The organism is Microcoleus sp. T3_D1 (assembly GCF_036700405.1).
GTDB lineage: Bacteria > Cyanobacteriota > Cyanobacteriia > Cyanobacteriales > Microcoleaceae > Microcoleus.
Map to the genome: position 1 here is coordinate 18,040 of NZ_JAUBOV010000011.1, position 57,671 is coordinate 75,710.

Annotated in this window: 37 protein-coding genes and 1 pseudogene (1 of these 38 running past the window's edge); 18 read left to right on the forward strand and 20 right to left on the reverse strand. The window is 46.5% G+C overall.

Features of this window, described 5'->3' with window-relative positions; translation table 11 throughout:
- The first annotated feature begins 390 nt into the window (after positions 1 to 390).
- The gene (gene hppD, locus QT992_RS07730; RefSeq protein ID WP_333315882.1) at positions 391 to 1,452 is read left to right on the forward strand and encodes a 4-hydroxyphenylpyruvate dioxygenase; all 1,062 of its coding nucleotides are present in this window, start codon (positions 391 to 393) and stop codon (positions 1,450 to 1,452) included.
- Positions 1,453 to 1,472: 20 nt separating this feature from the next.
- Here hppD and QT992_RS07735 read toward each other — a convergent pair whose 3' ends face one another.
- Entirely contained in the window at positions 1,473 to 2,006 is a 534-nt protein-coding gene (locus tag QT992_RS07735) for a GNAT family N-acetyltransferase (protein ID WP_333336844.1), read from the reverse strand.
- Complete coding sequence (locus tag QT992_RS07740; protein WP_333336846.1) at positions 1,987 to 4,116, reverse strand: diguanylate cyclase domain-containing protein; 2,130 nt, start codon at positions 4,114 to 4,116, stop codon at positions 1,987 to 1,989. The genes QT992_RS07735 and QT992_RS07740 overlap by 20 nt, the downstream gene beginning before the upstream one ends.
- A gap of 495 nt (positions 4,117 to 4,611) precedes the next feature.
- Here QT992_RS07740 and QT992_RS07745 point away from each other — a divergent pair, with 495 nt between their 5' ends.
- Positions 4,612 to 5,295 (forward strand): HAD family hydrolase, encoded by a 684-nt coding sequence (locus tag QT992_RS07745; RefSeq protein WP_333315885.1) that lies wholly within the window; start codon positions 4,612 to 4,614, stop codon positions 5,293 to 5,295.
- Between the two features lie 262 nt (positions 5,296 to 5,557).
- Here QT992_RS07745 and QT992_RS07750 read toward each other — a convergent pair whose 3' ends face one another.
- Both QT992_RS07750 and pgeF read right to left on the reverse strand, forming a co-directional pair.
- The gene (locus QT992_RS07750) at positions 5,558 to 6,169 is read right to left on the reverse strand and encodes a CPP1-like family protein (RefSeq protein WP_333156985.1); all 612 of its coding nucleotides are present in this window, start codon (positions 6,167 to 6,169) and stop codon (positions 5,558 to 5,560) included.
- Positions 6,170 to 6,412: 243 nt separating this feature from the next.
- Positions 6,413 to 7,291, reverse strand: a complete 879-nt coding sequence (gene pgeF / locus QT992_RS07755; protein WP_333376762.1) for a peptidoglycan editing factor PgeF — start codon at positions 7,289 to 7,291, stop codon at positions 6,413 to 6,415.
- A 160-nt stretch (positions 7,292 to 7,451) separates the two neighbouring features.
- Here pgeF and QT992_RS07760 point away from each other — a divergent pair.
- The 4 genes and pseudogenes from QT992_RS07760 (at position 7,452) to QT992_RS07775 (ending at position 14,531) form a co-directional block, all read left to right on the forward strand.
- A pseudogene (locus QT992_RS07760) lies at positions 7,452 to 8,640 on the forward strand (RNA-guided endonuclease InsQ/TnpB family protein).
- Positions 8,641 to 8,981: 341 nt separating this feature from the next.
- Complete coding sequence (locus tag QT992_RS07765; RefSeq protein ID WP_333376764.1) at positions 8,982 to 10,169, forward strand: transposase; 1,188 nt, start codon at positions 8,982 to 8,984, stop codon at positions 10,167 to 10,169.
- A 94-nt stretch (positions 10,170 to 10,263) separates the two neighbouring features.
- On the forward strand, positions 10,264 to 12,051 hold the full coding sequence (locus QT992_RS07770; protein ID WP_333376766.1) for a peptidoglycan DD-metalloendopeptidase family protein: 1,788 nt from the start codon (positions 10,264 to 10,266) through the stop codon (positions 12,049 to 12,051).
- An 83-nt stretch (positions 12,052 to 12,134) separates the two neighbouring features.
- Positions 12,135 to 14,531 (forward strand): hypothetical protein, encoded by a 2,397-nt coding sequence (locus QT992_RS07775; RefSeq protein ID WP_333336852.1) that lies wholly within the window; start codon positions 12,135 to 12,137, stop codon positions 14,529 to 14,531.
- Positions 14,532 to 14,594: 63 nt separating this feature from the next.
- Here QT992_RS07775 and QT992_RS07780 read toward each other — a convergent pair whose 3' ends face one another.
- Together QT992_RS07780 and ribE are read right to left on the reverse strand one after the other, a co-directional pair.
- Positions 14,595 to 15,785: a glycosyltransferase family 2 protein gene (locus QT992_RS07780; protein WP_333336854.1), complete on the reverse strand. Its 1,191-nt coding sequence runs from the start codon at positions 15,783 to 15,785 to the stop codon at positions 14,595 to 14,597.
- Positions 15,786 to 16,076: 291 nt separating this feature from the next.
- On the reverse strand, positions 16,077 to 16,793 hold the full coding sequence (ribE, locus tag QT992_RS07785; protein ID WP_333315892.1) for a riboflavin synthase: 717 nt from the start codon (positions 16,791 to 16,793) through the stop codon (positions 16,077 to 16,079).
- Between the two features lie 639 nt (positions 16,794 to 17,432).
- On the opposite strand from ribE, the gene QT992_RS07790 reads away from it, so the two are divergent.
- The 4 genes from QT992_RS07790 (at position 17,433) to QT992_RS07805 (ending at position 23,845) form a co-directional block, all read left to right on the forward strand.
- A complete protein-coding gene (locus tag QT992_RS07790; protein ID WP_006635481.1) occupies positions 17,433 to 17,939 on the forward strand; it encodes a bifunctional nuclease family protein in 507 nt (168 codons plus the stop codon).
- Positions 17,940 to 17,944: 5 nt separating this feature from the next.
- Entirely contained in the window at positions 17,945 to 19,075 is a 1,131-nt protein-coding gene (locus QT992_RS07795; RefSeq protein ID WP_333138948.1) for an aldo/keto reductase, read from the forward strand.
- A 757-nt stretch (positions 19,076 to 19,832) separates the two neighbouring features.
- Complete coding sequence (locus QT992_RS07800; RefSeq protein ID WP_333336856.1) at positions 19,833 to 23,108, forward strand: PAS domain-containing protein; 3,276 nt, start codon at positions 19,833 to 19,835, stop codon at positions 23,106 to 23,108.
- 230 nt (positions 23,109 to 23,338) lie between these two features.
- Positions 23,339 to 23,845, forward strand: a complete 507-nt coding sequence (locus QT992_RS07805; RefSeq protein WP_333336858.1) for a hypothetical protein — start codon at positions 23,339 to 23,341, stop codon at positions 23,843 to 23,845.
- Between the two features lie 343 nt (positions 23,846 to 24,188).
- Here the strand turns inward: QT992_RS07805 and QT992_RS07810 are convergent, their stop codons facing one another.
- Entirely contained in the window at positions 24,189 to 25,298 is a 1,110-nt protein-coding gene (locus QT992_RS07810; RefSeq protein ID WP_333336860.1) for an extracellular solute-binding protein, read from the reverse strand.
- Positions 25,295 to 25,504 (reverse strand): phycobiliprotein lyase, encoded by a 210-nt coding sequence (locus tag QT992_RS33565; RefSeq protein ID WP_445251111.1) that lies wholly within the window; start codon positions 25,502 to 25,504, stop codon positions 25,295 to 25,297. The genes QT992_RS07810 and QT992_RS33565 overlap by 4 nt, the downstream gene beginning before the upstream one ends.
- Positions 25,505 to 25,554: 50 nt before the next feature.
- On the opposite strand from QT992_RS33565, the gene QT992_RS07820 reads away from it, so the two are divergent.
- Both QT992_RS07820 and QT992_RS07825 read left to right on the forward strand, forming a co-directional pair.
- Positions 25,555 to 25,713, forward strand: coding sequence for a hypothetical protein (locus QT992_RS07820; protein WP_333336862.1), 159 nt, complete (start codon positions 25,555 to 25,557; stop codon positions 25,711 to 25,713).
- A 598-nt stretch (positions 25,714 to 26,311) separates the two neighbouring features.
- Complete coding sequence (locus QT992_RS07825) at positions 26,312 to 26,710, forward strand: hypothetical protein (protein WP_333315897.1); 399 nt, start codon at positions 26,312 to 26,314, stop codon at positions 26,708 to 26,710.
- 302 nt (positions 26,711 to 27,012) lie between these two features.
- On the opposite strand, the gene cobT is transcribed toward QT992_RS07825, so the two are convergent.
- From cobT to QT992_RS07845, 4 genes are all read right to left on the reverse strand, one after another.
- Positions 27,013 to 28,119: a nicotinate mononucleotide-dependent phosphoribosyltransferase CobT gene (gene cobT / locus QT992_RS07830; protein ID WP_333336864.1), complete on the reverse strand. Its 1,107-nt coding sequence runs from the start codon at positions 28,117 to 28,119 to the stop codon at positions 27,013 to 27,015.
- A 189-nt stretch (positions 28,120 to 28,308) separates the two neighbouring features.
- Complete coding sequence (locus QT992_RS07835) at positions 28,309 to 29,064, reverse strand: DUF2232 domain-containing protein (protein WP_333315899.1); 756 nt, start codon at positions 29,062 to 29,064, stop codon at positions 28,309 to 28,311.
- A gap of 250 nt (positions 29,065 to 29,314) precedes the next feature.
- A complete protein-coding gene (locus QT992_RS07840; RefSeq protein ID WP_333315900.1) occupies positions 29,315 to 29,812 on the reverse strand; it encodes a universal stress protein in 498 nt (165 codons plus the stop codon).
- Positions 29,813 to 29,902: 90 nt separating this feature from the next.
- Positions 29,903 to 30,616: a Crp/Fnr family transcriptional regulator gene (locus QT992_RS07845; RefSeq protein WP_333290119.1), complete on the reverse strand. Its 714-nt coding sequence runs from the start codon at positions 30,614 to 30,616 to the stop codon at positions 29,903 to 29,905.
- Between the two features lie 683 nt (positions 30,617 to 31,299).
- Here QT992_RS07845 and QT992_RS07850 point away from each other — a divergent pair.
- The 4 genes from QT992_RS07850 (at position 31,300) to pgsA (ending at position 37,965) form a co-directional block, all read left to right on the forward strand.
- A complete protein-coding gene (locus tag QT992_RS07850) occupies positions 31,300 to 31,536 on the forward strand; it encodes a hypothetical protein (RefSeq protein WP_333336866.1) in 237 nt (78 codons plus the stop codon).
- A gap of 306 nt (positions 31,537 to 31,842) precedes the next feature.
- Positions 31,843 to 36,201: a hypothetical protein gene (locus tag QT992_RS07855; RefSeq protein WP_333376768.1), complete on the forward strand. Its 4,359-nt coding sequence runs from the start codon at positions 31,843 to 31,845 to the stop codon at positions 36,199 to 36,201.
- A gap of 319 nt (positions 36,202 to 36,520) precedes the next feature.
- On the forward strand, positions 36,521 to 37,186 hold the full coding sequence (locus QT992_RS07860) for a sugar transferase (protein ID WP_333376770.1): 666 nt from the start codon (positions 36,521 to 36,523) through the stop codon (positions 37,184 to 37,186).
- Positions 37,187 to 37,446: 260 nt separating this feature from the next.
- Complete coding sequence (gene pgsA / locus QT992_RS07865) at positions 37,447 to 37,965, forward strand: CDP-diacylglycerol--glycerol-3-phosphate 3-phosphatidyltransferase (RefSeq protein WP_333376772.1); 519 nt, start codon at positions 37,447 to 37,449, stop codon at positions 37,963 to 37,965.
- Positions 37,966 to 38,106: 141 nt separating this feature from the next.
- Here the strand turns inward: pgsA and QT992_RS07870 are convergent, their stop codons facing one another.
- The 6 genes from QT992_RS07870 to QT992_RS07895 form a co-directional block, all read right to left on the reverse strand.
- Entirely contained in the window at positions 38,107 to 40,155 is a 2,049-nt protein-coding gene (locus QT992_RS07870; RefSeq protein ID WP_333376774.1) for a hypothetical protein, read from the reverse strand.
- Between the two features lie 21 nt (positions 40,156 to 40,176).
- The gene (locus QT992_RS07875; RefSeq protein WP_333376776.1) at positions 40,177 to 43,803 is read right to left on the reverse strand and encodes a helicase-related protein; all 3,627 of its coding nucleotides are present in this window, start codon (positions 43,801 to 43,803) and stop codon (positions 40,177 to 40,179) included.
- A 414-nt stretch (positions 43,804 to 44,217) separates the two neighbouring features.
- Complete coding sequence (locus QT992_RS07880) at positions 44,218 to 46,794, reverse strand: hypothetical protein (protein WP_333376778.1); 2,577 nt, start codon at positions 46,792 to 46,794, stop codon at positions 44,218 to 44,220.
- Between the two features lie 206 nt (positions 46,795 to 47,000).
- Entirely contained in the window at positions 47,001 to 48,746 is a 1,746-nt protein-coding gene (locus tag QT992_RS07885) for a diflavin flavoprotein (RefSeq protein WP_333376780.1), read from the reverse strand.
- Positions 48,739 to 49,368: a hypothetical protein gene (locus tag QT992_RS07890; protein WP_333198641.1), complete on the reverse strand. Its 630-nt coding sequence runs from the start codon at positions 49,366 to 49,368 to the stop codon at positions 48,739 to 48,741. Before QT992_RS07890 ends, QT992_RS07885 begins: the two co-directional genes overlap by 8 nt.
- Before the next feature lie 347 nt (positions 49,369 to 49,715).
- On the reverse strand, positions 49,716 to 51,443 hold the full coding sequence (locus QT992_RS07895) for a diflavin flavoprotein (RefSeq protein ID WP_333336876.1): 1,728 nt from the start codon (positions 51,441 to 51,443) through the stop codon (positions 49,716 to 49,718).
- Positions 51,444 to 51,876: 433 nt separating this feature from the next.
- Here QT992_RS07895 and QT992_RS07900 point away from each other — a divergent pair, with 433 nt between their 5' ends.
- Positions 51,877 to 52,092 (forward strand): hypothetical protein, encoded by a 216-nt coding sequence (locus tag QT992_RS07900; protein WP_333315912.1) that lies wholly within the window; start codon positions 51,877 to 51,879, stop codon positions 52,090 to 52,092.
- Positions 52,093 to 52,270: 178 nt separating this feature from the next.
- Positions 52,271 to 52,486, forward strand: coding sequence for a DUF4129 domain-containing protein (locus QT992_RS07905; RefSeq protein WP_333315913.1), 216 nt, complete (start codon positions 52,271 to 52,273; stop codon positions 52,484 to 52,486).
- Positions 52,487 to 52,945: 459 nt separating this feature from the next.
- Here the strand turns inward: QT992_RS07905 and QT992_RS07910 are convergent, their stop codons facing one another.
- Together QT992_RS07910 and QT992_RS07915 are read right to left on the reverse strand one after the other, a co-directional pair.
- The gene (locus QT992_RS07910; protein WP_333342837.1) at positions 52,946 to 55,561 is read right to left on the reverse strand and encodes a Calx-beta domain-containing protein; all 2,616 of its coding nucleotides are present in this window, start codon (positions 55,559 to 55,561) and stop codon (positions 52,946 to 52,948) included.
- 762 nt (positions 55,562 to 56,323) lie between these two features.
- Positions 56,324 to 57,671: the 3' portion of a GAF domain-containing protein gene (locus QT992_RS07915; RefSeq protein ID WP_333315916.1), read on the reverse strand. The gene runs 761 nt beyond the window's last position; the window shows 1,348 of its 2,109 coding nt (coding positions 762-2,109); the start codon falls outside the window, past its right edge — the gene reads right to left on this strand; its stop codon occupies positions 56,324 to 56,326.

Here is a 57,671-nt window from a genome sequence, read left to right on the forward strand (position 1 = left end):
TGTCATTTGAAGGCAGAAGACAGCGGCGCCTCAAGCCCCGAAAAATTATCATATCTTTAGGTTTGAGAACTTGCACAGCACCTAATTATGTAGAGTGCTCTTCTGCCGCACCTTACCCATATAAGTAGCACGTCAAACCATTTTTTGCCTTAGTCCTATTGGCGAAGGTCTAGCGGTCAAACCTAAGTTATCGCAGACAACGGGTTTCTTTTAAGTGCCGACTTATTTCTGCCTTCAGAGGGAGCTAGGATATTCAATCTTTAGGTTATTATTAAGTGGGCGCGCAATAAAAAGTATGAAACATCTCCATTACTCAGTCCCTACCTGGCAGTTTGACCTTGAAAATCAGCAGATTTTCCATTTTTCAGTTTCCATTTTCAATTATTGATTATGGAGTTCGATCGCATTCACTTTTACGTTGAAAATGCTAAAATATCCCGCGACTGGTTTGTCAGCCGCTTAGGCTTTCAATCAACGGCAGGTTATGCCAACAGCCACACTAGAACTGAGGTTGTCAGCAGCGGCAATGTACGTTTTGTTTTATCTTCGCCCCTGACACCCGCTAGTCCCGCTGCTACTTGGTTGAAGTTTCACCCTCCAGGAATTGCCGATGTGGGTTTTCGGGTAAAAAATATCGAATTGGCGGTAGCTAGAGCGGCGGCCGAAGGCGCTAAAATCCTGGAACCGATTCAAGAAGACCTAAACGAAGGAGGCTATTTTAAGCGGGCAAAAATCGCTGGTTGGGGAGATTTAAGCCACACGCTCGTTGAGCGAATTGGCGGCCATTCACTGCTATCGGCTTCTCCTAAGCTGCCGGTGTTTACCCTAATCGACCACGTAGTGTTAAATGTTGAATCGGGCGATTTGTCAAGTGCTGTTAGTTGGTATGAAAAAATATTAGGTTTTCAACCGCAGCAAAATTTTGACATTCAGACTGAGAAATCGGCTTTGCGGAGCCAAGTTATGGTGCACGCTGAAGGTGGGGTGCAATTCCCGATTAATGAACCGGCATCAGCTAATTCTCAAATTCAAGAGTTTTTGAGCGCAAATCGGGGGCCGGGAATTCAGCACATGGCTTTGCAAACTAATAATATTGTGGGGGTTGTTGCCGATTTGCGATCGCGCGGTTTGCCTTTTCTTCCGGTTCCTCCAACATACTACTCCGAATTGCAGCAGCGGCAAAACTATGTGCCCGCAGATTGGCAAGCAATTGCAGCTTGTCAAGTTTTGGCAGATTGGCAAGAAGATACTCCCGCAGCGATGCTGCTGCAAATATTTACCCAGCCAATTTTTGCAGAACCGACTTTCTTTTTCGAGATTATTGAGCGCCGAGTTAGTTTAGTTAACGGCACACAGGTGCAAGCTGGAGGTTTTGGGGCGGGGAATTTTCGAGCTTTGTTTGAGGCAATTGAACGCGAACAAATGAAGAGGGGAAGTTTGATAGATGATTGACAAAAATTCCACTTTTTAGGTCATACAGGCGTGTTAATCAGCACGGCGATATCTTTCCACCCGTAGGCAATTTCTTTTAGTGCAACTCCTGCTCGAGTTGTTTGCTGTTCGTCTACTTTTTCACCTCCTAATAATTCATAAAACCTATAGGCTGAATTGTCTCCTAGTACCCAAACCAGCATCGAGTTCAAACTTAATTCTGCCAATTTTGTGGCAACTGTTCTCACGAGTTGCCGCCCGATTCCTTGACGCTGATATTCCTCCAAAATATAGATGGCAAATAATTCTCCTTTATATATATATTTGCCGGTGCGCTCGCAACCACCGGCAGCAAAACCCACAATTTCTCCCGATTCATTCTCCGCAACGCACACAAAATTTTTACTTTTTTCTGCGTTTACCAGGAGTTCTTGCCAATTGCTTTCTCGCTTTTCATAGGATAACTGTGCGAGGTAATCTGCTGGTACAATTTTTCGGTAAGCTGTCCGCCAAGTATCTAGATTAACCCGTGCGATTGCAGGTGCGTCAGCGATTTTAGCTTCTCTCACAATCATCAGAAAATACTCCTTTCGGGCCCTGAAATTCTCTTTTCAAGTCTAGGCAAACTATCCGATCCCGCCCTTCTAGTTTAGCTCGATACAGCGCTCGATCGGCCTGTCCAATTAACCCCTCAATCGATAAACCAGCAGCAGGCACAGCATTAGCGATCCCCATACTGAGAGTTATAAACTCACTTACCTTGGAAGCAGCATGAAAAATACCCGCCGCTTTCAAATCGCTGCGAATTGCTTCAGCTACCCGCATGGCTCCCTGCACATCAGTTCGCGGCAAAATTACCGCAAATTCTTCGCCGCCGTAGCGGGCGGCTAAATCTCCTGCCCGCTGAGCGTTGTTAGCTAAAATTTCGGCCACTTTTTTTAAACATTCGTCGCCTCCTTGATGCCCGTAACGATCGTTGTAAAGTTTGAAAAAATCGATATCGCACAAAATTAAAGACAGCGACTCTTTTTCTCGCTCCATCAACTGCCATTCTAACTCCAATTTTTTGTCAAAACAGCGGCGGTTGGGAATTTGAGTCAATCCATCCACCGAAGCGAGCCGCTGCAATTCCATGTTAGCTGCTTGTAATTCTAATTTGGCTTGTTCTAAAGCTAAATTTTGCCGAGCTAATTCTTCACTTTGCCGTTTTTCTTGTTCGTACAAAAATCGGATTGAAGCTTCAGCTTCGTACAATTCTTGCTCTGCATATTTGCGCTTGACAAATTCTCCTAATTGAGAACTTACCACAGCTATTATCTGAAGTAAATCTTGATCGGGCGGCAGTTCTTCCCGGCAAAAAAAAGTCATTACTCCTACAACTTGGCCCCTAGCGTGAATGGGGAAACCGAATCCCGATCGCAGTCCCGCTTCCTGGGCCAAGTGCGATCGCACGAAATTGCGATCGCCCACAAGATCCGTAATCCACTGCGGAGAACCGCTCTTGGAAACTGCTCCGGGCAAACCCTCACCCGCCGCCAAAGTAATCTGCTCGTTGTTTTCGGCAAACTCCCTAACTTCCTCCGCTGCCTGCCAAACTACCCCCCGCCGCCAACAACGAGTTTCCGCGATCGGACAGCAAAGCGGCAGGCACCAAAGTGACTCTTTTTCCGATTTTATTTCCGCACCCAATCTAGTTTCTTCCTCCGCCTCTGCAGGCGTCCAAAGTTCGCCAAGATCCCACCCAAAACTTTGGCAAATAGCTTGCAAAATTCTCGGAGTTGCATTATCTAGAGAACTTGATTCTGATAGGATATGAGTAACAGCATACTGTGCTTCTTGACACTTTTTTATGCGTTGTTGCTTGGTAATGTCTTTGCCGATATATACAAAATCTTGTATAACCTCGCTATCTGCATCCGGGCTTCCTGTGCTTGTCTCAAAACTAGAGCATGAAAACGCAACAATCAGCTTTAAACCTATTTTCGTTTGGCAAGTTACTTTTACTTGAGGCCAATATTCGCTTTTAAGTGCAGGAGGTAGCTGGCTGACTTTGCGTAACAATTCCTCCTCAGCCGTAATCATGGATATGGATTGGCCGATTAATTCCGATTCGGTATATCCAAATAATTGCTGTGCAGCTTGATTCACTTTTTTGATTTGGCCCGATGTTCCTGTTACGAACAAAACATCCCCTAGGGAATTAATGATTTTGTCAATATAATCGCCAGCCGCAGCTAAGTTCTCACCTTTAATACTTGTTTTGTTGGCAGCCTGAACGATGGTTGGCGGAGATCCTATGCTATCTGTCACATCTTCGCATAAAATAATCAATCTGTCAGCAGTGGCTTGTCCCTTATAACCAAAAATGTACAAATTTAGATACAAATAAGATCCGTCTTCGAGAACTCGGCTAATTGATTTTAACTGAAAGTCTTGCTGTCGTTCTTCAATAATATCTTCAAGGATTCCTTCAATTCCGATCAGTTCTGGAAAACTATCGCGCACGTCTTTTCCTTCGCCTACTTCCTCATGAATGTAGGCAAAATCTTGCACTTTCAAAGATATTTCTTTAATTTTGAGTTCCCGATCGACTGTGAGGTATTCAATCCTGCGTAAGGATAACAGCTTATAAAGAAGAATATTAATACTTCTGGGGCTGCTCTCTACAGTTAATGTTGGAAGCATCTCGTTATTGTAGAGCATCTCTCTCAAAGGTTAGCCGGTAAAGTTAGTTGTTGTTTGGCTGCGATTTCTCAGGGAAATTTTTATACTGGCAGATGTCATCACTTGTTACCGCTGGCTAATTTATGCAAACAGTACACTTTGGATTCTCCAAGCAGTTTTTGCTTATTTTAAAAATGGGGCAAAATATTAATTGAACCCACTTTTTTTGAGAAAGCGCAGTCAAAATCAGCCTCTATTGAGGTTGAAATTTATGAACAAGATGTAGCGGTTTACACTATTTGTGCGGCACATTTTCATTTTAAATTCCCCGATATGGCTGACAACCGCTCAAGTTGAGGAACAGCACAGTTTAATTCAAATGTTTGCTTTAATTAGCACCATTCCTATAGACCTTACCTCCCCAGGGTATTTGTGTCAAATTTTGTAAATAAAGTGTTACCTTTAAGTGATATAGTATCGAAAGATTTGTATAAAAGCTTAAAAATACTCTGCTAAATGCTGAGACTTATTACCGACTTTGACGGCCCGATCATGGACGTGTCCGATCGCTACTACCGAGTTTACCAGTATTGTCTGGCCGAGACTCAACGTGAGGGGCAACCAGTGCGCGAACTCCCCAAGGCAGAGTTTTGGGACATGAAGCGCGCGCGGGTTCCCGAAACCGAAATCGCCATCCTCTCAGGATTAGACGCTGCCCAAGCCCGCGATTTTGCCCAGAAACGCCGTCAAACCGTCCACACCCTACCCTACATGATTTACGATCGACCAGTTCCCACCGCTCTGGAAACTCTCGAAAAGGTGCAGGGCGCTGGAGTAGACTTAGCGGTGATGACCATGCGCCGCGTTAGGGAACTAGATGAAGCCTTCAACCGCTGCAATTTAGGGCATTTTTTCCCGGAAAACCGCCGCTATTGCCTCCCCAACGATTACGTTAAAACCGGGGATGTCAAAGATAAGCCCCTGTTGATGGCAAGAGCTCTCGCCGAACTGCCGCCGGCTTCTGACACTTGGATGGTGGGCGATACGGAAGCCGATATTATATCAGCAAAAACGCACGGCGTCAAGGTAATTGGTGTTTTGTGCGGAATTCGCGATCGCACCCAACTAGAAATGCACCAACCGGATTTAATTGCTAACAATTTGAGTGAAGCAGTTGAGATTATTTTAGATAGTCAGTAGTCAGTAGTCAGTTGACAGTTGACAGTTGACAGTTGGCAGTGGTTAATTATTGTTATTGGTTAATTGTTATTGGTTGGTTCGTAGGTTTTAGGTGTTAGTAGTTAGTTGATTGTTACCAATTACCAATTACTAATTACCCATTAACAATTACCAATAACTAATGACTGTTGATGCTTGACTAATGATTGATGACTGTGGACAACTGACAACTGACAACTGACAACTGACAACAGTCAACTGTCAACTGTCAACTGACAACTGACTATCGCAGAAAACCGCTGACCAGCCACAGAATTAAAAACGTAAACAAAGCGATAAATTTCTCTGTTGTTATAAATGCCGGACTGACCAAAGAACCCAAAAAGCCTCCCAGCAACAAGCCTATAACCAAGCCAGCCACAGTCAGCAGCACAGCCCGACCAAATTTTTGTTCCTTGCGATTAACAAAATAAAGACAACAGCCGACCCCAAGAGCCAGAGTCAACTGTAGTAAACCATCATTAGCCGCCGGATAAATACTCAGTCCGCCTAACCCCACATACACCCCAGCCGGCCACAAAATGTCCGATCGACTAGGAGTATCGATTAACCGCTGCAACCAAGCTGGGCTGCCACTAGGAGGAGACGGAGTAAAGCTTGGGGGTGGGGGAGTCAGCCGTTCGGGAAAGCGGATGCGTTCGGGTACTTTAATTTTGCCTTCCTGTCGCTGCCGCAGGCGATCCATGAGGATCGCATCGTAAGCTGCTTCGATCAATTCCAAACGTTTCTTGTCACCGCTGTACTGCTCGCCTAGGCGCGTGCGGGCCTCTTGCACTTCATCAAAGGAAGCATCTTCATCGACTTCAAGAAGTTGATAGGGAGTTGGCTCACTCATTGTAATAACCCGCTGAAGACTCTCGTTATATAGCAATCTTAACAAGAGAGGAAAGCGGGGCGGGAGCTCTGCCGCTTTCCCAAAAGTTTTGCTGCTAGTTTTTAGTGTTTTAAAACAGGAACCAGCAAACCTTACGAAGGTAGAAACTAGAAGGCATTTGGCATTCGTAAATAAAAAATAATGAATCCAAAGATTTTTATTTTTATCTGGGCCGTCTAAAATTTTACCTTCTGCCAAATGCCCTCAGAAGGGACAAGTCCTGCTGGCGCTCACAATTCCCGACCACTGGACTTTTTTAAGTCGATCGCGGCGGTAGGAAAAAAAGCGAGCCGAGTCAGAATAAGTACAGAAAGGAGCGATCGCCACTTGAGAAATATCGATTCCCAACTGCTGCAATTGCAGAGCATTGCAGATGCGAACATCCAAGCGTACTTTTCCCGGTTCGGGATCGGCTAAGACAGGCGTTTCGGGGAGTTGATGCAAAAACTCGCAGATGCCGTCTCCTGTCGCACTAACGGCACTCCTAGGAGCAATGGTGGCTCCCAGTTCCGCTGCCACTTCCACAGATACCTGGTAAACCTCTCCAGCGATCGCCGGCCCCATAGCAATCTTCAGATTTTCTAGTTGACTGCCTTGTGCCACAAGTTGAGCGATCGCCTCTGGTAATATCTTAGCAGCAGTCCCGCGCCAACCCGCGTGAACTGCCGCAACCAGTCCCGTGCGATCGTCAGCAATCAGCACCGGCACGCAGTCAGCGGAGCAAACCCACAGCGCCTCCAATTCTCGCTCGGCAACCAAGCCATCAGCCTCAGCATAGCTTGGGGCAGCGGTTTCCGGGCCCGGAGCCACAACCGGGGACAACTCAGTGGTTTTGAGTACCGCATTGCCGTGTACCTGTTGGAGTCGGTAAACCTTAGCTTTCGGTTCGAGAACTTCCGTCAGCTCGATCGGCCCCTGGGGCGAGAAATCGCGAGTAAAAAAGCCGTGAGACCAGCGAGAAAGCAAGCTGCAAGTCAGATAGGGCAAGCCTTCAGAACTCTGCCAGTCCCAACTGATACCGTCAGGCTCTCCGACGCACTCAGAGTCAGGAAAATTTGTCAAGCGATCGCCAGCTACAGTCATGAAACCTATCCTTACTCAAGCGAATCATCAAAAAAATGGGCGGAGCGAAGCGGAGGGCCCAAACCCCGTCCTTTTAGGAAGGCTTTACATGAATTTTTGTTAAGCTCTACCATTTCACATTAGACGTGCTAGTATGTGAAACAGCGTACTTAAGGTCAGCATGACACTAAAAGCCTTCAGCTATCGATTCTACCCAACGCCGGAACAAGAAAGTTTGTTGCGACGTACTTTGGGTTGTGTTCGTTTGGTCTACAACCGTGCTTTAGCCACAAGAACGGAAGCTTTGTACGCACAACAGAAACGGGTAGGCTATGCTGAGACTTCTTCAATGTTAACCGAATGGAAGAAAACCGAAGAACTAGATTTTCTGAACAAAGTTAGCTGTGTGCCATTACAGCAATGCTTGAGACATTTACAAACGGCTTATACCAACTTTTTTGATGGGCGGGCAAAATATCCTAACTTCAAAAAGAAACGCAACGGTGGTAGTGCAGAATTTACCAAGTCAGCATTTAAGTTCAGAGATGGACAAGTCTACCTAGCAAAAAGCACAGAAGCGTTACCCATTCGCTGGAGCCGGACACTACCTGATGGTTGCCGACCATCAACAATTACAGTAAAGCTTGCACCATCAGGTAGGTGGTCAGTTTCTCTGCTGGTAGATGTTGAAATTGAAGCATTACCCAAAACAGATAATCAAGTCGGTATCGACCTGGGAGTTACAAGCTTGCTCACTTATAGCACTGGCGAAAAGATTGCCAATCCCAAAGGATTCAAGGCAAAATATCGCCAACTTAGAAGAGCGCAAAAATCTTTAAATCGCAAACAAAAAGGGTCCAACAACCGTCACAAAGCACGGCTTAAAGTAGCGAAAGTGCATCAAGAAATTACTGATGCAAGGAAAGATAATCTTCACAAGTTAACAACGCGGTTGGTGCGTGAAAACTTGCGCCATCGCCGTAGAAAACTTAGCTGTGAAGAATATGGTTAAAAACCCTAAACTTGCCGCTTCTATAAGTGATGCAAGTTGGGGGGAATTAGTCAGACAACTTGACTACAAGTGCGATTGGTACGGTCGCACTTTAATTAAGATTGACCGATGGTTTCCGAGTTCAAAACGGTGTGGTAATTGCGGACACATCGTTAACAAGATGCCGTTGAATATCCGAGAATGGGATTGTCCTAATTGCGGGACGCGCCATGACCGAGATATTAATGCGGCAAAAAATATTTTGGCGGCAGGGCTTGCCGTGTCAGTCTGTGGAGCGACTGTAAGACCTGAACAGAGTAAATCTGTTAAGGCTGGTGCGAAACCCCGTAAGGGACAGAAGCAGAAACCTGAATCGTGAGGTTGAGGAATCCCCGTGCGTTTACGCCTGGGTGGATGTCAACAGTGTGGCCGTCACAGACTTCTAGGCAAGTGCCATCGGGCTCAAAAAAACCGGATATCGATCGCGACTGAATGCGTAAAGCATTTGAGCTTGTTCGATGTGCAGAAAAAATTGCCTCAAGCCCGGTAAAATCAGTTAAGCCTGTATATAAAGACAAGGATTGCCATACATTCGATCCTGACCAAAAAAAGGGGATACAAGCCTCCCCCTTCTAGGGGGAATTTCGGTTCGGAATCTCTCAAGCAAGGTGTTTGAATAAACAGCACCGCATTTATTCATGTTGGCTCTACAATGGTTGTATGTTAAATCTCACCTACGAGTACAAGCTCATTCCTACCGACGCGCAACGCCAGACTTTCGACCTGTGGCTCAATATTTGCCGCAAGGTCTACAACTTTGGATTGCGAGAACGAAAAGATTGGGTTAATTCTCGTAAGTGTGAGATCAACTCGTGCAGCATTAAGCAGGAATACATGATCCCTGCTGATGCACCGCGTCCAACATTTGCCCGCCAATGCAAATCATTGGCAATCGCAAAGAAGTTAATTCCTGAGTTGAAACTGCCTCACACCCATGTATTGCAGCAGGCATTGCGCCAACTAGAGGCAGCGTTTGTGGCGATGTGGGAACGAGGACACGGTTTTCCTAGATTCAAAAAACGGATGCGCTCATTTGTGTTCCCTCAATTGAATCTAGAATCCGTTATACGGTTTGATAATGCCGATTGGGTCAACCTACCCAAGATTGGGTTAGTTAAAATGCACCTGTCGCGTCCAATCCCTCAAGGGTTTGATGTCAAGCAAATTCGCGTTGTTAAGAGGGCTTCAGGTTACGTAGCCATGCTCAGTTTGCAATGTGATGTCGCAGTGCCTCAAGCCCCACCTTCAGGGCATGGATTAGGGATTGATTTAGGGTTAAAACATTTTTTGGCAACTTCTGATGGTGAATTGATTGATAGACCTCGATTTTTTGTGGATGGACAACGCAAGCTGAAATTGCTGCAACGTCAACTCAAGCGCAAGAAAAAAGGCTCTAGAAAGTTTCGTCAAATTGATCGCCAAATAGCGAAGCACCACGAATACATCTCGAACAGTCGCTCATACTTTCATTTCAAGACCGCACATCATTTATGTAACTGGGCCCAAACAATATTTGCTGAGGACTTGAACCTCAAAGCAATGTCAGCCGGAATGATGAGCAAGCACACGCTTGATGCAGGGTTTGGTCAGTTCCTGAATATCTTGGGTCATGTTTGCTTTAAGCGAGGTGCATACTTTGCAAAAGTAGACCCGAACCGAACCAGTCAAACTTGTCCCTTATGTCAAACCCATACAGGCAAAAAAGAACTATCCGAACGGGTGCATAGATGTCAAACGTGCGGCTATGAAACGAATCGAGATGTTGCAGCCGCGCAGGTGGTGTTGCAGCGTGGATATACAGCGGTTGGGCAAAACGAGCGTGAATTTTGGGGAGGGCTAGCTACATGAGTAGTCCCAATGAACCAAGAATCCTCGTGCCTTCGGGCCGAGGAGTTGTCAATTCGAGATCCTTGTGCCCCCTGTTGAGTTGGGAAAAAAAATCGTGAAACCAGTTCCAGACAAGCAAATAACAGCCCATTTGAACACCAAACAGCAAAAAAAGAACCCTACAGGCGCCCGGACTCGATCGCGCCTTTTGTCCGATCGCTCACTGCTGGTGGGACTGGGTTGTCTTGCCAGTCTGGGACTGCTCAGCAAAGGCTTAGTTTGGGCCCAAGCCGAAATTCCGCCAGCAGAACAAGCCGTCCCCGGCGCAGCAGACCTCCAGCCATTATTTGAAGCTCCTCTCCCGCCCCCGGAACCCGAATTCAGCCAAGGGTCGCCAGAACCCTACCCTGAACCGCAGGCAGAAGTTCCGCCGTCCGAGCCTTTCGATGCCGCACCGCCGTCAGAGCCTGAGTACGCCAGCGAACCACCTCCCACCGAATATTATCTGCCGGAACCCGCGCTGATTCCCCTGCCAGAAGCGACGGCCCAAGAGCCGCCTTTTGAAGCGCCAGTTAACCCAGCCCACGCTGAAATCGACCAAACAGACTACAGCATTGGCGCTACCAGCGAGTACCAAGAGTACGAAGCGCCAACCAGAATAGAGTTTGCAGAACGATCGAACGGCTGCGAAGGAGGTGGCGATTTGTGCGCGCCTCCTCCTATTTCCGAGCCGGTGACGGCAGATGCAGCAGAGCCCAACTACAGCCCGGAAACTCCGATCGCAGACGACGGCTATATTGCAGCCCCTCCTCCTCGAAATCTGCCAGAAAGCCTTCCGGGCGAGGTTCGGGGAACTGTTGCCGGAAATAGTAGCGGGAATCCTGTCAGTAAACTCGGTCAAGCCGTTCAACAAATAGGCAGCCAGGTTTGGGGGGGTTCCAACCCGCCGGAATCTGGTTACGTAGCCCCGCGCTACTCGGCTAACGCAGGATACTCCGCAGACACTGGATACTCGGCTAACATCGGCTACTCGGCTAACATCGGCTACTCGGCAGACACTGGATACTCCGCAGACGCTGGATATTATGCCGGAGCGGCATCTTACGGCGGCGGCGCTCCAGCGCCCAGCATGGGACTCGGGCCGGTTCAAGTCGGTGCGGTTAGTGTCAGCAGCGGCAGCAATACCGGTTTTGCTTACTACAATCTCACGCCGCGTCCCCCAGGCGTGCCCGGAAATGGCAACACCAGCTTGCTGTTTCCGCTATCTATTGCTTCGGCCATTACTTCGCCGTTTGGGTGGCGGACTCATCCGGTTATGGGCTACGGCAGGTTTCACACCGGAACTGACTTGGGAGCCCCGATGGGAACGCCCGTACTGGCAGCCTATGCGGGTCAAGTGGCGATCGCCGATTGGTTGGGTGGCTACGGTTTGACGGTGGTTCTCAACCACAACAAAAATTCTCAGGAAACTCTCTACGCTCACCTTTCGGAACTCTTTGTGAAACCGGGAGAGTTCGTGAAACAGGGAGAGACGATCGGCCGCGTCGGCAGTACGGGAATGTCTACAGGGCCTCACCTTCACTTCGAGGTTCGGCAAATGACTGACCAGGGTTGGGTGGCGATCGACCCTGGTTCTCAGCTAGAATTCGCTCTGGCAAAAATGATCGGCAGTTTGGAAACCGCCAAAGTACCGCAAATGCCGAAAATGGTGGAAATACAAACCGCCAGCGGACTCAAGGATTTGGAAAACGATCTGCCCCAGTTGCCACCTCTGCCGCTGGGAATGGACATCGAAGTTCACAACCTCCAGCCGCCATTCCCGGAACTGTTAAAAGCTGACACTTCTAAGCCCAAAGCTTCTGAAGCAGTCAAACCCAAACCTCAGAAGCAAGCTAACAGGTAAAAATTGGGGATTGCGTAGATTAATTTTCTTGTGGAACGGTGGAAAAGCCCAGCCCCTACTCCCCACAAGAAAATTTATGTTTTGTGCAACGGGATCGCGTGTTCGTTGCTTTTCCTCGTTACCAGGCTCTTTCGGGTAACGAGGAAAAACTCATAAAAAATGGTAACTTGCAGCTTATGCTAATAGCGCAGCATTTGTGGGAATTAATTTTATTTCTGATTATTGTAGTCGGGCCGATTCCCTTAAGCTTGTCTCTTGCCTTCGAGAATCAGAAAGAAAACAATAACTATTCATTTCCCCATTTTCTCCTCGTACTCCTGACGGGATGGAGCGTTGCACAAGTTTGTATCGGCTTGATTTTAGGAAGTGCCGATCGACTAAATATTGCTGCGGTGATTATAGCAGAAATTCTGATTTGTGCGATCGGCTTCATCCTGATTTATACCAAAAACCACCAAACTTTTACCTTCTCGCAGTGGCAGATTCCCCGAATCAAGCAACATCGGGATCTATCCGAATATCTAATTATTGTTGCCACCGCTGTTGCAGGATTTTTGCTGTGGAAAACTCTAGCAAGCAAACCCACAACCAATTATGACTCATTGTGGTTTCACCTGCCTGCGATCGCCCGATGGTATCAAACCCATTCATTGACCTTATTAGATGCCGCCGGAAATTGGATTTTTGAACACGAGCAAGCTAAAGTATATCCCTACAATTGGCACGTTTTATCTGCTTTGTGTGTACTCCCCTTCAGAGAAGATTTTATCGCAGCTTTTCCCCTGCTAATTGCCTGGGTAATTGAGGGAATTGCCGTATATCTATTGAGCGTAAAATTTGGAGCCACCCGAATTCACGGCATGGCAGCAGCATCTTTAGTATTAACAGTACCGATGGTGCTCAACCAAGTTAACACTATTCACCCAGACTTACCGCTAGCTGCAATATTTACAGCGGGTTTGTATCTGGGTTTATCCTATCATAGCAGCCGATCGCAATCCGAACTTTCCCTATTTTTGGCAGCCGCAGGAATGCTAGCCGGAATAAAAATTACGGGAATAGTCTATACAGCCTCACTTTTAGGAGGATTAGCAATATTAGAAATTAAAAGATTCGCGGTTAATAAAAATTCCACACCAACTCAATTTAGAATTCGCCACTTTATCAAACCCGTGTTAGTTTGCGGCATAGCTTGTTGCTTGCTTTTAGGAGGTTTTTGGTATACGAGAAACTTGCTGCAAATCAATTATCCTCTCGGCGAAGTCGGCGATCTTAAAGTTCCCTTACAGCCTTTTTCCTTACCGTCTCCCGTACCTGCGCCAACACCTCCCGTACAGCAAGCAACACCTACCCAGCCTGCGCCGTCAGCTTCGCCGTCTTTCAATATTTGGCAAAGCACTTTAGCAGCTCAATTTAATCCCACCAATATTTCCCACTGGCAAACTGTCGGCTTACAAATTATCATTAGATTGCAACTGCCTTTTCTGGCGATCGCGCTTCAGGTATTGGCAGCACCTCTGGTGTTTATCCAGGGTAAAGCCAGAATAATCAATCAAAATAATATTATTTTAATAATACTTCTCGCCAGCACAGGAATTCTGTATCTAATTACACCTTACACGTCCGGTACGGCGGGAGATTCGATCGGTAAACTCAGCCCTTTACTGGGTTTTAATCTCAGATACGGCTTTCCCTTTTTAAGCGTACTCGCCATCGCCGCCGCAGCTACAGCAACTCGGATAAAAACTCCAAATCTAGTTGTTCTGATAGTGGTGTTGGTTAGTGGTTTGTTCGGAATTACTAGCAACACACTTTTTGATTATATTAAAAATGCTTCTTTCACCGGAGATAGTATTGTTTGGGGGAGTTTATTGATTGACAATTTTAAGTCTAACCCAAGAGAAGCTATTAATACTATCGGAAAAATATTAGGCCCCAGTTGGCCAGATATATTACCATCTCCGATATTTTATATTGTGTCAGTGACACTGGCTGCGATATTGTGGAAAATCAATCCTGGCTATAGATGGCTGAATCATCTATTTCCCACCCGCAAAAAATCGATTTACATAGTGATAATTGGTGTCTGTATAGGATTGATAGTAATTGGTAATTGGAGGGAAAAGCGAGATTTCGCACGCACAGAACTGTATCGCGGTATTTACGAATATATTGATAAAAATACAGTACCAGATGAAAGAATAGGCTTCTTTTTAAGTTCGCGCAGCTACCTGTTTTACGGGAGAAATTTGGACAGACAAGTCTTATATGTGCCGTTTAGAGCCGATCGACTTTCGGAATGGATTGACAATTTACGGCGAAATAAAATTAGGACTGTGGGATTCGGGCCCCTGACTGGGACAAACGCAGCTACCAGAAAAGCTCTATCTTGGCTGACAAGTGCCGAAGGCCCGCTGCAACCAGTTTTCGGAAAAAATTTTAATACTGAGCCGGTGCTGTATCGTTTGAAAAATTGGTAACTGCTCACCGCCACTGCGTTGCAGTGCGTAATTACGTTTTAATAGTCTTAATTTCTTTTTTCATTAAGACAACTCTGCCTCTGTCGGGGGAGTGGCGCTAATGTTCACTTGAGGGAGCGTGTCAATATTTGGTTGATTTCGCTTGACAAGGAGGGAAATTGAGCGGTGAAAAATGTTCCCTATCGTTACCATTAATTCGATCTTTTTGCGCCGGATCTCTACCAACACCTCCCGGCCGATCTGTTGGTTCTCAGAGGATGGCGTATCTTCTACTCTCACAGGTGCATCGAGAGCATCCTGATGTTTCCCAGACTGGGATAATAGGTTTAAAAGGCTCTTTCCCAATACTATGTAAAAGCCAGAACGCAATAAGGGTGAGATGCACTCAGTTTTTAAAGCTTGGAATAACCAAAAGAGCGCGGTGCGATCGCGGCCGTTGCGGCTGCTTTGGTTCGCTAAGTACAGCAAAAAATTACTGGTAGATAATCGGTGCAGGAAATCGGGAATTTCGGGATGCCGTTGCTTGGCAGCTTGCAGCATCAAAGATTGAGAATTCGCCATTGTCGTATAGTTGGTAGACATAGTGTTATACATTCTGCGATAGCCAATGGAAAATTCCGACACGGCTCGAAATTGATAAAGCTCTGCTATCCGCAGGTATAAGTCCCAGTCTTCACAGCCTTGAGCATTCCTTTCCTTCAATGTCTTGTCATAAACCCCCACCTTTTCCAAACAACTGCGACGGATCATAGAAGCACTCGCGTTTCCTATAAAGTTGTGGCAGATTAGGGTAGCGTACACGTCACCTTCAATTCTAAAAGACCGGAATCCTCCTGTTAGCAATCCTTTTTCATCTAAGTCTACTGTCCACGAATAGACCACCCCTACTTCTTCGCCTCCCTCCAACATACATTCAACTTGTTTTTCTATGTTTTCAGGATACCAAATATCATCGGCATCAATGGGGGCAATATATTCTCCTCTCGACTGCTGAATTCCTAAGTTTCGAGCAGCAGCGACTCCAGCATTTTGCTGTTTCAGAAGCTGGACGCGAGCATCTTTTTGGCTAATTTTTTCGACAATTTCAGGGGTTCGATCCTGGGAACCGTCATCGACTACTAAAACTTCAATTGCTGGATAAGTTTGAGCTAGAACAGATTTCAGAGTTTCTTCAATAAATGGCTCAGCGTTGTATGCAGGGATAATGACTGAGACGAGAGGTAAATTGGGAGATTTTTGATAATCTGGCTGCATTGGTTTTTAACAAGGTTTTTCAATTTTTTTTCTTTGTAGATTGGCAGCTCTACCTTACACTCGTCGCAGTCAGGACTTACACAGTCGGCGGAAGAGATAGCCAAGAAACCCCTAATAAAAATTGTACCGCCTTCTCTGTTCAACGTCAATGGTATATAGCACGTATCAATGAGTTGTGCAAAGCAAGAGAATGGTGATAGACTACAACTAAAAGTCATATTCTAAATGATAAAAAGATGCTACCCGGCCCACAGCTACTTCGCTCAGCAATGATTTTGATTGTTTCATTGATTACATAAATCCGTGTTCTGCTAAGAATTCGGGTGTAATTGTTCCTAAACTGTTGATTGTGGAGGTTTCTTCCCACGGTTCGGGATGGGATTTTGAGCCGCTGCGGAGAAATTTGGCGACATATTTGCCCAGAATATCTGCTTCTAAGTTTACTAAACTTCCTGGTTGCAAATAGCTGAGGTTTGTCTCACCAAAACTGTGGGGAATGACAGCAACTTCAAACCAATTGCCGTCAGCATCGCAATCTGCCACGGTTAAGCTGATGCCGTTGACGGCGATGCTGCCCTTGGAAACGATGTAAGGTGCTATTTGACGCTGCCATCCCGAATTGGCGGATGGTGGGGCAGTAAAGCGCATCTCCCAAGCGTTGGCGGTTTGGGTGGATGTGGCTAAAGTGCCGATCGCATCTACGTGCCCCGTCACAAAATGTCCTCCCAATTTGCTACCGGCGCGCAGGGAGGTTTCTAGGTTCACCAAAGCATCGGGGAATGAGCCCAGAGTAGTGCGGCGGAGAGTTTCTGGGGAAGCGACGGCGACAAAACCCGTCGCAGGCAGAACTTCCACTACCGTCAAACAGACTCCATCCACGGCTACGCTGTCCCCAATGGCTAAATCTTGTAAAATCTGGTAGGAGTTGTTTGATGTGCAGGAAATTTGGAAATAATCGTTGCCTAGCGACTTCAGTTTTCCGAGAGATTGAATTAGTCCTGTAAACATAAGTATTTTTCCTTAGTCGATCGCCTATTTACATCAAACCACAGTCACAAACCAGATGCAGGAGCTTTTTCCGTCCCCCTGTCCCCCGGAGTCAATCGAAAATCGAAAATCGAAAATCTAAAATCGATAGTCCCAGATCAGTTGCAGATTCAGGCGAAGATCGAGTCATACTGGATTTAGGTCATCTTTATGTCCGAGTTTTCTACCGCCTTGCAGTTTCTTAATTCTGTCAGTAACCCAGCCCTAAAACCAGGGACTGAGCTTGTAAGAGCAATCGAAGCAAGCTGTGCTGACGGGCCTCAGCCTTAACTGGCTACGTTATTTGAGTCACGACACTCCTTGAATGCGACGCTAGTTTTCCGCTCTGTCATTTGCAATTAAACAGTCTTAAGGTCACGCTCGACAGTGTTGCAAGTCTAACAAGCTCTCATAACATTGACCGACAAGCGAACATTACCCCGAAAGGGAGCCGGAGACAACCATATCTCCAAAGAGGGGCAACCATACCCCTCTACCCCCGAAAGGGGAAAGGGGATTCAAGGTGGTGCTCACTGAGCGTAGTCGAATGTGTTGAAACCGCCCATGTTGTTTCCCTCTCAGGACTAAAGTCTCTGAGTTTCCCACTTACCGAGCATTTTTATGATTGAAATGAAAGTCGCTGGAATTGCCTTAGATGCAGCCACGCGCAGTCCTATTGTCCTATTGAGAGACGCTACTGAGCGACGGGCTTTGCCTATTTATATCGGTCAGGAGCAAGCAAAGGCTATTATTAGCGCGATCGAAGGCCACAAGCCTCCTCGGCCCTTAACTCACGATCTGATGGTCAATTTTTTAGAGGCATGGAGTCTTACCTTGGAGCGCATAGTTATTCACTCGCTGCAAGATAACACGTTCTATGCCGTGCTGATCGTCCGTCAGGGAGAAGTTAAAAAAGAGATCGATGCCCGACCTAGCGACGCGATCGCCCTAGCCCTGCGAACGAACTGCCCCATCTGGGTGATGGAAGAAGTCGTCGCCGATGCTTCGATACCTGTCGATCGAGATGCTGATGAGGCAGAACGCCGGGCCTTCCGGGAATTTATCTCAAACCTCCGTCCAGAGGATTTGATTAAGAGAAGCGGCTTTAGCCCGGGCGAAACTTCCTAACATTTATGCGCTATCGACGGTTTGGCAAAACGGAGTTGCACCTGTCTGTATTTTCCTTGGGAACCATGCGCTATTTGGCTTCTGAGGAAACTGCCTGTCAGACTGTACAACAGGCGGTTTCTCAGGGAATCAATCACCTGGAAACGGCGGCGGGTTACGGTTGCAGCGAGGAATATCTTGGCGCAGCCCTTTCGGCTGGTTTGTCTGTCGATCGATCGCGCCTCCACGTCACTACAAAAATTTCCCCAACCGAGGATGCAGCAGCCATGGAACGCTGCATCGACGCATCCCTCAAACGCCTGAATTTAGACTATATCGATTGTCTGGCAATTCACGGTTTGAATACTTGGGAACATTTGGCGATTGTGCGAGATCCCACAGGCTGCATGGAAGCTGTACGCAAAGCCCTGGCTGATGGGATCATTCGGCACGTCGGCTTTTCGACTCACGGGCCTCTGGATCTGATTTTGGCTGCAATCAATACAGATTTGTTTGAATTTGTCAATCTGCATTATTACTATTTTTTTCAGCGCAACGCCCCGGCAATTGAACTCGCCAAAGACAAAGATATGGGCGTTTTCATCATTTCCCCGGCAGATAAAGGAGGGCAACTCTACACGCCCCCGGAAACTCTCGCACAATTGTGCTCGCCTTTCTCGCCCTTAGAGTTGAACTATCGATTTTTACTCAGCGATACGAGGATTGGGACTTTGAGTGTGGGCCCTGCAAATGCCACAGAATTAGAGCAACCTCTGAAATATTGCGATCGCGACTTTCCCCTCACCAACTCCGAAATCGCTGCGTTCGATCGGCTAGAATCGGTTATTGCAGCAACTTTGAAAACCGACAAATGCAGCCAGTGCTATGCCTGTTTGCCTTGCCCGGAAAACATCAACATTCCCGAAGTATTGCGACTCCGCAATCTCGCCGTCGGGTGCGACATGACTGACTTTGGCAAATACCGCTATGCAATGTTTGAAAATGCCGGACACTGGTTTCCCGGCAGCAAAGGCAACCGCTGCACCGATTGCGGCGAATGTTTGCCCCGGTGTCCCGAAGAGTTAGACATCCCAACTTTGCTCAAAGATACTCACCAGCGACTCGGCGGCAAAGCAGGCAGGCGGTTGTGGGATTGAAAAAAAGCTGAAGCAGGGAAAAGGCGATCGAGCGTATCTAAGTGTTGCAATAATTACGCTAAACTTTGGTTGAATCTGATATCTTCTACCATTCTCGCTTAACAGGCCTTTCGGGCCTGTTCCACAAAGAATTAATTTCTTGTGGGGAGTAGGGGTTGGGCAGGAGATCCCGCCCATAAAAACCTTATTGAGAATGGTGTAACATTTCAGTTGAACTGAATTTACGATACAGTCGATCGATAAACTACTTCGTTTTACGACTGTATGCGGGAGCATCCCGATTTGGCAAAAAGCGTTTTTAAGGAGTGCGAGTATCTTGCACAGCAAAGCCTACCTCTAACCGCGAACACTCCTGTGAAAGGACTCATTTGGATGATCCCAATACACTTTAAATAGGAGCCGACAGTATTATATGTAAAAACAACTAAATAACACAATCTAATTAACAGCGAGAAACCGATTTTTTTGAGAATACCCAGTCATTTTCTTGCTTGGTTGGCGGCGAGAGGCAACAATTTTATGATGATATCATGTCCGATCGATTAACCATAATATCCCGGTCGGGGCGGGTTTTGGAGATTGTCAATTATTGGCAGGTATTGTTGGTGAACCCGCCCCTACAAAAATCTCGATCGCTCGACCGGATAGGATAGGAGTGATTAACCGAACTCGATATAAAATCTAAAATCGTTCAACTGAGCGCTCACGCCAAAGTCTAAAATCTAAAATCTAAAATCTAAAATCTAAAATTGATTGCTTGTCATCTACAACCGATCCCGCATCTACTACTATGGCTCATACTCAGTTAAACGACAGCCAGCCAAATTGTCTGCAGCCAACTAAAGTTGCGACTTCCGAAAGAAGATTGAAAGCAGCTTTCAAGCCGTGTACCTACAACTTATCTGTTACCAGAAAACAGCTAATCGGACTGCTGACTTTACAAACAATCTTGCCCGTCGGACTAACGGCAGCAGCAATTTGGCTAACATCGGCACTTGGAAGCAATCAACTGCAAAATCAAGCTAAATCTGAACTGAGCCTTAGTGAAATTAACTACAATCTACCACTCGATCGCGCCGCCGACCGTTTGCAAAACTCCTCTGACAGCAAAACGATCGCCCAAATAGCCTTAGCTTACAACAGCCGCAAAAAAATATCATATTTACAAAAATCTGTCAATAAAATTCTAGAAAATCAAGCCAAAACAGGGGATATAGACAGCGCGGCCTTAGTTGGAAAAAACAGGCAGATAGTGGTTAGCGTCAACCCCAACCAGAAGGGAAAAAGTTTTAACCTGCAAAAAATAGTCGATCGAGTATTCGCTACAAAAAACCCAATTACCGCCACCGAAATCATTGCTAAATCGGAAGTTCAGGAACAATTGGGATCTTTGCCGCCCGGAAAGGGATCTCGCCCTGTTCTCCTCCACTACGCAGCAATTCCCATAAAAGATCCCAAAAATCAGACAGTGATTGCTGCCTTAGTCTTAGGAGAAATTATCAGCCAAACTTCGGCAGTTGCTAGCACCAAAACCATCAATTTACAGGGCGGCGGATATCAGGCTATCTACGCACCGCTGGCGGACGGCAAATTTGTCTTGGCAAGTTCGCAAGCAGTTACAAAAAACCAAAAGTTACCAGACTTGCTGGCAGAAAAATCGCTGCTGAAATCTGCACTCGCCGCCGGCGGCAAACCAGTCGCCGGAAACGTACAAACAGGCAGTCAAACTTATGCTGTAGCTGCCAAATCCCTTGGCAATTTAGCCGGAAAACCCGCAGCAATTTTAGTGCGATTCATCCCCAAAACCTCGATCGAAACTTGGTGGGGCAACAACTGGCTGCTGGTAATGTCTGCGGTTGCCATTGTCCCCTTCGCCTTGGGAGTTGCCGTCACTCGCCGGATTGCCAAACCCGCTAACTCAGATTTATCAACAGCAGACGGGAATTGGGCATTTAACTCCAGCGCCGAACCGCCGCAGCGATCGCGGACATTTGATATAATTTATGACAATTTAAATTTCGGCGAATTCCCCGATTTATTCCCTAAAAAATCGAGTTTAGATGGTCAATTAGCGGTAGATTTTCGATATAATAAAAAATTGGCGGGCGATCCTCTTCGAGGGCTTCGCCAACGCCCGATCGCAAATCCCCACATCCCGCTTGCTTTCCAACCCCTAGAATTGCCCGAAAACTCCGTCTCAAACCAGTCGCGGCAGGTAAATACAGAACTAGAAAAAAGCGCGATCGCCTTAAATCTAGTCCAGGAAGCTTGGCAAGACTTAAATCGCCTCAACTTGGAATTGCAGCCAGAAATACTCGATCGCCAAAACACTCAAAAAGCCCTGCGAAAGAGCGAAGCACTGCTGCAAGCGATTTTAGACAACTCAACAGCAGTAATTTACATCAAAGATGTTGACGGAAAATACCTGCTCACCAACCGGCATTTTGACAATTTGTTTGACATCGCAAAAGAGCAAATAACAGGGAAAACCGACGGCGATATTTTTCCCCAAGACTCTTCAGCAGCCCTGCGAGAAAATGACCTGAAAGTTCTCGAATCCTCATCGCCCCTAACCCTCGAAGAAATCATCCCTCAAGACGACGGCCCGCACACTTATATTTCTCTGAAATTTCCCCTCTGCAACTCCGAAGGTAAAGCTTATGCAGTCGGTACAATTTCTACAGATGTGAGCGATCGCAAACTGGCAGAACTCACCCTAGAAAAAGCCAAAGCAGAACTAGAAATAGAAGTCGAACAGCGCACCCTATTCCTCAAACAAGCCAACGAACTCTTGCGGTTTGAACTCGCCGCCAGAGTCCGCGGCGCCATCACAGTCAGACAAATGACGGCTCAAGTAGCCCGACACGCCAGAACAGTTGACGGGATTCTCGGCGCTTCTCTTGACCTAATTTTTCTAGTAGATCGATCGGGAAAATACACCTATGTCAGCCGCACCGCCGCTCAAGCTGCCGGCATGAACCCCAGAGAAATGATTGGCAAAACCTGGCAGGAATTAGGCTGGCCGCCAACAATTATGCAGCGGGTTCACCAAGAATGCGACGGCATATTTGCCACAGCCGAGCCCAAGAAAGGCGAAGTAATTGTCCCCACGGCCAACTGGGGAACCCGTGACTACGAGTACATTCTCAGCCCGGTTTGTACGACAGACGGCAGCGTCGAAGCGGTAGTGGCGACACTGCGGGATATCACCGAACGCAAAGACGCTGAAGAAGCGTGGCAGTTGGCTAAAGAAGCCGCAGAACTCGCCAACCGCGCCAAGAGTGCTTTTCTGGCAAACATGAGCCACGAGTTACGCACTCCCCTCAACGCGATTATCGGCTACAGCGATATGCTAGCGGAAGATGCCGAAGAGTTAGGCAATTTACAGGTAGTCTCGGATTTAGACAAAATTCGCACTGCTGGCAAACACTTGCTGCGCCTAATTGACGACATTCTAGACATTTCCAAAATTGAAGCTGACAAGATGGAGATTTACCTCGAAAGCTTCGATGTTGGAGGCTTAATCGAGGAGGTAGTAACAACTATCAAACCGCTAATGGATAAAAACGGCAATATTTTGCAAGTATTGAGTTCTGACAATATCGGTGCGATGCACGGCGATTTGATGAAAGTGCGACAGGTAATGCTGAATTTGCTCAGCAATGCTGCTAAATTTTCTGCTAATGGGGCGATCGTGCTTACTGTCGAAAGAATTACCAGCGAAGAATTAAAAAATAAATATCAACCAAAAATTGCTCAAATGTTAATTTTGGATTCAGACTTTTTAATTTTTCGAGTGACGGACACGGGCATCGGCATGACACAAGAACAGCAAGAGCGACTGTTCCAACCTTTTACTCAAGCTGACGATTCAACTACTCGCAAGTACGGGGGTACTGGTTTGGGACTGACTATCAGTCAGCGTTTTTGTCAGATGATGGGCGGCGATATTGAAGTTACTAGCGAGTTAGATTGCGGTTCTACTTTTACTGCTTGTCTGCCTGCTTCATTGTTTAGGCGATCGGAATTTTAATATTGTAGGGGCGGGTTTTACCAACAATAAAAGCCAAAAACAAACAATCTAATAAACCCGCCCCTCCGCAACACAAAATCGCAATCTACATCTTTTGCAGATAATAAAATGTAAGGTTGATGTAGGTTATCTGCTGTGCGGGGGCGGGTTTTCTAGATGGCGAGTTGCCGACATAAATGGTTGGTAAAACCCGCCCCTACGGGAAATATATAAAAAAGAAAACAATAATTATGAAATACGATGTTGATACCCGCAAGAATAGCATTTTGACAAAAACTTTATTTTTGTTCCCGATCGCCTGTTCTGCGTGCCTCGGAGCCTTGCTGTGCGAGCAATCTGCGGCCTTTTCCCAGCAGCCTATCTGCCCGACTGGCAACGCTGCTAATTTCCCGTCGCCCCCGCTTTCGCAAACCGAAAAAAGCGTGCCGAGTCTGTGGTTAGCTCAAAAACTCTATGGCGGCAAATTGCTCGATCGCTGGTTTGTCGATCCCGGCAATACTTGGGTAATTCTCATAGTCAACCGCCAACTTTGGAGTTTGCTCGATTATATGGAACGCTATCAGTTTGTTAACCGCTTTGGCACTGTCGCCAACGATTATGGTTACAATGTGCGAGTTTGCAACCGTCAAGGCACTGCTTTGGCAGTTTATTCATGCAAGGGCGATCGGCTTAACTGTCGCATTGATTTAGAATCTCTCTCAAATCCGGGTATTCGAGGAAGGGTGAAAGGATTTTAGATTAGTGTCCCTACAAGAGTTAGGACACGGCGCCGTGCCTTTGGGAGTGTGAACTTAAGGTCAAACCCATAGTCCGGCAAGGGTTGAAACCCCTGCCTCAAAGCTAAAGTCGTCTGAAGACGACTAATGATATCAAATCCGTTAGCATCGGAATAGTAAATTCCAGTTCAGTGTTCACGGCGTTGACGGTTGACTGTTCACGGCGTCAACAGTCAACCGTCAACAGTCAACATCATGTATGAGTGTAACCGGAAATGATATGAGTTCTTCAGTCCTCTTTGAGAGGACTTTAGCTATTAGACAGGGGTTTCAACCCCTGGCGGGCTCGCGGGATGACTGTAATTTAACTCTTAACTACTTGCCTAGTTTCTTGCCAGAGCGATCGATACAGCGAGATCCCCGCATCCCCAAAAGGCAGCAGAAAGTCGCTAGCAGCAAGAATCTTAGCATCCGGCAACAACACAGAATTAGTGCGAACAGCTTCCGGCAAATCTTCGGGTTTCATGCCGACAATTATCGGCGAACTAGCCTTAGCCAGCAAAGATAATTGAGGAGCAACCCCAGGTTGTAAGCAAAAATCAATCCATTTTTCCACTAAAGAAACTGGATTTCCTGATGCTGGTTGTACCCACAAATCCGTCCAAAGTGCAGTTCCCGAAAGCGGAACTACTAAAGCAATATCCTTTTGAGTTTGCAGCAGCGGCAGCAAGTCCCCAGAGGAACCTACTGCCAACCAAGTATCGCCTAAAATCAATGGTTGCAGGTAAGCGTCCGAACTATAAAGTTTAACTTGTTGGTGCAGATTTGCGAGTTCTTTTTTGAGATTTGGGACTTTATCTAATTGCTGCGTATTGTAAGATTTCCCTAGTTTTTTTAATGTTAAACCGATAACTTCTCTGGCACTGTCTGGCAGAGAAATTCGATCGCGCAATTCGACTCGCCACAAGTCTTTCCAATCTGTCGGAGTCCACCCCAAAGCCTTAAATTTGTCGGTTCGATAGGCAATTACCGTACTTCCCCAGCGGTAAGGTGCAGCCCACACTTTACCTTGAGGATCTAATTTACCCTCATCGTTGCGCCGGACGAGTTTTTGCCACCTTTCGGGCAATTTTGGCCAATTAGCAAACTTAGCAGGATCGATCGGCTTAATCAATTTTTGCCTAATTGCCAAAGTCAGCCAGTAATCTCCCAACATCACCAAGTTAGCTTGATTTTTTGATTCGGGAACCCGTTTCCACTCCTGCAACAGGGCGAATAATTCTTTTAATTCTGCTTCTTGCCTTACCTGCAAAAGCGGAGACGGTTGTACATCGCGGCTAAATTTGCTTACCAGTTGGGCCGGAATACCGTTTTTGAGCGATCGAATTTTGAGCATGGGCTTCGAGTCGCACCCTGCCGCCAATTGACTTAAAGTTAGGGTGGCGGCCCCCAATAGCAAAGACCTTCGTTTCACCTGTCAATCCGCTTTTCTAAATATTGACCCATCGTTTTGTGTTCTGCAGCCCGGGAAATAATTGTTTGTCGAGTCCGGTAGTTGGCGCCGATTTGTCTTATTTCTTTTTCAAACACAGAGCCATTGTACTCGGTTCTGCTGCGAAGAGAGTCTGTTTGACCGAAAGCATCGAGGATACAAGCCTCCGAATTTATCCGTGGGGTCAATGCTTCAATTCTAAAATCTAAAATCTAAAATCGCGCAATCGCGCAATCGATTGGCTCTTGCCCTGATTTTACCTTCTACTTTGTCGATCGAGCTTTCCGATGCGGAAAACTCCGTCAACTTAACGCCTAATTTCTCTGCAAAAAGTTCCTTTGAGCCAGTTTTGCTCGCCAGCCGGGTCGATCGACTGCATCTGTGTTACATTTTTTAATATAACGAAACCACGAGACCGCTGCCATCTGCCGTTGGATGACGCTTTTTACACAACCGAAGTAAAAAATCCTTTTTAAATCGGTGACAGCTTAATAAATAAAAAAACTAAAAATCCATTCATCTCATATGTTGCACCATTCTCAATTAGCCTTTTAGCAACAGGCTTTTCGGCCTGTTCCACAAGAAAATTTATGTTTTGTGGAACGAACCCCAGAGCCCGTTCTTGAGAATGCTGCAAGATGTGAGTTCATCTGAATCCTGAAAGCACTGGCGAGAGCGAAGTCAATCTAATAGGACGCTGTGCGATCCGACTCTCAGACACCCGACGTTTTAACTCTGATTGAAGGTTTGAACGAAGTATGGGGGTTAACCAACCCGGTTCCTGTGTCCAAGACTATCTAAAACCTAAAATCTAAAATCTACAATCGACCCACGAATGCCGATCGATTATCTTCAAGCTGGCTCCCTAAATCTACCGTCAGGATTGGGAACACAACAATTAAGTCAAAAATTAAATAATTTAGTGATAAATCCAAGTTATGTAAAGATTTACCTAAAATGTAAAGATATTAAGTTACGAGCCAAAGGATGATTGTATGGAAGCGCTCCGCCAGCAAGTTACAGTATTGAGCCAACAAGTCGAGGCCCTCTACAAACTCATAGAAAACCTCAATGAAAAGCTCTTGGAGTCGGCCAAGGAGACGAAGCTGACCCAGCAACAGATAAACGATCGCTCTGGAACGGTAGGAAATGACAAAACCTCGCCCTATAAAAGCTACAGCAGTCTCGACGGCCTCCTCGAACACAAAGACATACTGTTAGATGACAGCTACTTCGACAAAAATTCTCAAAGCTTGGAAAAAGAGCTGAGCGCAGAGATTCAAATCCAGCGCTTAACAGCTCAGCTAACAGCAGCTTACAATCGAATTGCCGCCTTGGAAGAACAGTTGCTCTCCAAAAGAATGCACTCGCAACATCTAGGCGGGCCTAATTAAATATTGCTACCGGGTATCGGGTATTAATTTCAGAAAAAATACAATTTGCGTCGATTTATGCTCGTCTACTTATAGAGTGATTGTAGGGAGTTTTTGGTCTCGCACAAGTAGGATGGGAATAGCATATTAAGGCGAGATTTGGTATAGAAATAGCAATCCTCTTTATTTGGTGAACAAGATTTTTTTTGATGAACCGCAGAGGGCACAGAGGGCGCAGAGAGAGAGCAGAAAGAGCAGAAAGAGCAGAAAGAGCAGAAAGAGAGAAGTTCGCAAATCCGGGATCGATTGCTATAACTACGTACTTAATTTTTAACTTCACACCGCGAGGCTAAAGCTTCAACAGCGTGGAGGAGTTGAGTTGGAGTCCAATTTGCAGTCAAGCCACTGGCGATCGCACACGCACCCGCACCGACCCCTTCTTTAACATAGCCGCGATCGTAAGCTTGCAGTTGGCCGTAGCGAGATCCAGCAAAACTTAGCTGCGCCGCCAACAGAGGCACACCCCCGATATCCGACGCAAGTCCTACAGTGTCTCCTGTAGGGTCTTCGGCCACCCAGCGCGTACTCCCCACCGCGACTTGTTCGGGACTCCATAGCAGAGCATATTCACGGGCTAAGGCTTGCATCAAAGCGTATACTGCCAGCATTTGCGTCCCCCCTGCCAGAAGCACGCCGCAAGTCTGACTCGCGGCGATCGCCATTCCCGCCACCGCTATTTGCATCGGATCGCCCACCGCCGCTACCAATTCCAAGGGAGTGCTGTTTTGTCCGCCAATTTCCCACTCAGCATTATTGAGTCCCGCTGTCACCGTCGCCAATTTTTGAGCGTGATTGCAGCGAGGATGAGAACTATTAACTTTGCCCGCCGCTGCAATACCCAAACCCATTAACACGCCCAAAGCAGTAGTCGTTCCCCCAACTACGCACTCCCCTAAAATTAAATAGCTGCCATTAGTTTGAGCCGCCAATTTAGCTCCCCAAATTAATCCTTGTTCGAGCAAATGTTTGACTGTTTCGAGTTCTAAAGCATTCCCAGAAATCAGACACTTTGCCGGAGTGCCGCCCAAATCAATTGCAGGTACGGGAGGTGGGAGGGGCAAACCAGCATTAAATAGGTAAAGGGGAAGTTCCAAAGCTTCGACTACAGCGCGAGATATCAGTACCGGCGAGGCACCCGCTTCTAGGGGCGGCAAAGGATATTGGGGCGACGGTTGGGGGCCGTTATACAAAAATTCTGCATCGGCTAAACAAGTAAATTGTCGATCGTGCGGGGTTGCTCCTGCTGCTGAAATCCCCGGAATTAAGCCTGTCGCGGTAAATCCTAACACGCAGGCAAATATCGGTTTTTGTCCCCGATAGCGATCGAGCCACCGCTGCCCCTGTTCAATTTTTGTATAAATACCAATCATAAATTAGTCATTAGTCATTAGTCATTAGTCATTAGTTAGCAGTCATTAGTCATTAAACCTCTCCCATAATTATTGTGGAACAGGCATCCTGCCTGTTCAAGACTTGCTTTTCAGGAGAGGTCTATTAGTCATTAGTCATTAGTTATTTAGTAGCAATTAGCAATGCCCAATGCCCTGTTTTGCCAATAACTACTCTTCATAATCGATCAAAACTTGCACCCAGCTTGGCGGCCGCGGAATTGGATTTCCCAAACGATCTAATAGCAGCAAAGCTACTAAATGCACTACAAATAAATAGACAATATTGTTAACCAAAATCATCCCGGCGGCGATCGCCCCAATTGTGTTCAAACTCGGTACATTAAGCCAGCCCAGCTTCACAAACACCCATTCCACCATCTCTGTTACCTGGGCGGTGACGTAAACCCATAAATCTTGACCCACCAACGCTGACAGCAGCCAAAACCGAAAAAAGAAGCCTACAGTACCAATTACTGCACCCACACTAACAGAAAGTGACCAACTCGCTTTGCGCCTCCAAAGTCCTCCCAGCGCAACTCCCATAATTCCAAAAGGCATCACGTATAAAATGCTCCGCGTCGGGCCCATGAGTACCGACAGCAGCAAACCCGATACCAAAGCTGCCATCCAAGCTGCTCGGTTGCCCCAACGCAAGTAAACCAGGGCGATGGGTATCGGGAAAAAAACCCGCAGCAAAGGCCCCAGCGGAAAGTAATAATTTACCAGCCAAATTAAGCTAGCGGTACTTGCCAAAAAAGCCGTTTCTACCAGCCTTAAAGGCGCTTCCCCAGAGGGGCGCTTCCCCGGATCTGGATTTGTACGATCGCCAGCCATTGCTGAAATATCGGCGGTTTGCGGCTCGTTATTTGTACTGGGGGAACTACCCGAATTAGACGCAGCATCTGCTGACAAAAAATCACTCATCCGATTTTAGATTTTAGATTTTAGATTTTAGATTTTACGGGACTTGCACCCGATACGGCTGATTCGCGATTTTCCGATTTTAGATTTTAGATTTTAGATTTTACCGGACTTGCGCCCGATACGGCTGATTCCCGGTTTCACTGTTTGGATGCCCCGCCGCCCAATTTAATATCGATCGCAGAAACCGGGTTTAGGTAGGAACGCAAGTCTTATTTTAGATGGATTTTCTCAGCCAAAATTTTCAGCAGCACTATTTTTCGATTTTGGCTTCCTGGATTACCAAAACCGAACAAGATGCGTGGTGAACGACATAATTGCTGACGCTGCCGAGGAAAGCTTCTGCCAGCCCCGTGCGGCCGCGCCTTCCCAACACTATTAAATCTGCGCCCCAATTTTCGGCGGCTTCACAGATACTATGCCCCGGAGCGCCGTCCTTTTTGCAGTCAAATTCCACCTGCAATCCTTGTTTTGCTGCGGCGTCGCAGTAATTTTTCAGCAAACCAGAAGCCTGTTTTTCCTCGGTTTCCAGCCGCAAACGTTGAGCTTGATAAGCTTGATTCATTAACTCGACATTCATGCCCAAATCTACCGGAATTGGCACTGCCGTCTCGCCCAACGTGTTGACAGTAACGCAGTTAAATAGCATCACCTGGGCCCGAGCGCTCAGAGCTAATTCTAAAGCTTGACTGAAGACGCGGTGGCTCAGTTCTGAATCATCTAAGGCAACAAAAATTTTCTTAAAACTCATAGCTTTACCTCCGGCGGGAAATCATTAATATCAGTTAATTAACAGAGAGTGCTTTTGAATTAGATTCAATGAAAGCAATCTCTGATACTTCTAGACTAACAGACGCTCTAAGGCGTGCAGGTCGGGAATGCACAAAACGTCACGTTCGCGCTGAATAGTTCCTTTTTTTTCCAGCTTGCTCAGCACTCGCGTTACTGTTTCGCGAGCCAGCCCGCTGAGGCTGCTCAATTCTCTGTGTGGCAGGTTCGGTATTTCGGTACCTCCTGTTTCCATGATTTTTTTGCCTTGCCCCTCTGCCAAAAATAATAGAATATCTGCTACTCGCGAGGTACTGTCCGACTCTCGCAAACGCAGGCGGCGGTTGACTTGTCGCAGGCGACGCGCCATCAGTTGAGCTAGGCGAATGCCTGCTAGCGGCTCGGTATGAATAAGCTGCACAAAATCCTGAGATGGCATATTGCCGATCAGTGTCGGGGCTAGGGTGATGACATCTGTCGATCGCGGTGCTTCTTCGATCGCGGCCATTTCCCCGAACAGTTCTCCTTTCCCTAAAATATTCAGTGTTACTTCTTTTCCGTCTAGGTTGTAGGTGCGAATTTTCACCCAACCATCCAATATAAAATACACTGATGTTCCCCAGTCATTTTCGAGTAAAATCACTTGATTTGCCGGATGACTGCGGGTAACGATGTGGAGAGTTGCTCTCTCAATTACAGGATCGGGCAAGCCTGCAAAAAAAGGAGTAGAAACTATCAATTGATTTATATTGGACTGCGGATCTCGGGTGTTAAAGCGGTCTTCCATGAGGCCATCATTTTAATTTACGCGCTTGAGCTGCGCTGGGCAGTTAGAAATAGCTTGCAGCCGAGTCATTCGATTTGAGATTCCAGATTTGAGAAACAAGGATCTAAAATCGGCAATTTTACCTCTAAAGTTTTGCGGTCAAAGGCTCAATATGGGAATTAATAGCCTCAAGCTCTGATTGGGAGCTAGAAACTAAAGAATATACCATAATTTTTTAGATAAATACCACGGAGCAAATTTTATTAACAAAATTTTAGCAATGTGGCAAACGACTGAGCCGATCGAATTACCTTTGAAAGCTCTTCGCGAAGACAAGCTTAACACTGCTGAGAGATTTGTTGTCAGTCGGCCCTGGTGTCGAGAAGGCAGAATCCACAAGCACAAGGGGTGCAAGCACGGTAGACAGAGCCCAAATCCGAGCAACTGCCTAGAACCTGGCGAATGTCAGCACGATCGGCAAAATCCACAGCCATTGCGAGCCTAAAGACTTGCGATCTTGGCGAGCGAAACCCACCCACTTCCCAGCCAACTTTTCTGCTACCCCAAGATTATTGTACCATTAGTATCTAGCCACGAATACATATAAAAGGCTATAATTAAAGGTTACTCAAACCGACTGTACGGGGACAATCCCAAATCCCGGCATCCCAAATCGCAAATTGTTTGAGGTTTTTTCCAATTCGGTGAAAAATGAAGACACAGTGGCGCGCCGCCATGCTAACAAAACTCGCGGTGACAGTGTGCGCCCCGCCCTTCAAGCGGGTGAAGGCAAAAGTTCGTCGGGATCGCAGCTATTCCGAGCAGGAATCGGCCTCCGGGCCGGGAAACTAGCCCCTGATCCGCAGAATTTGACAGCACTTGCAATTGATAGAAGCGGGCATTTGGTGCGGAAGTACCGGCTAACCTATGATAGGCAATAGAAGTTATCCGAAGACAAAAGGTTAATTAACTGTTGTCAGAAAATATTAGTAAATTATTGACTGACTCGCATTCAGATTATTCTATCTATTGGCATCGCTGCCGCCTGACAATCAAGCATCCAGGATACAAGCCCCCGGATTCATCCGTCCAGAAATAAAAAACCTGTATCCGATAAAGGAGCCCCCGAATTGATCCGTGAGGTCAATGCTTCAATCTAAAATCTAAAATCTAAAATCTAAAATCGATTGACTTCAGTCTTTTGTCGGTAAAGTTTCTCCCAAGCCGCATTCCCAGAGGTTCCGCCCTTGAATTCTCAGAAGTACAAAATTCAAGCACTGATTGCTGAGATAGACGAGGTACTCAGCAAGCCCGCACCCCGCTTGCCTTGGACGGGTTCGCTCGATACTGTCCACCAGCGCCAACTTTTAGAGCGAGTTCGCGCTTATCTGGTTTCCTCAGACTCAAAGCTAACGGCCCCAAAGGCCCCCGCCCGCCCAAATGTCCGCCCCGAACCAGTTCCAGTACCCAAAGTGCCTCTGCCCGCGCCTCGCCCCTCAGCCGCAGAGCAAATCATGCTTGCCGTAACCGGAGAAATCAGCCACCTGCGTTCCAGCCTGACAGGGCCGCTCCAAGAAGACATAGAAGCTCTGCGGCAAGAGCAGCAAGCTCTAATTCAAGAAATCAAACTGCTAGAAGCAAAACGGCAGCAGCAACAATCCCTAGCTCAACAACAAGCCAACCAACAGCAAATCATTGGTGAATTCTTGCAGGTACTGACTGCCCGCTTGGAAGAAACCTTGACTAGCGATTTCTCCCAAATTCTAAGTTCCCTAGAAAATCAGTTATTGCAAAGCATCTCAGCACCTTACTCTTTGGGCAGTGCGCCTGATGAACAATCGGCTATTGACGTAACACTTAACCCACAAACCTCAGAAGAACCCCCGCTGCTGACGCCGGCTCAGAGGTTGGAGCAAATGCAACTGTTCCAATCTCATGCTGACAGTCTGCTGATGAGTCTCGATTCTAGGATGGCTATCGTGTTCCAGGCTTTGCAAGCAAATCTGCAAGGCTATGAAGCTTCCTTGAGACAAGAACTCGAAAATATGTACGGTTTGAGCCAGCAGAGCGAGGCGATGTTCGCGGCTTTGGTCAACCACTTGGCCTCACAGTTGGGGCGAGAAGCGTCTTCCTACGTTCAACAGCCGATCGATTTAGCAAATAATCTCGAAACCGTCACCCCAACCGCAGCCGATCGATCTTCTGTCGCTCCCGCCCCTTCAAATACTGCGATCGAGCACTCAGCCGCAGAGACTCAGACTGGAGACTCGGTGCGGGAAATTCGCACCGGCGAATTCGGAGAAGAAGACAGATTTCCCTACGCCGGTACAGAAATTTCTCCGCAATTCAAACAGTTGAGGCGCGACCGCGACCGCATTCAAGCCCCAATTTTGCTCCCGGAATTGGAAGATAATTTGTTCGGTTATGCACCCGAAACATCTCCAAATGCAACTGGGTTTGCTGAGGGTGAATCGGAGAATAGCTTAACAGAAACGGGCGAAGATATTGAGGATTTGTATGCAAGTTTGTTCGCGGAAGAAGCGGTTCCTGAAGTAGAATTACAAATCGAAATTTCCCCCGTAGAAAATACTGTAATTGAGCCCCAAAGTGAAGGTGTAGAATATCAAGCGGCGACGGATCAGAAAACTGCCGACTCGCTAAACATGACCGAAGATTTGTTTGTAAATCTGCTGGATGAAGGCGAATCTCTGGAAGAGATTTTAGTAGATGAAGAGTCAAACTTTGTAATGGGGAATTCTGTAGAGTCTCTAACTTTAGATAGTGCCGATTTATTTGAACCGCAAGGGACAACAGTACCTCAAGTTTCAGAAGCACCAGCCTCAAATGCTGAGCTGCAACTTGACGCGGACGATCGAGAAAATATAGAAACGGGTCACAACCAAGGCGAGCAGTTCGGCGCTACAGTCCCTCAATCAGCAGCTTTGCCGTTGAGAACGTCTGCAGAAATTACCCCAACCCCCCCCAGTGCCGGGTCCCGTGTGCCGAGTGCCGGTGACGTTCAAACGGGCGAGTTCGACTCATCCTCGCAGGGGCTCGATGATGGGTACATCCAAGCTTCGCCGGACGAAGATTTGCTGCCAGTCGAGGAGTTAGAAGATGACCTCGATCGAGCTCTAAATTTGGACAACAATACTCTGGAACTTTTGGAGGCAGACCTCTACAATCTGGAGGGATTGGAAAATACTAGCTTCGGGCGATCGAATTTCTCAGCCGCTAACAGCTTGGATTTATCGGCGAGTTCCTCCGAAGGCAGTGCAACAAATCCCTTTGCGGAGGTGGCAGAGGAAGAACTCGGCACGCTGGAGGATTTGTTCTCCGATGAGTTGGAACTCTCCTCTGATGATGAACCCTTTGTTTTGGAAGACGAACTTGAGGATGATTTGTTTGCTGAGGAAGACGACTCGAATTTGACGCTAGACGAGATTTTGGCTAGTTTGACTGAGACCGATCGACCTTTGACTGATTCTCCCCCTCCAGAAACTGCCGAAACTAACGAACGGCGATCGAGTCCTCCAGAAAGTCAAAAAAAAAACCTAATTTCGACAGAGAGTAAAGCAGCAGTTGTTGAGGGGAAAACCGATTTTAGCGAGTTTGCCGAAACACAGCAGCAAGACTCGGCTGGACATTCTGCAGCAGGTGCGATCGCCCCATCCCGACAACGCCGGAATTCTAGCTGGTATTTAGGCATTGATTTTGGTTCCACCGGCCTGTCTGCGACTTTGGTCGATCGCACCAGCGGCCAGTTGCACCCGATTTACTGGGAAGCATCGCAGGCTGAGGCTTGGGCAGCAGACGCCAGTTGTCGGATTCCCTCGGCTGCGGTGTTGGCCCAAACAGCCCCAGGTAGCCCGGGGTCAGAGGTGACAGTCAAGTCGGTGGGATTCCGACCCCAGGCTTTGTCTGCTGGAGAATTTTTACTGGAAAATTTAAAATTGCCTTTAAAGGTGGGCATTCCTTATCAGCGGGAGGCTGCTGGGATGTACGAACCGCTGTTGCAGTGGTCGCCTTTGCAGGCTTTTTCGATCGCCTTGCCGCTGCAAGGTGTGCGGGCGCTGCTGGCTACTTTGAATCCGAGTTTGCGGGGACAAAAATTTGCCGAATCGGGGGAAATTTTGGATTCTGCACCAAGGGCGAATTTTGCAGGATTGCCAGTTTCTAATTTAATTTGTAGGGCTTCGGGACTGACGCCAGAAACTCTCGATGCGGCGCTTTTAGACTTGCAGGGTGTAATTTTGGGGACTCCGGCCGGCGGGTCGGATGTTTATCGGTTTAATCTGCGGGAGGCGGTTTTGGGCGCGTCTCTGGTGGCTTCATGTTCGCAAATTTTTGTGGTGGAAGATGCGATCGCCACTTTGCTTGCTGCTGTAACTCCTGTGAAAAATAACATGGAAGTCGAGTCGTCAGCCGTGGATTCTGCTAAGGACGGTGAAGAAGCTGCACCGCTGAGTGTGAATGCTTCGTCTTTTAGCGGGGGAACTTTGATTTTGAATGCGGGGGCGGCGACGGTGGAATTAGCTTTAGTTGAGTTGCCGTCTAATCTTCAAGATTTAACTCGTGCTGATTTTACTTGCCACAGTTTTGATGCGGCTGGCGATGCTTTCGATCAGGATATTATCTGTCAGTTGTTGGCTAAAAATGAAACTTGGGGAATGTCGATCGATTTGCCACGTCCTGGCCATCCAGATTTGCCGAGTCGCTATCAATTGCAGCAGCAGTTACAAGGTTCTGCTTTTGGCCTGCAATTGTTAGAGGCGGCAAGGCAAATAAAAGTTGTTTTGCAACATCAAAAAAGTTTTGCTTTGGATATTGGTCAGCAGCATTGGGATGTGAAGCGCAAAGATTTGGAAAGTCTGGTTTTAGTGCCTTTTGTGCAGCAGTTGAATCGTGAATTGAATGCTTTGCTCAGCCGCGCGGGAATGTCGCCGGCGGGGATTAATCAGGCGATTTGTGCGGGGGGTATGGGTGCTTGGCCTGCGATCGCCCGCTGGTTGCGGCAGAAGCTGCCGAATGCGATCGTGGTTCAAGACCAGGAATTGCAGGGCGATCGAGATATTTTTGAGATTGACAATTCTGGATTAAATTCTGTATCTCAAAGTACAAATTTCCCCCAAAAAATTGGTCGAGTTGCCTGCGGGTTAGCGAGTTTGGCTCTCTATCCTCAAATTTTGGGTGTGTCGCAGCAGCAGTACAGCGACTTTTTTCTGCTGTGGGAATTAATGCAGGTTTTGGGTGAGGAAACTCTGAGCTTTCAGGAAATTTTGCAGTTGTTGGAGGGCCAAGGCGTGAATACCCGCACCTGCGAACCCCGGATTCTGCGGATTTTGGAAGGAAATTTGCCGGCGGGACTTGTGCCTGCGGAGGAAGATTTCATGCTGCTGGCCGAGGAGTCGAGGCAAAATCCTGATTGGGAAGAAATTTGGGCTGAGCCGCTTTTCTTTGAAGATGTCTCGCGGGGTTATCGGTTGAATCTGGAACACGCCTCTGTTATTCGCGAATATTTAGGCAAACTCGCCTCTAGCAGCCAGCAAAAATTGTTAGAGCCGCTAACACTTGCTTGGGATGTTCGCACCGATATTTATCGCTAAAGGGCAAAAAACCCGGTTTCTCAGTAGCACCCTCCCTGTCTTCCGGGAAGAGTCCTAGTCGAAACCAGGTTTTTTTGCGTCCAGGACTAACTTTTTTCTGTAAATTTACGTAAGTTTACATAAAGTAAATACGTTTTTAGAAGAAATACACAGAAACTTTATAAAAGTGTGAGTGCTTTTTAAAGATTGTGCAAAGCTCCGCTTTTGAGGTTATGCAGATTTGGCGAGACTAATAAGATGGACGTGAGATGTCGTTAAAGTTGAGACAAATCATATGAAATTTCCGATGGGTGCCTCGTCGAAATCCTCATTATCAGAAATGCTGTCCTTATTTTTTCAAGAATTTACTTACAACGTCTGTGTATCAAAACAACAGCCTCACCGATCCGTAACGAGCAAGGTAAAACGGTCGATCGATATTTTGGGCTCGCTGCTGGGACTGGCAATTGCTGCAGTGGTGGCGGTGCCGGTGGCAGTGGCGATGCTGTTGGACAATCCGGGCCCGCTGCTGTACAGTCAAGTCCGCTGCAGCTTCAAAGGGCGACATTTCAGAATGTGGAAATTTCGATCGATGGTTGTCGATGCAGAAAAGCTCAAACATTTAGTTAGCAACCAAGCCAAGGGTCACATTTTTAAGAATGAAAATGACCCGCGAATTACCCGCGTCGGCCGCTTCTTGCGGAGCACGAGTTTGGACGAGTTGCCTCAATTCTGGAACGTGTTAGTTGGCGACATGAGTTTGGTGGGAACTAGACCGCCAACTCCCGATGAGGTTGCTGCCTATGAGGAGTTCCACTGGCAACGTTTAAATGTCAAACCTGGGCTGACTGGGGAGTGGCAAGTCCACGGACGGTCTGGAGTTAAAGACTTTAACGATATTGTGCAGATGGATCTCGACTATCAGGGCAAGTGGTCTGTTGTCTACGACATCACTCTGATTTGCAAAACAATTGGGGTGGTCTTCAGTAAAAACGGTGCGTGTTAATAGACTTGGTGTTTTGGGTCGTCTGTTTGTTGTAAGCTGCAATTCCATGAATATAGAGCTAAAATCTGTTTTTCTAAAAGTTAAACAGCTACAAAAAAATGTTAAATTAAGGGCAATCTTTTTACAAGGTTGCCCTTAAGTTTTTTCCTCTGCCTTCTTGCTTTGTTCTACAGCCGTTTTTAACAAGTGAGGTACTCGCCACTTAATTACCAATTATCAATTACCAATCTGTACCTGACTCACTTGAGAATTGCTATATTATGAATTTGCCTAATTTGATTACTTTTTCTCGCTTACTGGGAGTGCCTTTTCTGCTCTACGGTTTGTACGACCCAAGCGCGCAAAGCCGCTGGATTTGCACGGCAATTTTTGTGGTAGCTGCGGCTACTGATTGGCTGGACGGCTATTTGGCTAGGAAGTTGAATCAAATTACCGATTTGGGTAAGTTTCTCGACCCTTTGGTGGATAAATTGTTGGTGCTCGCGCCGCTTTTAGTGTTGATTGAGTTGGGTCGAGTCCCGGCTTGGGGAGTGTTTTTGATTTTTGGTCGGGAGTTGACAATTGCGGGGTGGCGTGTTAATAAAACTACGATTTCGGGAGCTAATATTTGGGGGAAGTTGAAGACGGTAAGTCAGATTGGGGCGATCGCACTTTTAATTGCTCCTCTGTCTGAAACGTGGGATTTTCCCGCATTAATTGCTTTTTGGGTTTCTGTGGCTTTAACTTTGATTTCTGGCGCTATTTATCTGTGGCCGGAAAAGACTGCTGAGGACAAGTAAATCGGTTTTTAAGCCGCAGATGAGCGCGGATTAACCCAGATACAAACTTCGAGGCCAGCGAACGCCTCAATAGACCTGTTTTTGAATTTGCCAACGGTATTGATCGGCTCAATCCCAACCACGGTTGCTCAAAACCAAAGCTTAATCCAAACGACTATCCCACAGGCCGATAAACTGGTCACTCTTAACAACAGAAGCTAAATCCGGCCAGAGGGTTTTTTCGACTCCCTCCATGTTAGTACCAATTTCACCGCCGTAAAGCAAGATGCGGCTAAGAGCGTTGTTAAAGAGGCGACAGACGACTTCTGGTAGGTGCAAGCATCCAGCACAAGCTCCGCCTAGCCTTTCTTCGCAGTCGGGGTCGAACATACAGTCTCCCCGCTCTTGTAGAAGACTCTTGAAGGCCTGGTCTAAACGCTGCTCGAAGAAGGTTTTCAGTCCTCCCAGTGAAAACTCTTGAAGGCGATTGACAAAGATGATGGTTTGGTTGAGGCTTAGCAGGAGATGCTCAGAAATAGCCGTTTCACCAAAGCTACTTTGGTCTGCGATCGCTTTAATTAAAAGATGATTAGCGCTGTGTAGAGCCGAACCAACCAGCCAGGGAATCAGAAAAGCTGGAGAAAGGCGATCTTCAAAGGCAGGGCCGCTGCGACTGGTGATTTCGCTTTGATGTTGTAGAAGCCAAAATGTAGGCTCGGCAATAGTAGCCGGATCAGGAGCTAGATTGTTAGCATGAAGCCATTTAACAATCCGTTTAGCATCAAATTGAAAGAAAAGTGCTTCAGTTTTGAGCTTGTAGATGGGCATAGGAATCCAATTTCCTTTGGGTGCTTCACCAGCCAAATCAAAATGATTCTTGTCAAAAGCCCACAGGACAGCAGCTTCAGGCTTATGAGAGAGGCGAGTGTATCCATAGGCAAGATGCAAGACAGGCAAATCTTGAAGGATCGTGACCTGGCTAATACCTAGACTTTTACGCATTAAAGACCCGGCGGCTGAGAGATTAATATGGAAAGGAGAGTCTATGTTACTGAGGCGCTTGACAGCATCATCGAGGCTTTCACGCTGCAAATCCATGAGAACAGCACGATCGCTCAGTTGCTCTCGAAGGGTGCCAGCATTTTTTTGAGCTGATGTTAGATTTTCTTTGCGATCGCGAGTTTCTCTTTCTGCCTGAGCATCTCCTAGAAGTTGCAATGCGTTATTTTCGGAAAAACGCGCTAGAGCTTTCCTTAATTCCGCCACAACTGTGCCACCCGCATCCCTTTCCTGAACATTATGATTTATTGCTAAAAATTCTTTTATTTTCTCCTCCGAAAAATTCATTAGTTTTAAAGTCTCGATAGTTTGCTCTAACTTCTTTTGGTCGGCTTCAGTCCCTTTTCCTAATACGCGAATAATCTCTGTCAGTTGAGACAGATTTTCGCCTTGAAAATTGAAGTATTCTAGATGTATTGCTAGAAGAGTATGGAGAGAATCTGGTAACGCTATAAACTTCTCAACATTAGAAGTTGGGTTAACCCTAGAAATGGAATGAACTACCTGAAGCTTGTTATCAGAAATAGTGGTAAGACGCATCATCGGATTGGGAGAATTCCCGGTAGCAGATTCTATTGCGTGAAAAACTTCTGTGCGTTTCATAATGGATTGTGGGGAAAGAGGGCGAACAATTGGAGCTGCATGAGTGCAGCCACTAACTTTACACCGCCAACGCGGATAAACACCCCTTTCTTTAACTAAATAGTCATAACTGTGTTGAGAGCAGGGAGTGGGGTATAACTGGAGCATCGTGCCATCAGCATGGGCAAAAACAAACGGAATTTCATTGAGAGTTGGATGCTTACACTGATGACAGGGAGCATCGGGATCGCTGTTCCCCTGATCCTTGTAGCGAATAGCTCCGCAGTTAGCGCACTCTCTGGCTTTCAACCGGCGACCATTAACCGATTTAGTGAGTACAGGAACAAACTCTGCTGTGTGCCGACGGAAAGCTTCCATTTGAGCATCTAAATGCTTCCAGCGAGTGAGTTCTTGACGTACAGCTTCCTCTACATCTTTACTGAGGTCAACTACCCTGCGGGCAAAATGACGATTAACTTCAATAGTTCCGAAAGGAATTGTCACCACACTTCCTGGCTCAACGCTGTGTAATACTTTACCTTTAGAAAAGGTGCGCGATTGTTTACTCATGTCTTCTCCAATTTAAAGTGATTAGTATCCATTAATTTCAATGCCTGCATCGACATCTCGAAGAGACAACAGCAAGCGGAAATTATGAGCGATATCATCTTTTGTCAGACCGCTTGTGACATCCTTGCGTTCATTGGGGTCTTGTACGATGCGATCGATCTGAGACACAAAAGCATCTTCTACTAAATCGAGCGGTGTCTCAAAAACCTGTCCTTCCGGCAACTCGTCAGGATTAATAGTTGTGCGAATTTTGGCGATAATAGCTTTCAAGTCGATGGGCGAGCGCCCTTGTCCTGTGCCATAAATTAGCTCCCGCAATTTGTCAATCTTGTCCAGTTGTGCTAAGTCGCTCACCTGATTCCCTGGTCGAGCTACAGGGCCATCTATGTGAAGTAACCGACCTAACAGCAAACCAAAAGCAGTTCGGTAGAGAGCATTATGTGCAAAACGGTCAATGGGGACAGCTTCTACCATCTGATCCAAATATTCATGAGTTTTCACAAAATAGTCAAAAATTGCCCGTTCGCGAGTGCGTTGAGGACGAAACAAGATAAACACTAATCCAGGCACAGTACGTCCTGCACGACTCGATGCCTGAATGTATTCAGCGGTTGTGTTAGGCCAGCCGTAAAATAGCATCAAATTCAGCCTGTCAATATCAACACCGTGAGAAATTAGGCTGGTGGCAACCACATCTGATAACCGCTCTGAGTCGCTCAAATTGGGGTTGAGCTGAGATGTCTCCATCTGCTTTAAAACTTCTTTAACTACTTCAATTCCGTCATCCCCTGTCAGGGTAATTGCCTCTGGCAGCATAGCATTAGCTTTGTTTTCCCCAAACTCTTCTCGAAGGCCTGCTTTTACTTGTTCATTAATGGAGCGTCGAATATCAGAGCCATCATTTTTGGAGTTGACGTAGGTACAACAAAGGTCATGCTCGTCAACCAGTTGCAGGAAAGTATCATCAGTTAAATTTCCCAATCCATACTCTACTTTGAACTTAGTAGGATTGCTGCGAATAATCTCTAACTCAGTCCGAAGCGCTTGAATCAGAGCCATTGCTGCATCCAGTGGATTAGCAGCAGTGGGACGAAGACCAACAAAGCCTCTTGTCACATATTTGCTATGAGCGTTGGCGTAGAAACTGCGGCCCTGAGCAGGCCCGCGCACTGGAAATTGAGAAAGTTCTCGCCAATAAAGATGTCTTGTCTGTTGTTCTGCTCCCTCAATCGTAGCAGTAGCAGCCAAAACTTTCGGACGTATCGCTCCCCGCTCTTGGTGAATGGCATCGATGAGAGCTTCATAATGGCCGTCAAATGTACCCAGTTCCTCGCGGAGTAAGTGCAGTTCATCTTGAAAAACTAGAGGAATGCCGGGGTCAACGGGTGCCGTGGGTAGAGGTTTAAGCTGTCTGCGAGTACATCCACCAACTGAGTCCTGCTTGTGGCAAGTATTGTTAGCAACAAAGCCATGTACCGAGCAAGTATCGGATACAGCCCCAAATAAAGTGCGACTCGCTGGACGGAAAGTGATGTTTGCAATTTTGTCGAGAGTTCCTACTAATAAAGTTGGCAATTGGCTGTAGATATCCTCATCAACGATATAGAGTGGAATTTCACGACCGCAAGCGCCATTGGGTAAAGGTTGATTGAGGGGGCCACAACGATGCCGGAGTTCATTGGTAGCTCTATCAATAAAAGTGTGGACTTCTTCTAGTCCGCAGTAAGGACAGCGCATCACCATCCTGTATTGCTGGATTGATTCAGGAACGTAGTGTCCGACATCAGCTAAAGTCAGATACTTAGGAACTTTTCCCAGTTCGGCCTGCATTTTTTCGCGAGCCTGTCGCAGTGCCGAATTCTGAACCTCATCAGGAACGGATTTTAGAGAATTAGGGCTGTTAGCTCGACCCCCGTAATAACCTACTGTAAATTCAGGGGTTTTTGCTAAGTTTTGTTGCTTCTTTCTAACTTCATCGGCAGCGACTAGCGTATCCAGAAAACGCTGAAGCTGTTGGTAAGTTAGTAACCGCAAAGGATACCGCAACCAAGCAACCAGACCCCAATCTCGACCGCGCAGGCGATCGAAAAAGGCTTGAGTCAATATAATTCCCATAACCGCCTCAGATTTACCACCACCTGTGGGGAAGTGAACTACGGCGGCATGATTAATTTGGGCTAGGGGATTGTTAGCAAAGTCTTGAGGCCATTGTCGTGCTGCTAGTGCCGCTAAATTGGAAACAATGTAGACAATCTGAAAGGGTCGCCAGTTTTCATAAGCAGACTTGCCCCGATTTCTACGCTTTTCGTCGATGTCGGCAAACGTCTGGTTCATCAGGTTAAAAGCTTGTCGAAGCATCGCGTAGCACGGCTCCTCCAGAACTTTAATTCCTAACTCAAAGCGTTCTATTTCTTGTTTGAAATTGTCCAAATCTTGCTGAGCTTGTGAGTTATATTCTGTTCCCCCAGTCTGCGGATGCTGTTGCTCAATCAAGGTTTGCCAGCTATCTCGGTAATCCCCCATCCTTTGACAAATAGTTTTGAGTACCAGAAGGTCGGCGTCACCCGCTGCCGTTGCTAAATCCTTAAAACGGGCTTGAATTCCAGCCGTGTAAAGTCTCTTTTGCCAATAAATGGGGAGAAACTCAGTCCAGATACGAACTCTATCCTGAGTTTGTTCAAGTTCAACTCCTGGTGTACAGTTAATTCCCTGCGCGGGCACCGTAGAGTCAACTTGATAAGATATCTGAAAGCGAGATAGTTCTACAGGCTGCCACATTACTCGGGGCAAATTAATTTCTAGGTAAGCCCCAAATAAACCTGTATCTCTAGGATCGTCAAAGCCACTACTCTGTTCGCTTTTGTTTCTCAGAAATAGGCGGATTCGGGTCTGTTTACCCATAACTCGCTTTTGGACTTCTACGGTAACTTTAAATTCTATCGGAGCAACTTGCCCAGGCTGAATTTCCGTATCATGAGAGGGATTGTCATTCTTTTTAGTCTTCTTTTGGTGGATAATCCTTTGACGCAGTTCAGCCTGAAATTCCTTAGAATTTTCCTTAGCCAGGGTAACTTCTTTTTCGGTCAAATCATCAATAGTTCGATTAAGTCCAAATAACCAAGCGAGGGGGTCGTTTTTATGCGCCTCTATTACCTTTTTGATCTGAAGTTCAATATCCTGATTGAGTTGCAAAAGGGAAGGGCATAGTTCTGTAACTAAGTCTTGAATATTTGAAGTGATGGCAGCACAGATATCAAAACGTTGCCACATAGGGCGCAGTGATTTCTCGGTAACTTTGATTTTAGGCAGGAAAACACTAAAGCGAACTTTCAATTCAATAGGTAACTGTTGTTTTTCCCAATCCGGTGCTAAGTTAATAGCTAAACCGCAGTTGCTAGGACGAAAATTATTCTGTTGCTGACTGCTTGATGGCGCAGTGGCAAGAGGTGATTGCGGCGAGAGATATGCGGTCGGCATTAAACGTCGCGGCTCAGTGGAACCTTGAATTGAGCTTCGGTGCTCCGATGTTCCCGTCACATGACCCCGTATGCGCCTGTAAAAGCTCTCAATAAATTGCAAATGTTCTTCTTGTCTCGGAGAGTCAGATACATTCAACCCCTGGTCAGTTAGGATAGATTCCGGTTCCATCACTTACTCCTGTATGGTCTTTATACAGCTTACCTTGGAAAACATTATAGGGTTTATTGATTTTTAAGTCAAGCCAGTCTCTTCACGAATTATACGCACAGCGCTGTTTTTTGTCTATGTGCTACACAAACGCCTATTAGGGCAAGAGCCACCCCACAGTTTACTGTCAAGGGGTGACTTTGGTAAAAGCCAGTGAATTTCCTGCTGTTTCGTGGGTTTTAGGGGCGATCGCCCCTGCTCTTTTCCTCATGTTAGCGTCCCACGGTCTTTAGGTATAGTGTAGTGTGCGCCTAGCAGGTGTGGTAAAAGGAAATGGTTGGTAAGTTTTTCTGGTGTAGCGAAGTGAGGTTAGAGTTCTGTGGTGGTAGCCCAAGAGCCGAGCGATCGCAGATTTGGCAAAAGACATTTTATGCCCTAAAAAAGGCGCTTAATAGGATATTCAGGCACTTGGGAAATTAGTTGAGGTGGTGACTGTACCGTTAGTATCTGCATGGCATCTTTCAATTCACCCACGGTAATAAAAACTTGCTGATATCGAAAGACAATTTCATCTAATTTTCGATCTTTCCATCCTTCTTGAGCGCAAGCAGAGATCACCTGACCGAGTTGTCTACGCTTAACCCTTAATTCATTAGCCTGTTGCCAAAACTCTTCAAAACCAGAACGAGCTAGTGGCGGTATAAACCAAAAGAAATGCTCTTTCTCACGGGGGAGGCTAAGAAGGTCATCACCGCTCATCCAGTTATACTCAATTGTTTCTTGACTAATATCTAGACCTGTATCAATCGAGAGTTCTCGACGAACTGTTTGTAAATCTGAGTTTTTTACGTGCTGCTTCAGTATTGCACGCCAAGCGTCTAAATGTATGCGATAGAGGTAGTTAACTTTGGTATCCTCAAGCAAACCCGCTTTCTGAGCGAATAACTCATCTCGGTTCATGCCATCAAACAATACAACCTTTGTCCCAGCAGCAATATCTCTGATAGCAACAACCAGAGCTTGTCTACCCGATAATACTAAGAACTCGCATCCCGGTGCTACCCTGATTTTTAATCCTCGCTCAAACTTTACTAGATAATGAGATTCTAAATTTCTCGCAATATCTCCGTTCAATTCCGCATCAAAATCTGTTCCAACCAAAGAATTAAAATTTTCCTCAAGTTTCGCTAAATTAATTCTCTTAGACAGTATTAATTTACCGGCCTCAATTATCTTAACCTTTGGTTGGTGGAGGCTAAAGCTATAACATCCTACCTCCTCTTTTTCAGTTAGCTTGCGCCAAGTTTTGCGATGCCATTCTCTAGCATCTACCTCTAAATTGCTCCACCAACGTTCGGCACGTTCAGCCAATACCGACCACAGCAACACATCTATTTTTCTGAAGAAAGTCGTTTGCAAGATGTCACGGTGACAAGCCTTGGGCTGACCTATAACGATCAACTTTTCTCCGCCTAAACCCCGAACCTGGCTGATTGGTAAAATTTGAGGAGTTGATGAACTACTGCGATTTCCCATTAAAAATTGTTCTAAGGCGTTGGCTAATTCTGCATTTTCAACAGCTACAATAGTTCCTTCATCGGCAGATTTAAGGATTTGAATGAATGGATTAGCTTTAAGTTTCTGTAGCCTCAGCGCCAGAGAGGAGAGGAGATTATATAAAATTTTTGCTTGGGAATCTTTAGATTTGTTAACAGCAGAATTGAGTTGCGTAAGTGCGCCTTCAATAAACTGGGCCCAGAGCAGATAAAAAGGTAAGACAGGAGCTGCGAGATGTCGCCATATTTTCCAACCTGTACCCCAAACACCACGACAGTGAGGCTGTTTGGCTAAATCTAGCAGTAAATTTGATGATTCTTGAAAAAGCTCCGCAATTTTTTCTTCATCTTCTGTATCAAAGTTAAAAGTTTTAATTGTTACCTGTGTTTCATTGAGAGATTGGCGTTTTCTTTCAAGTAGCAAATAGCTTTCCTCTATAGGATGAAGCTGTTCCCTGTTTTTAGCAGAAATACCCAGCTCGGCGGGATAAGAGCGCAGAGCGAAGAAGTCGATAGGCCAAAGAAGAATTCCCTGTGAACTATTGGTTTCATGGTACTCAATATCTTGCAGAGTCCAAGGAGGAACAATACCTACCATAGGGATTCGTTTTTGCCGACAAAGGCTAGCCAAGCCAAAGGCTTGGCTTCCATAGGCAGAGGGAGATGGATAAGTGCGTCCTGATGGATCGTCAATGACAACTAGAGAGCAATTTTTAGAGGTCTTCAATAAGTCAACGGCTTCAGAGAGTGATCGCGCCATAAAGACTCTCAGATGTTTACTTTTGAATGATTCATCAAACTTATGGAGAGGTAAACAAGCAATTCGCTTATTTAGATTGCGTTTAGTATATTCATTATCTATCAGGTTAAATGCTTTAGTTGTTCTCAAATGCGATATTTTACCATGATCCTTCGGTCTAATCCAAATAGCAAAGTCCTTTGCTGCCTCTGCATGATGAGTCCGATAAATATCTCTTTCTTCCCTAAGCAAATGAGCCCAATATGTGACTGCTAAGATTCCTAAAGAAATAGGAGAAACTGGAAAGCTAATAAAAATTTGAGCTCCTTTATCAATGCTCATGGCAGTCAAATAAACTAAGTCTTTCTCTAGCCTATGAATTTGGATAGAGTGCTTGTTCATTTTTAAACATCCTAGTATAGGGTCTAATACTGATAGCGTCTTTCCCCAAGGAAAGGCAGATCGGAGAATGTCTCCCCATGCTTTTATTCCCCGAATGTTATGTATCTCTCTCTGCTCAAAGGGAGTTAGACATTCTTTTGCTGAACTGTCACTCACGCAGCCTGATGATTTATCTCCCGATAGTTCTTGCGGTACTGTTCTCCGATCTAAAATTTTTTGAAAAGTATCTTTCCACGATGGATTCGCTGCTACTAGCTTCGTGTAGTCTAGCCCAAACATTATTTTGCAAAGTTCTTCTGGCGAGTGTTCTGGCATTGAGTTTATTTTGTTTAACCCATTATTCTTTGTTAATAAAGCACTTACAGCACCTTTCAGGTAAGTGAAGCACAAATAAACCAGTTTCTGTAGGGGCGGTGTCTATGAGTGCCAACTATAATTCCGGGTTTCGGATCTATACTCGATAACCTGCAATCTGCTGTATTTGTTGTACGGACACGGCATTGCCGTGTCCTAGCCGTAGCTTAATAATGACTCCCAGATTTCCGATAGTGCACCGCTGTCACGCCGTCATTTTTCAGCAAATGACCGTTTTCAACCGCTGCATAAACTACCCAGTGATCGCCGCATTCCATCCGACTTATCACTTCGCATTCCAGATAAGCTAGAGCCTCAGTCAAAACCGGACAGCCGTTGCTAGCTTCCATTGTTTCGACTCCCGCAAATCTGTCTTCTCCGGGAGCAAAGTTTTTCATGAAATACTTCCGCAACTGTCGCCCTTCGGCTAAGATATTCAGCACAAATTTATCTCCGGCGTACATCAAAGCTTCGATCGCTCGATCTTTCGCCACCGCAATCGTCACACCGGGCGGATTAAACGTTGCTTGCGACACCCACGAAGCCAGCATCGCACTGGCTACCTCTCCCCGCTTCGCCGAGAGTACGCACAGCGAACCAACCAATCTCCCTACTGCTTGTTCAGTGCGATCGCTCCCTGCTACTAACTGCGGTTTCGGTGCCCGCAATTTTTGCGATCGAATCAAAGCTTGAGCAAAATCCGTTCCCGCTTCTTTGCACTCGTGAATTGTCGCCGCCGTCGGCTTAAATTTGGCTCGAATCGGCTCAAATCCAATTCGATAGCCGGCATCTTTCAGCTTATTTTCCACTAAGTCGATCGCTTCTCCACTCCAGCCAAAAGAACCGAAAACCCCGGCTAATTTGCTCTTAGTTGCGGTAGATAAAACAATTCCCAAAGCAGTTTGAATTTGCGTCGGAGCGTGTCCTGCTAGCGTGGGAGTTCCGATGATAAATCCCGCGCATTTCTCGATCGCCTCTTGAATTTCTCCCGGTTCGGCAAATTCGCAGTTGATAGTTTCCACCGCAACTCCGGCTTTCGTAATTCCTTTGGCGATCGCCTGGGCTAAAGTAGCCGTATTTCCGTAAGCAGAAGCATAAATCAAAGCAACTGTCAAGTCTTTTGAATTTTGTTGCTGGCTCCATTCCCGATACAAATTGCTCAGTTCATTAAGGCCGTAACGGACGATCGGGCCGTGACCGGGAGCATAAAATGCTGCTGGTAAATCGGCGAATTTATCCATTGCAGTCAGCACTTGTTTTGCCTGAGATGCGTGCAGGGAATCGTAATAATAGCGCCGGTCTTCGCTGTAAACGCTCCACCCTTCATCGAATACTTGGTCGCCGCAAACGTGAGCTCCAAATAGTTTGTCAGTGAACACAATTCGAGTTTGCGGATCGTAGGTGCAAAGTTGATCGGGCCAGCGAGGAGTCGGAGTCGCGATGAATTTTAAGGCGTGACCTTTTCCTAAGTTGAGAGTTTCTTCTCCCCGAACGATCATAATGTTTAATTCTCGATCGGGAAAAGCGGCGCGCAAACTAATTGCGGCGGGATTCGTGCAAACCAAAGCTAGTTGAGGAGCTAATTCTAACAGAGCTTTAATTGTTACTGACCTGTTAGCATTGAAATGCCCCAAAATTATGTAATCCAGCTTGGTCAAGTCCACCCGTTGCTGTAAAAAATCGATGTAATTTTGAGTAAAAGATTCCCCCGGCGGATCGAACAAAGCAGTTTTGTCAGCTTGAATAATATAGCTATTGGCTGTCGTACCCTTTTGCAGCGAATACTCGACTTCAAATTTTAGTCTATCCCAAGTGCGCGATCGCAGAATAAATGTATCAAGTGCGATCGGGATAAACTGCACATCGCGGGGTTTGGCATCCGATGCGAGTCTAGGAGTCAAAGTGTTAGTCATTAATTGCACCTATGAGAAACTGAACTACAGAACTTCTTTTGATTTCGTGCCAAAACTTGGTATCTACAATGTCAAACTTTGCACCTCTACCCTGTAAATTGGTATCCAGGTCAGTCAGAAATTTCCTGGTTTTCAAATCATCCCCAATTTGGATAAAGCTCACTCCAATTTCTTCATCTTTATCTATTTTATTGGCCGCACTTACAATTATTTCGGCAACAGCAGCGGTATTTTCTGGTTTTTGATCGAGAACTGCAACAATTATTGCTCCGTTCTTCCCTTTGGGATTTGGTTTGCTTGCGAAATAATCGCTAAAAGTTGCTTTCAGAGCTTCTTCCAAATTAATTTCAGTGGGTTTTGCTGAAGCCGGTTCCGTATTTTGTCGTTGCAAAATTTCAGCTAACCGGGCAACATTGGAATTTTTATACTCCCACATCGGAGTAGAAGCTTCATAAAGGGTGATGCCGTCGCTGTCAAATTCCTGACATTTTTTTGCTAAGTCAATCAGAGATGCCTGTGCTTCTACCCACTCCTCGTACCAAGGATGGTGAGGGTCTCTGCTGGCATCGCTTCTGGCAATAATAATTGTGTAATCTCGGTCTTCTAAAAGATTGGCAGGCATTGGCAATTCCCCTCGTTAAAATGGAGTCTAAATGACAACGGTTTGCCCGGTTTGCTGCTGGTGGCGCACCCAACACCCAGAAACCCCGTAAGGTGCGCCACAAGCACCCAACGTTGAGAGTTTGTGCGTAGCCAATTGCGTCCTGGACTCTAATTGTAGGGTGCGTCAGTAGATAATCGATGATGAAGTCGAATAAAACATCGGCTGACGCACCTTACTAATACGTTTGGGGTGTGTTGATTCAGACAGTCAATCAATATGTCGTTGAATTTCCCTCTTGCTTCTGACAACTGCCAACTGCCAACAGTCAACTGACAACAGTCAACTGTCAACCGTCAACTGACATCCTAATAGTGATTTCCCACTTTGCGGTGGTGAACTGCCGGCAGTGCATCGGGATTGGATACGCGGCCGTTATCGACGATCGCATATACGATATGATGATCCGAAAGTTCCATCCGGCTGACTACTTCGCATTCCATGTAAGCCAAGGAATCTGTCAGAATGGGAGAACCGTTGGTAGCAGGTTGAGTTTTAACTCCGGCAAATCGATCGGCACCAGGAGCAAAACGCTTTAAAAAGTGCCTCATCAAAGTTTGATAATTGCCTTCTTCGAGCACGTTGAGAACAAATTTATCTCCCGCGTGCATCATCGATTCGATCGCCCGATCCTTCGCTACTGCTATTGTTAAACCCAGGGGTTTAAAGCTGGCTTGCGTTACCCAAGAAGCCAGCATCGCACCGCTAACCTCGCCTTTTTGGGCGGTGATGATGTACAGTCCGCCGCTGATCCGTCCCAAAGCTTTATCGAGGTCGCTGTCGAGGGCCTTCATCTGTTTGACAGCCTTGTCCCGCGTCAGCCACTGTCCCAAGTCAGTGCCGGCTTCGTCGCAAAGTTGATAACTCGCTTCTGTCGGCGTATCTTTAATCAAAATGTTGGGAAATGCTTCTTTTAAACCCAACTCTTTGAACTTGTTTCGCAGCGGGTAAATTGATGCGTCATCGCCACCGCCGGATTCGCACAAACCGAAAGATTGTTTGTTGTTAGCCGCAACTAAAATTGTGTTGATAGCAGCTTCGGCATTCACAGCAGCAGTACCACTACTCGGCGGCGAACAAATTACGATACCGGCGGCGGTACCGACAAGTTCGCGGACTTCTTGCAAGTCGGCGATTCTCAAATCCATCATTTCCACAGCGACACCGGTTTTGGTGATACCGTGGGCGATCGCTTGGCTGAGTCGATCGCTCCATCCGTAGTCGGAGGTGTAAAATACCGCTACAGTGGTTTCTGCCTTAGCTTGCGCTTGACTCCACTTTTTGTAGCGTCCGGTAAGTTCCACCACATTGTGCCGCAGCAGTGGCCCGTGACCGGTTGCAATTGTACCGATTTCTCCCAACTCTGCCATCCGCTTCATCGCCGCGAGTACCGATCGAGCATTGGGACCCATCAAACACTCATAATAAAAGTGGTAATCTTCCTCAACTGCTGCTAAATCGTCATCGAAGGTGCTGTCGGAACAGTAGTGCATCCCGAAAGCATCGCAGGTGAACAGCACTTGAGTTTTGCTGTCGTAGCTGAAAATAGTATCGGGCCAGTGCAAGTTCGGCGCCGATACGAATTCGATAATGTGGCCGTTTCCTAAATCTAGTTTGTCCCCGTTTTTGACTACCAATCGCTCAAATGGTTGGTGTACAAGGTTTTCTAAAAATTGAATTGCTACTTTCGCCCCCACGACAATCGCTTGGGGTGCCAACGCCAACACGTCTTTGACTAAACCGCTGTGGTCTGGCTCGGTGTGGCTGATAATTAGATAGTCAATCTCTTTGGGGTCAATTTCGCCCGTCAGAGTTTCCATGTATTGCTGGCGAAACTTCTCGTGCGAGGTATCGACGAGGGCTGTTTTTTCACCGCGAATAATGAATGAGTTGTATGTTGTACCGTTTTTGAGTCCGAATTCGATGTCAAAGCGGTCTCTATCCCAGTCCAGGCATCGAATTGCCGTTGTATCAGGGGCAATTTCGACTTTTTCCACCGTCAATCTGCGTTGGACTCGTTCAGTCAGCGCTACCATCACTGCCTCCTTGTCTTTTACCCATTACCTTATTGTTTCCATTCTGACACGTTTCTTTTGTAAATCTTTATCAAATTTCCTATCACTCAGTTAAGCATCCCAAAAGTGATATCTATCTATTGACAAAAAGCTAATATGTGTGGTATAGAAACCGAGTTCGATGGGTTGGGCGATCGAGGTACTGAGTTTTGCATGGAAATTGCGATCGAGGAGTCAATTAGTTAGTAGCAACTTAAAAGCTGTAAAAAATGTGCAGTAAGACGATCGAATAAAAAAATCCCAAATCCACAAGCCAAAATCGATTAAGTGATGTAAAGCTATGTCTGAAAGTTCCTTTGATCAAACTAATTTGGGTTGGCAATTAGGACAGTCGCAACAACGATTGCAGGAGTGGTGAGAACTAAAAACTGCCCAAAATATACCGAATGTCTAATTGCCATCTTGGTTTGATTCCCCCATCTTGGGGGCGATCGCTAAAGCCGCCTTTTGGTTAATCTTAGCATTGCTCGCAGTCTGGGCGAGTTGGCAGATTTGGCAACTGTTACGTTTTTATATTCATAATTTCAAAAATAAGAATCAACCAACTGATGGAAGTGCGAAAAAAACAATTAAAGATTTGTCGGTAGTAGCGTGGTTGTTGCGATCGTAAAAATTGCAGCAACAAGGCAAATACCGCCAAGCTTGCCGCTGTCTTTACAGGGAGCATCTCAGTTTTGTAAAAAGCATTTTTTTTATTGTAGTGCGAGCGTCCCCGCTCGCGTATTGTACAATACGCGAGCGGGGACGCTCGCACTGTAAATGCAAAACTGAGATGCTCCCGTCTTTACATGGCTTTGTTGCAGCCGTTAAATGATGCGGGAACCGTGGTTGACAAACCCAGCCGCACTGATGGCGAATATTTGCAATTAATCCAGCAATTACCCCAGCCAGTGCCTTACGAAACTTTGATAAGAATACATGAGCAACTATATTTTGGGAATAGGGAAGCTGACGCCTCAACCTTTGAACAGTGTCAGCAAGCTTATCAACAAATTAAGGATTAAGTAGGTAAGCGCAAAAAAACAATAATATCCAATCGATAAATTTAGGGGCAGGTTTTACCAAAAATTCTTGCCAAAAACCGACAATCTCAAAAACCTCCACCCAATGGCAAATCGCAATCTAATTATTTCCATATACAAGGGTTCAAGGTCGTACTCGAATAACGCGCGTAGCATCTAAGAGTACGACCTTGAAATGGTTCTATCAGACCGAAGTAGCAAATGGGTTGAAGGCAACGAAACTAGCACCAGCAATGGGATTCGGGTCGAGGTCGCCCACAATCAGCCCTGTAGGTGAATCCCATTAGTTGTCGGTGCCAGCGACTGTCACACAGCGAAGATTTTACCCGCGTACCTCACTTTCTTGAAAAAAGCTGTAGCGAGGAATCAGACTGATAAAAAGCATTTAACTACTTGCGGGACATATTAGTAGAGCAAGGATTCCTCGCCCTACTAACAGCCTTAGATGAGAGTGATACTTGTTGCCGCTGTACTGCCGAAACTGTAGCCCGCAGTGGGGTTAGCAAGACCTAAGCGCACAGTCCCATTATTGGTACTAAATGGGTTGTCTTGAAGAGTAAAGGTTTGGCTGAGTTGGCCGTCGGCGAAGGACAACGTGCCGCCAGTGGAGCCGCCCGGGTTAAGCAGGTAGTCGGTAGCATATACAGGTGCAAGACCGGCGCCTGGAGTACCCGCCAGAATAATATAATCAATCGATGCTGCACCTAAGCCGCTTGAGCGGGTAACTGTAACCGTTGTGCTGCCCCCCTGAGTGGCGATCGTGCCGTAATTAGACGCACTATACTGGAAGATATTGCCAGATGCACTGCTGCTACCGTCAATAATGTCTAGTCTTGCTGTTGACGGAGTGCCGACGGGGCCGTTGTTGAGAAATAGGTTAACAGTCTCAGTCATTTCAGGCACAGTATCAGGATTGACAAAGATGCTGAACGTCGTGGAAGTTACCCCAGGGCCAAAGGTGAGTACACCAGCACTAGAGGAATAATCAACCGCAGTTCCAGTTGATAGGGCGGTGCCGTCAAGAGTACTGTAGCTAATCGTTGCAGTCCCCGTATTAGGGCCGATGCGATTGACTGTCACCGTAGCAAAGCCAGATGATTCCTGAGTGCTGAAAGTAGCCGCACTAAAAACAAACTGGGTTGCTGTTGATGTTGCTGGAGTTGGAGTCGGCGTCGGAGTTACCATCGTCCCAGGCGGCACATCATTAATCGTCAAAAGTGACGGACTACTGCCGACATTGCCACCGAAGAGCACCAAATTCACCGTTTCCGGCGATGATTCCAAAATCGAATCAGTCAAAGCCGTCACGGTGAAACTAGCGGTTGTTTGCCCCGCAGCAAAATTCAACACCCCCGCCGACGTTCCAGTGTAATCCGGTGCACTGCCTGTGGAACTTGCCGAACCGTCAAGAGTAGCGTAGTTAATCGATGCAGCCGCCGTGCCACCGGTGCGAGTAACGTTAATCGTAGCCACGTTGCCTTCAGCCACCGTGTAATTTGGTTGGGCGAACTGGAAGATACTTGGAGATGTCGGCGTCGGCGTCGGAGTCGGAGTCGGCGGCACATCATTAATCGTCAAAATTGACGGATTACTGGCGACATTGCCACCGAAGAGCACCAAATTCACCGTTTCCGGCGATGATTCCAAAATCGAATCAGTCAAAGCCGTCACGGTGAAACTAGCGGTAGTTTGCCCCGCAGCAAAATTCAACACCCCCGCCGCCGTTCCAGTGTAATCCGGGGCACTGCCTGTGGAACTTGCCGAACCGTCAAGAGTAGAGTAGTTAATTGATGCAGCCGCCGTGCCACCGGTGCGAGTAACGTTAATCGTCGCCACGTTGCCTTCAGCCACCGTGTAATTTGGTTGGGCGAACTGGAACAGACTTGGAGAAGTAGGCGTCGGCGTCGGAGTTGGCGTCGGAGTCGGAGTCGGCGGCACATCATTAATCGTCAAAATTGACGGATTACTGGCGACATTGCCACCGAAGAGCACCAAATTCACCGTTTCCGGCGAGGATTCCAATGTCAAATCAGTCAAAGCCGTCACGGTGAAACTAGCGGTTGTTTGCCCCGCAGCAAAATTCAACACCCCCGCCGCCGTTCCAGTGTAATCCGGGGCACTGCCTGTGGAACTTGCCGAACCGTCAAGAGTAGCGTAGTTAATCGATGCAGCCGCCGTGCCACCGGTGCGAGTAACGTTAATCGTCGCCACGTTGCCTTCAGCCACCGTGTAATTTGGTTGGGCGAACTGGAAGAGACTTGGAGATGTCGGCGTCGGCGTCGGAGTCGGCGTCGGAGTCGGAGTCGGCGTCACATCAATGCCTTGATATTGAATACTCCGCACTAGGTAGTCGGAACTATCGGTTCTGGTGGAGGTAGCGAGGTAGGCAGCGGTGGGGTTATCGTAGGCTGTGGCCTTGAACCGCAGTTCGTCAAAAGCAACGCTAGTGGAATTTGCTTGTATCTGGAATGTGAAATTGCCATCGTCACGATCGCCAATGAAAGTCACTCCATCGGAAGACACAGCGATCGGTTTTTGACCGCTCGTCGGAGCGTTGACGCGAGAGATCGTAAAATTGCTGGCCGATACCGGCGCCCCATTATTAAAGAGTTGCAGCAAACCAGCTTCATTGCCTTGATCGTTCACTGTAGTAGAAGTTGATTTGGGAAGTAATCCACTCAGGCCGATCGTGGCGCTAGTGATGTTTTTGTTATCTGCCCATTTCACCTTCAGCACCTGAGATTTATTGGTGTTGGGGTCATAGTTGATTTCCGCCCGAAGTTTATTGACATCGGTAAACCAACCAGGATAATCAGATGGGACACCAATACCACCGGGACCGCCGTAGCTCAACCAGCTTTTAGGGTTTTCGTTCGTTGCTAAGGTGAGGTTGCTGATGGCAGTAGGGTTAGTGTAGTTCGTTTCCACGCCATCAAAAGCTATCCCAGACAGTTGGATGCCTTGATTCTGGGCGGCAGTAGGCCATTGTGTAATTAGGTCAGTGACACTGCTGTAATTATTGGTTTGACCCAAAGAACCAGTGATTGAAGTAGCCATAGCTTCTGTGTTAATGATGAGTAATTAAGGATTAGAAGTGACTGAAAACCAGAGGTTGGGCTTTCTTGTAGCGATCGGTCACTGCAAGAAAAATTTCCTCATAGATTCAGGTAAATCAAGTAAAAATGCTTGCCCAATAAGCATCTGAAGGTATTATTGCCCCCGATCAAATGCTGAGTGTAAATAATTACACCTACTTATACCTATTTACATAGATATGTCTAACTTTCATCATCAATAAGTTTTATCCGGAACAATTGCGAGCTTTTTTTCAGCCCTATAAAAAGCGGGTTTTCCACATCTGTAAAGGAGAGCTTAAATCCCACATTCCGGGTCCCCCAGAGGCAGCGTTCACTGCTTCAGCGGACAGAAGTGAATCCGCAGAGACAATTATGAGTAAAAATACTTATGATTTTATATGTCTAAGCATCACCCAGTTGGGAATTTCTGAAAATTGGGGTTCGGGCGTAAGTTAAATCTGATTTCATTAAAAATGCGTTAGCGAAGCTGGCCGTAGGCATCGCTAAAAAACCAAGTTTATTGCTGATCCGTAATGTGATTGACGATCGCCCTCAAGATGTCGGCGTTGCTGATTTACGGTATGAAACGCTAAATATGCCCGTCATAGAAACCAGTATCCACAAAGCTTTTGGATTTTAAAGTTATTTTTTTCATAGCCTGATTAAGCAACGCCAAGATGTCAAATGGGTTCTATACTACTGCCAAAGTGACAAAACAGAGTTAATCTGACTAAAGCAGGAATTATGCACTTACCCTCCTCTGATTTGTCAGCGGCAACTCTACAATAAACTCACTTCCTTCACCAACCTGACTGACGCAACGGATCTTGCCACCGTGAGCTTGGACAATTACCTGATAGCACACTGAAAGTCCCAAACCAGTGCCTTTACCCACAGGTTTAGTAGTAAAAAATGGGTCAAAAATCTTGTCTTGAATTTCTGCAGGAATGCCACTTCCCGTGTCGCGGATAGAGATTGTTACCCAGTCCGGCTCGCTTTGCCAACTGCGGATGGTTAATTCCCCCGGTTTGCTCGTTGACTGAAGCGCATCTAAAGCATTGTCAATCAAATTATAAAATACTTGGTTAATTTGACTGGCATGACATTGGACGGGTGGCAAACTGCCGTATTGCTTGTCTATTTTGATATGGGTTTTTAGCTTATTTTGCAGCATTAAGAAACTGCTTTCTAAACCTTCATTCAAATCTACTGGTTTTAATTCAGCGTGGTCTAAACGAGAAAAATTTCGCAGCGTCATCACGATCGAGCGAATCCTCCCGCTTCCTTCCCGCATAGAATTGAGCAGTTTACCAAAGTCTTCTCGAATGTAATCGAGTTCTAGTTCTTCATTGATTCTGACAATTGCTGCCGCTGCTTCCGGGCAGGCAGTTCCAGCCACTTCTAGAGCTTCGTTCAAGGCTTTAAAATATTCTTGAGCGTGAAACAAGTTAGCGTGGATGAAATTGTTGGCGTTGTTAATTTCATGAGCAATCCCCGCTACCATTTGTCCCAAACCTGACATTTTTTCGCTTTGAATCAATTGCTGCTGTGTCGATCGCAATTCTTCCAACGCAACCTGCAACTGCTGGGTTTGAGCTTGAGATTTTACCGCAGCGTCTTGGACTTGGCTGTAAAGTTCTGCTTGCTGAATTGCGATCGCCATTTGGTTGGCTATTTGGGATAGCAACTCCATCTCTTGCCGCTGCCAATTGCGGGTATCCCCGCACTCGTGAGCAATCAGCAAACCCCACAGCCTACCGGGAAATTTATGATTATAGCTTCCGGCTGTGTCGGAGGTATTTTCTTCAGTTCTGGATGTAACAATCGGCACAATCAGATTAGCTTTTACCTGCAAACTATCTAAGAAATCGACATGACAAGGCTCTAAACCAGCATTAAAAATATCATTAATTGCTTTGACGCGCCCTTGTTGGTAAAGATCGGCGTAATCTCCCCGGAAACACTTATCCGCCCCCATATCTCCTAAAATTGAAGGCCAAGGAACCGTCATGTTTTCAACAACAACTTTTCCTTGCCAGTTGTCTTGAAACTGATAGATAATTACTCGATCGCACTGCAACAGTTGGCGG

What these genes read in the sequence shown, in the direction of transcription:
- QT992_RS07905 (WP_333315913.1), top strand. Translation starts at nt 52,271, where the DNA reads ATGGCTTTGTTGCAGCCGTTAAATGATGCGGGAACCGTGGTTGACAAA.
- QT992_RS07750 (WP_333156985.1), bottom strand. Translation starts at nt 6,169, where the DNA reads ATGAGTGAGCCAACTCCCTATCAACTTCTTGAAGTCGATGAAGATGCT.
- cobT (WP_333336864.1), bottom strand. Translation starts at nt 28,119, where the DNA reads ATGATTGGTATTTATACAAAAATTGAACAGGGGCAGCGGTGGCTCGAT.
- pgsA (WP_333376772.1), top strand. Translation starts at nt 37,447, where the DNA reads ATGAATTTGCCTAATTTGATTACTTTTTCTCGCTTACTGGGAGTGCCT.
- QT992_RS07735 (WP_333336844.1), bottom strand. Translation starts at nt 2,006, where the DNA reads ATGATTGTGAGAGAAGCTAAAATCGCTGACGCACCTGCAATCGCACGG.
- QT992_RS07790 (WP_006635481.1), top strand. Translation starts at nt 17,433, where the DNA reads ATGATTGAAATGAAAGTCGCTGGAATTGCCTTAGATGCAGCCACGCGC.
- hppD (WP_333315882.1), top strand. Translation starts at nt 391, where the DNA reads ATGGAGTTCGATCGCATTCACTTTTACGTTGAAAATGCTAAAATATCC.
- QT992_RS07870 (WP_333376774.1), bottom strand. Translation starts at nt 40,155, where the DNA reads ATGAGTAAACAATCGCGCACCTTTTCTAAAGGTAAAGTATTACACAGC.
- QT992_RS07890 (WP_333198641.1), bottom strand. Translation starts at nt 49,368, where the DNA reads ATGCCTGCCAATCTTTTAGAAGACCGAGATTACACAATTATTATTGCC.
- QT992_RS07895 (WP_333336876.1), bottom strand. Translation starts at nt 51,443, where the DNA reads ATGGTAGCGCTGACTGAACGAGTCCAACGCAGATTGACGGTGGAAAAA.
- QT992_RS07745 (WP_333315885.1), top strand. Translation starts at nt 4,612, where the DNA reads ATGCTGAGACTTATTACCGACTTTGACGGCCCGATCATGGACGTGTCC.
- QT992_RS07840 (WP_333315900.1), bottom strand. Translation starts at nt 29,812, where the DNA reads ATGAGTTTTAAGAAAATTTTTGTTGCCTTAGATGATTCAGAACTGAGC.
- QT992_RS07825 (WP_333315897.1), top strand. Translation starts at nt 26,312, where the DNA reads ATGGAAGCGCTCCGCCAGCAAGTTACAGTATTGAGCCAACAAGTCGAG.
- QT992_RS07805 (WP_333336858.1), top strand. Translation starts at nt 23,339, where the DNA reads ATGAAATACGATGTTGATACCCGCAAGAATAGCATTTTGACAAAAACT.
- QT992_RS07780 (WP_333336854.1), bottom strand. Translation starts at nt 15,785, where the DNA reads ATGCAGCCAGATTATCAAAAATCTCCCAATTTACCTCTCGTCTCAGTC.
- QT992_RS07845 (WP_333290119.1), bottom strand. Translation starts at nt 30,616, where the DNA reads ATGGAAGACCGCTTTAACACCCGAGATCCGCAGTCCAATATAAATCAA.
- QT992_RS07885 (WP_333376780.1), bottom strand. Translation starts at nt 48,746, where the DNA reads ATGACTAACACTTTGACTCCTAGACTCGCATCGGATGCCAAACCCCGC.
- ribE (WP_333315892.1), bottom strand. Translation starts at nt 16,793, where the DNA reads ATGTTTACAGGACTAATTCAATCTCTCGGAAAACTGAAGTCGCTAGGC.
- QT992_RS07910 (WP_333342837.1), bottom strand. Translation starts at nt 55,561, where the DNA reads ATGGCTACTTCAATCACTGGTTCTTTGGGTCAAACCAATAATTACAGC.
- QT992_RS07795 (WP_333138948.1), top strand. Translation starts at nt 17,945, where the DNA reads ATGCGCTATCGACGGTTTGGCAAAACGGAGTTGCACCTGTCTGTATTT.
- QT992_RS07765 (WP_333376764.1), top strand. Translation starts at nt 8,982, where the DNA reads ATGTTAAATCTCACCTACGAGTACAAGCTCATTCCTACCGACGCGCAA.
- QT992_RS07860 (WP_333376770.1), top strand. Translation starts at nt 36,521, where the DNA reads ATGCTGTCCTTATTTTTTCAAGAATTTACTTACAACGTCTGTGTATCA.
- pgeF (WP_333376762.1), bottom strand. Translation starts at nt 7,291, where the DNA reads ATGACTGTAGCTGGCGATCGCTTGACAAATTTTCCTGACTCTGAGTGC.
- QT992_RS07835 (WP_333315899.1), bottom strand. Translation starts at nt 29,064, where the DNA reads ATGAGTGATTTTTTGTCAGCAGATGCTGCGTCTAATTCGGGTAGTTCC.
- QT992_RS07875 (WP_333376776.1), bottom strand. Translation starts at nt 43,803, where the DNA reads ATGGAACCGGAATCTATCCTAACTGACCAGGGGTTGAATGTATCTGAC.
- QT992_RS07880 (WP_333376778.1), bottom strand. Translation starts at nt 46,794, where the DNA reads ATGCCAGAACACTCGCCAGAAGAACTTTGCAAAATAATGTTTGGGCTA.
- QT992_RS07740 (WP_333336846.1), bottom strand. Translation starts at nt 4,116, where the DNA reads ATGCTTCCAACATTAACTGTAGAGAGCAGCCCCAGAAGTATTAATATT.